This is a genomic window from Flavobacterium jejuense (genome assembly GCF_006491595.2).
Classification (GTDB): domain Bacteria; phylum Bacteroidota; class Bacteroidia; order Flavobacteriales; family Flavobacteriaceae; genus Flavobacterium; species Flavobacterium jejuense.
In genome coordinates, this window is sequence record NZ_VEVQ02000013.1 from 57,672 (window position 1) to 115,342 (window position 57,671).

The 57,671-nt window shown below is 30.3% G+C and carries 45 protein-coding genes and 2 tRNA genes (1 of these 47 only partly in view); 30 read left to right on the forward strand and 17 right to left on the reverse strand.

The window, feature by feature from the left end; all coding sequences use genetic code 11:
- Together FIA58_RS16820 and FIA58_RS16825 are read left to right on the forward strand one after the other, a co-directional pair.
- Window positions 1-130, forward strand: partial view of a T9SS sorting signal type C domain-containing protein gene (locus tag FIA58_RS16820; protein ID WP_140963859.1) — the end only. It extends 3,101 nt beyond the left edge of the window; 130 of the gene's 3,231 nt are visible here — the last part of the coding sequence; the start codon falls outside the window, past its left edge; it ends in the stop codon at window positions 128-130.
- A 102-nt stretch (window positions 131-232) separates the two neighbouring features.
- Entirely contained in the window at window positions 233-1,621 is a 1,389-nt protein-coding gene (locus tag FIA58_RS16825) for a dipeptidase (protein WP_140963860.1), read from the forward strand.
- A gap of 38 nt (window positions 1,622-1,659) precedes the next feature.
- On the opposite strand, the gene FIA58_RS16830 is transcribed toward FIA58_RS16825, so the two are convergent.
- From FIA58_RS16830 to FIA58_RS16850, 5 genes are all read right to left on the reverse strand, one after another.
- Window positions 1,660-2,526 (reverse strand): cupin-like domain-containing protein, encoded by an 867-nt coding sequence (locus FIA58_RS16830; RefSeq protein WP_140963861.1) that lies wholly within the window; start codon window positions 2,524-2,526, stop codon window positions 1,660-1,662.
- 72 nt (window positions 2,527-2,598) lie between these two features.
- A complete protein-coding gene (gene bioB / locus FIA58_RS16835; RefSeq protein WP_140963862.1) occupies window positions 2,599-3,684 on the reverse strand; it encodes a biotin synthase BioB in 1,086 nt (361 codons plus the stop codon).
- A gap of 65 nt (window positions 3,685-3,749) precedes the next feature.
- A complete protein-coding gene (locus FIA58_RS16840) occupies window positions 3,750-4,193 on the reverse strand; it encodes a hypothetical protein (RefSeq protein WP_140963863.1) in 444 nt (147 codons plus the stop codon).
- Window positions 4,194-4,268: 75 nt separating this feature from the next.
- Complete coding sequence (locus FIA58_RS16845) at window positions 4,269-5,570, reverse strand: HTTM domain-containing protein (protein ID WP_140963864.1); 1,302 nt, start codon at window positions 5,568-5,570, stop codon at window positions 4,269-4,271.
- A complete protein-coding gene (locus FIA58_RS16850; RefSeq protein WP_140963865.1) occupies window positions 5,567-6,499 on the reverse strand; it encodes a bifunctional riboflavin kinase/FAD synthetase in 933 nt (310 codons plus the stop codon). The genes FIA58_RS16845 and FIA58_RS16850 overlap by 4 nt, the downstream gene beginning before the upstream one ends.
- A gap of 357 nt (window positions 6,500-6,856) precedes the next feature.
- On the opposite strand from FIA58_RS16850, the gene FIA58_RS16855 reads away from it, so the two are divergent.
- From FIA58_RS16855 to FIA58_RS16865, 3 genes are all read left to right on the forward strand, one after another.
- Window positions 6,857-9,658, forward strand: coding sequence for a zinc-dependent metalloprotease (locus tag FIA58_RS16855; RefSeq protein WP_140963866.1), 2,802 nt, complete (start codon window positions 6,857-6,859; stop codon window positions 9,656-9,658).
- A gap of 116 nt (window positions 9,659-9,774) precedes the next feature.
- The gene (locus tag FIA58_RS16860; RefSeq protein ID WP_140963867.1) at window positions 9,775-13,032 is read left to right on the forward strand and encodes a zinc-dependent metalloprotease; all 3,258 of its coding nucleotides are present in this window, start codon (window positions 9,775-9,777) and stop codon (window positions 13,030-13,032) included.
- 149 nt (window positions 13,033-13,181) lie between these two features.
- A complete protein-coding gene (locus FIA58_RS16865; RefSeq protein ID WP_140963868.1) occupies window positions 13,182-16,418 on the forward strand; it encodes a zinc-dependent metalloprotease in 3,237 nt (1,078 codons plus the stop codon).
- A gap of 53 nt (window positions 16,419-16,471) precedes the next feature.
- Here the strand turns inward: FIA58_RS16865 and FIA58_RS16870 are convergent, their stop codons facing one another.
- The 4 genes from FIA58_RS16870 to FIA58_RS16885 form a co-directional block, all read right to left on the reverse strand.
- The gene (locus FIA58_RS16870) at window positions 16,472-17,005 is read right to left on the reverse strand and encodes a hypothetical protein (RefSeq protein WP_140963869.1); all 534 of its coding nucleotides are present in this window, start codon (window positions 17,003-17,005) and stop codon (window positions 16,472-16,474) included.
- 47 nt (window positions 17,006-17,052) lie between these two features.
- Window positions 17,053-17,619, reverse strand: coding sequence for an aminoacyl-tRNA hydrolase (pth, locus tag FIA58_RS16875; protein WP_165928940.1), 567 nt, complete (start codon window positions 17,617-17,619; stop codon window positions 17,053-17,055).
- Between the two features lie 254 nt (window positions 17,620-17,873).
- On the reverse strand, window positions 17,874-18,476 hold the full coding sequence (locus tag FIA58_RS16880; protein WP_140963871.1) for a 50S ribosomal protein L25/general stress protein Ctc: 603 nt from the start codon (window positions 18,474-18,476) through the stop codon (window positions 17,874-17,876).
- A 96-nt stretch (window positions 18,477-18,572) separates the two neighbouring features.
- Window positions 18,573-19,514, reverse strand: a complete 942-nt coding sequence (locus tag FIA58_RS16885; RefSeq protein ID WP_140963872.1) for a ribose-phosphate pyrophosphokinase — start codon at window positions 19,512-19,514, stop codon at window positions 18,573-18,575.
- A 176-nt stretch (window positions 19,515-19,690) separates the two neighbouring features.
- Between FIA58_RS16885 and FIA58_RS16890 the strand changes: the two genes are divergently transcribed.
- Window positions 19,691-19,770: transfer RNA gene (locus FIA58_RS16890), tRNA-Leu, on the forward strand.
- A gap of 31 nt (window positions 19,771-19,801) precedes the next feature.
- Here the strand turns inward: FIA58_RS16890 and FIA58_RS16895 are convergent.
- A complete protein-coding gene (locus FIA58_RS16895) occupies window positions 19,802-21,001 on the reverse strand; it encodes an ABC transporter permease (protein ID WP_140963873.1) in 1,200 nt (399 codons plus the stop codon).
- Window positions 21,002-21,004: 3 nt separating this feature from the next.
- The gene (rbfA, locus tag FIA58_RS16900) at window positions 21,005-21,397 is read right to left on the reverse strand and encodes a 30S ribosome-binding factor RbfA (RefSeq protein ID WP_140963874.1); all 393 of its coding nucleotides are present in this window, start codon (window positions 21,395-21,397) and stop codon (window positions 21,005-21,007) included.
- A 162-nt stretch (window positions 21,398-21,559) separates the two neighbouring features.
- Between rbfA and mce the strand changes: the two genes are divergently transcribed.
- The 3 genes from mce (at window position 21,560) to FIA58_RS16915 (ending at window position 22,552) form a co-directional block, all read left to right on the forward strand.
- A complete protein-coding gene (mce, locus tag FIA58_RS16905) occupies window positions 21,560-21,961 on the forward strand; it encodes a methylmalonyl-CoA epimerase (RefSeq protein ID WP_140963875.1) in 402 nt (133 codons plus the stop codon).
- Between the two features lie 110 nt (window positions 21,962-22,071).
- A tRNA-Ile gene (locus tag FIA58_RS16910) sits at window positions 22,072-22,145 on the forward strand.
- 209 nt (window positions 22,146-22,354) lie between these two features.
- On the forward strand, window positions 22,355-22,552 hold the full coding sequence (locus tag FIA58_RS16915) for a hypothetical protein (protein WP_140963876.1): 198 nt from the start codon (window positions 22,355-22,357) through the stop codon (window positions 22,550-22,552).
- 8 nt (window positions 22,553-22,560) lie between these two features.
- Here FIA58_RS16915 and FIA58_RS16920 read toward each other — a convergent pair whose 3' ends face one another.
- On the reverse strand, window positions 22,561-23,151 hold the full coding sequence (locus FIA58_RS16920; protein WP_140963877.1) for a riboflavin synthase: 591 nt from the start codon (window positions 23,149-23,151) through the stop codon (window positions 22,561-22,563).
- A gap of 58 nt (window positions 23,152-23,209) precedes the next feature.
- On the opposite strand from FIA58_RS16920, the gene pdxA reads away from it, so the two are divergent.
- The 6 genes from pdxA to accC all read left to right on the forward strand — a co-directional run bounded on the left by pdxA (window position 23,210) and on the right by accC (window position 28,228).
- On the forward strand, window positions 23,210-24,253 hold the full coding sequence (pdxA, locus tag FIA58_RS16925) for a 4-hydroxythreonine-4-phosphate dehydrogenase PdxA (RefSeq protein ID WP_140963878.1): 1,044 nt from the start codon (window positions 23,210-23,212) through the stop codon (window positions 24,251-24,253).
- An 87-nt stretch (window positions 24,254-24,340) separates the two neighbouring features.
- On the forward strand, window positions 24,341-24,874 hold the full coding sequence (locus tag FIA58_RS16930; RefSeq protein ID WP_140963921.1) for a YceD family protein: 534 nt from the start codon (window positions 24,341-24,343) through the stop codon (window positions 24,872-24,874).
- Between the two features lie 9 nt (window positions 24,875-24,883).
- A complete protein-coding gene (gene rpmF / locus FIA58_RS16935; RefSeq protein WP_140963879.1) occupies window positions 24,884-25,078 on the forward strand; it encodes a 50S ribosomal protein L32 in 195 nt (64 codons plus the stop codon).
- A gap of 160 nt (window positions 25,079-25,238) precedes the next feature.
- Window positions 25,239-26,237 (forward strand): beta-ketoacyl-ACP synthase III, encoded by a 999-nt coding sequence (locus FIA58_RS16940; protein ID WP_140963880.1) that lies wholly within the window; start codon window positions 25,239-25,241, stop codon window positions 26,235-26,237.
- A 30-nt stretch (window positions 26,238-26,267) separates the two neighbouring features.
- On the forward strand, window positions 26,268-26,756 hold the full coding sequence (gene accB, locus FIA58_RS16945; protein WP_140963922.1) for an acetyl-CoA carboxylase biotin carboxyl carrier protein: 489 nt from the start codon (window positions 26,268-26,270) through the stop codon (window positions 26,754-26,756).
- A gap of 119 nt (window positions 26,757-26,875) precedes the next feature.
- Window positions 26,876-28,228, forward strand: a complete 1,353-nt coding sequence (gene accC, locus FIA58_RS16950) for an acetyl-CoA carboxylase biotin carboxylase subunit (RefSeq protein WP_140963881.1) — start codon at window positions 26,876-26,878, stop codon at window positions 28,226-28,228.
- A 39-nt stretch (window positions 28,229-28,267) separates the two neighbouring features.
- Here accC and FIA58_RS16955 read toward each other — a convergent pair whose 3' ends face one another.
- The 3 genes from FIA58_RS16955 to FIA58_RS16965 form a co-directional block, all read right to left on the reverse strand.
- Window positions 28,268-28,801 (reverse strand): hypothetical protein, encoded by a 534-nt coding sequence (locus FIA58_RS16955; RefSeq protein WP_140963882.1) that lies wholly within the window; start codon window positions 28,799-28,801, stop codon window positions 28,268-28,270.
- Between the two features lie 201 nt (window positions 28,802-29,002).
- Window positions 29,003-29,347, reverse strand: a complete 345-nt coding sequence (locus FIA58_RS16960; RefSeq protein ID WP_140963883.1) for a helix-turn-helix domain-containing protein — start codon at window positions 29,345-29,347, stop codon at window positions 29,003-29,005.
- A gap of 69 nt (window positions 29,348-29,416) precedes the next feature.
- The gene (locus tag FIA58_RS16965) at window positions 29,417-29,749 is read right to left on the reverse strand and encodes a helix-turn-helix domain-containing protein (protein WP_140963884.1); all 333 of its coding nucleotides are present in this window, start codon (window positions 29,747-29,749) and stop codon (window positions 29,417-29,419) included.
- Between the two features lie 129 nt (window positions 29,750-29,878).
- Here FIA58_RS16965 and FIA58_RS16970 point away from each other — a divergent pair, with 129 nt between their 5' ends.
- The 5 genes from FIA58_RS16970 (at window position 29,879) to FIA58_RS16990 (ending at window position 35,472) form a co-directional block, all read left to right on the forward strand.
- Window positions 29,879-30,088: a hypothetical protein gene (locus FIA58_RS16970; RefSeq protein WP_140963885.1), complete on the forward strand. Its 210-nt coding sequence runs from the start codon at window positions 29,879-29,881 to the stop codon at window positions 30,086-30,088.
- Window positions 30,089-31,480: 1,392 nt separating this feature from the next.
- Window positions 31,481-32,149 carry an ABC transporter ATP-binding protein gene (locus FIA58_RS16975; protein WP_140963886.1) on the forward strand — a complete coding sequence of 223 codons (669 nt, stop codon included), beginning with the start codon at window positions 31,481-31,483 and terminating at the stop codon, window positions 32,147-32,149.
- 2 nt (window positions 32,150-32,151) lie between these two features.
- Complete coding sequence (locus tag FIA58_RS16980) at window positions 32,152-32,790, forward strand: hypothetical protein (RefSeq protein ID WP_140963887.1); 639 nt, start codon at window positions 32,152-32,154, stop codon at window positions 32,788-32,790.
- A gap of 4 nt (window positions 32,791-32,794) precedes the next feature.
- Window positions 32,795-33,316, forward strand: a complete 522-nt coding sequence (locus tag FIA58_RS16985) for a TlpA family protein disulfide reductase (protein WP_140963888.1) — start codon at window positions 32,795-32,797, stop codon at window positions 33,314-33,316.
- Window positions 33,316-35,472: a peptidase domain-containing ABC transporter gene (locus FIA58_RS16990; protein WP_140963889.1), complete on the forward strand. Its 2,157-nt coding sequence runs from the start codon at window positions 33,316-33,318 to the stop codon at window positions 35,470-35,472. Before FIA58_RS16985 ends, FIA58_RS16990 begins: the two co-directional genes overlap by 1 nt.
- 73 nt (window positions 35,473-35,545) lie before the next feature.
- Here FIA58_RS16990 and FIA58_RS16995 read toward each other — a convergent pair whose 3' ends face one another.
- Both FIA58_RS16995 and FIA58_RS17000 read right to left on the reverse strand, forming a co-directional pair.
- Window positions 35,546-37,438, reverse strand: a complete 1,893-nt coding sequence (locus tag FIA58_RS16995) for a S9 family peptidase (protein ID WP_140963890.1) — start codon at window positions 37,436-37,438, stop codon at window positions 35,546-35,548.
- 121 nt (window positions 37,439-37,559) lie between these two features.
- Window positions 37,560-41,234 carry a reprolysin-like metallopeptidase gene (locus FIA58_RS17000; RefSeq protein ID WP_140963891.1) on the reverse strand — a complete coding sequence of 1,225 codons (3,675 nt, stop codon included), beginning with the start codon at window positions 41,232-41,234 and terminating at the stop codon, window positions 37,560-37,562.
- Between the two features lie 233 nt (window positions 41,235-41,467).
- Between FIA58_RS17000 and FIA58_RS17005 the strand changes: the two genes are divergently transcribed.
- From FIA58_RS17005 to FIA58_RS17050, 10 genes are all read left to right on the forward strand, one after another.
- Window positions 41,468-42,730, forward strand: a complete 1,263-nt coding sequence (locus FIA58_RS17005; protein WP_140963892.1) for a dicarboxylate/amino acid:cation symporter — start codon at window positions 41,468-41,470, stop codon at window positions 42,728-42,730.
- A gap of 1 nt (window position 42,731) precedes the next feature.
- Entirely contained in the window at window positions 42,732-43,424 is a 693-nt protein-coding gene (locus tag FIA58_RS17010; RefSeq protein WP_140963893.1) for a DedA family protein, read from the forward strand.
- Window positions 43,424-44,536, forward strand: a complete 1,113-nt coding sequence (locus FIA58_RS17015; protein WP_140963894.1) for an NAD(P)/FAD-dependent oxidoreductase — start codon at window positions 43,424-43,426, stop codon at window positions 44,534-44,536. Before FIA58_RS17010 ends, FIA58_RS17015 begins: the two co-directional genes overlap by 1 nt.
- A 3-nt stretch (window positions 44,537-44,539) precedes the next feature.
- Window positions 44,540-45,274, forward strand: coding sequence for a monofunctional biosynthetic peptidoglycan transglycosylase (mtgA, locus tag FIA58_RS17020; protein WP_140963895.1), 735 nt, complete (start codon window positions 44,540-44,542; stop codon window positions 45,272-45,274).
- A 111-nt stretch (window positions 45,275-45,385) separates the two neighbouring features.
- Window positions 45,386-48,310 carry a sensor histidine kinase gene (locus FIA58_RS17025; protein ID WP_140963896.1) on the forward strand — a complete coding sequence of 975 codons (2,925 nt, stop codon included), beginning with the start codon at window positions 45,386-45,388 and terminating at the stop codon, window positions 48,308-48,310.
- Window positions 48,310-49,068, forward strand: a complete 759-nt coding sequence (locus FIA58_RS17030) for a LytR/AlgR family response regulator transcription factor (protein ID WP_140963897.1) — start codon at window positions 48,310-48,312, stop codon at window positions 49,066-49,068. The genes FIA58_RS17025 and FIA58_RS17030 overlap by 1 nt, the downstream gene beginning before the upstream one ends.
- Before the next feature lie 98 nt (window positions 49,069-49,166).
- On the forward strand, window positions 49,167-50,180 hold the full coding sequence (locus tag FIA58_RS17035; RefSeq protein ID WP_140963898.1) for an NHL domain-containing protein: 1,014 nt from the start codon (window positions 49,167-49,169) through the stop codon (window positions 50,178-50,180).
- Between the two features lie 186 nt (window positions 50,181-50,366).
- Window positions 50,367-52,913 carry a T9SS type A sorting domain-containing protein gene (locus FIA58_RS17040; protein WP_140963899.1) on the forward strand — a complete coding sequence of 849 codons (2,547 nt, stop codon included), beginning with the start codon at window positions 50,367-50,369 and terminating at the stop codon, window positions 52,911-52,913.
- A gap of 323 nt (window positions 52,914-53,236) precedes the next feature.
- Window positions 53,237-54,598: a S41 family peptidase gene (locus tag FIA58_RS17045; RefSeq protein WP_140963900.1), complete on the forward strand. Its 1,362-nt coding sequence runs from the start codon at window positions 53,237-53,239 to the stop codon at window positions 54,596-54,598.
- Between the two features lie 192 nt (window positions 54,599-54,790).
- A complete protein-coding gene (locus tag FIA58_RS17050; RefSeq protein ID WP_140963901.1) occupies window positions 54,791-57,667 on the forward strand; it encodes a T9SS type A sorting domain-containing protein in 2,877 nt (958 codons plus the stop codon).
- Window positions 57,668-57,671: the final 4 nt, after the last annotated feature.

Consider the following 57,671-nt stretch of genomic DNA (forward strand, 5'->3'; position numbering starts at 1 on the left):
AGTTTTTGATAAAGAAAATATAAGTAATAATAGCTTTGTTATAAGTAATTTAAATAAAAATAACACAACTTTAATTGTTAAAATCAAACTTGATAATAATCTTGTAGTGTCAAAAAAGATTATTTTTTAGAAAATTGAATTTTTATAATATAATGAGTTGTCAGAAATGGTAACTCATTTTTTTTGTAATTATATTATTTTGTAACTTTGGTTTATAAACCAACAAAATAGAATGGAAAACATAAAAGATTACGTTGAAGAAAATAAAGAACGATTCATAAATGAATTAATAGAATTATTAAAAATTCCTTCTGTAAGTGCAGATAGTGCTTATGCTCATGATGTAATTTCTACAGCGGAAGCTGTGAAATTTAGTTTAGAAAAAGCAGGATGCGATTTTGTGGAATTATGTGAAACTCCAGGTTACCCAATTGTATATGCTGAGAAAATTATAGATAAAAACTTACCAACGGTTTTGGTTTACGGACATTATGATGTACAACCTGCAGATCCAATAGATTTATGGACATCACCACCATTTGAACCAGTAATTAAAACAACAGATATTCATCCAGAAGGTGCTATTTTTGCTAGAGGAGCTTGTGATGATAAGGGGCAAATGTATATGCATGTTAAAGCATTTGAATATATGATTGCAACAAATACTTTGCCTTGTAATGTGAAATTCATGATTGAAGGCGAAGAAGAAGTAGGATCTAAAAGTTTAAGTTGGTTTGTAGAGCGAAATCATGAGAAGTTAGCCAATGATGTTATATTGATTTCTGATACAGGTATGATTTCAAATACCCAACCGTCAATTACTACTGGACTTAGAGGTTTAAGTTATGTTGAAGTTGAAGTAACTGGACCAAATAGAGACTTACATTCTGGTTTATACGGAGGTGCTGTTGCTAATCCAATTAATATTTTAACTAAAATGATTGCTTCCCTTCATGATGAAAACAATCATATCACAATTCCTGGTTTTTATGATAAAGTAGAAGAATTGTCAGATGCTGAAAGAGCAGAAATGGCAAAAGCTCCTTTTTCTTTAGAAAACTATAAAAAGGCATTAGATATAGATGATGTCTATGGAGAAAAAGACTATGTTACTAATGAAAGAAACTCTATTAGACCTACTTTAGATGTGAATGGAATTTGGGGTGGTTATACAGGTGAAGGTGCAAAGACGGTTATTGCAAGTAAAGCCTATGCTAAAATTTCAATGCGTTTAGTGCCTAACCAAGATTGGGAAGAAATTACGGCACTGTTTAAAAAGCATTTTGAAAGTATTGCTCCAAAATCGGTTAAAGTTGTAGTAAAACCGCATCATGGTGGTCAAGGATATGTAACTCCAATTGACAGCGTAGGTTATAGAGCAGCTAATAAAGCTTATACAGAAACTTTTGGGGTGCCTGCAATCCCTGTTCGTTCTGGAGGAAGTATTCCAATTGTTGCCTTATTTGAAAAAGAATTAAAAAGTAAAACAATTTTAATGGGGTTTGGTTTGGATAGTGATGCTATTCATTCGCCAAACGAACATTTTGGTGTATTCAATTATTTAAAAGGAATTGAAACGATACCTCTATTTTATAAGTATTTCACTGAAATGAATAAATAACAAGAGATGCCTTTCTAACTAATTAGAAAGGCATTTTTTTAAATATTTTTATTAGTATTGATTATTGCTTTTTCGTTTTTATAGTCTATCCATGATTGCCCTTTTATTTTTCTCATAAAATTATCGAAATAGCGCATTATGAATACATTATACACTGCTTTGACTAAGTGTAAAGGTTTGCTTGGTAATGCTCTTAAACTCATTGAAAAACCAGCTGTCGTGTATTTCATAAAGTGCCAATATCCTTCTGGCATGTATAACATTTCTCCATGATTTAAATTACAAATGTATCCTTTAGCATTTTTTAATGCGGGAAATTTCTCAAAATCTGGATTTTCAAAGTCAATATCTTCTCTTGAAATTAGTGAATGTGGAATTTTATACAAATATGGAGTTGCTTCTTGAGAAAATAATATACATTGTTTTTTTCCATGAAAATGAAAATGCAAAATATTTGAATAATCAATATCAAAATGCATGAATACTTTTGAATTTTCTCCACCAAAAAAAAGCATTGGTAATTGTTTAACTAATCGTAATCCAATATTGGGCCATTTAAAGTCGTTTTGAAGAGAAGGAACTTCTTTCATTAGATTGTACAAGAAAATACGATAATTAGTAGGTTTAGATTCTAATAAATCGATGTAATCTTTCATTTTCATCTTTGCATGAGCTTCATTGAAACCGTCTTTATAAGAAACAGGTCTGTCATCATATAATGGAACAGTTTTATCACCTGCAATAGATTTTATGTATTCTAAATTCCATTTATTGTATGCGGGCCAGTCAGTAGTTAATTGTTGTATAACTACTGGTTTTTGTTTTTTTACATAATTGACGTAAAAATCTTCTTTGGATATGGTTTCTATACGGTCAATTTCAGTTAGATGTAATGATGAAGACATAAAAAAAGCTCTAAGTTACCTTAGAGCAAATTTATTTAATTGTTATCAAAAATTTAAAAAATTAAGAAAACTTTATTTTCCTTTTTGAGAAGCTTCAAGATTTCTGTCAATGGTATGACCTGGTCTTGACCATTTTGGTTTTTCTCCAAGTGTTTGGTATTCAGAATCTTCGGATTCAACTGTTTCAGGTTGCATTTTTTTGATAAATGGTTTTTGAGGTTCAAGTCCTAATAATTGAAACATTTTCATATCTTCATTAACATCAGGGTTAGGAGTTGTTAGTAATTTATCACCTGCAAAAATTGAATTTGCACCTGCAAAGAAACACATTGCTTGTCCTTCTCTACTCATTTGTGTTCTTCCAGCAGAAAGGCGAACTTGAGTTTCTGGCATTACAATTCTTGTAGTGGCTACCATTCGTATCATGTCCCAAATTTCAATTGGTTTTTCATTTTCTAAAGGAGTTCCTTCAACGGCTACCAATGCATTAATGGGTACTGATTCTGGTTGTGGATTTAAAGAAGCTAAAGCTACAAGCATTCCAGCTCTATCTTCCACACTTTCTCCCATTCCTATTATTCCACCACTACAAACGGTTACATTGGTTTTTCTAACATTGTCTATAGTTTGTAAACGATCTTCGTAACCACGTGTAGAAATTACTTCTTTGTAGTATTCTTCAGAGGAATCTAAATTGTGATTGTAGGCATAAAGGCCTGCTTCTGCTAAACGTTTTGCTTGATTTTCAGTAATCATACCTAAAGTACAACAAACTTCCATATCTAGTTTGTTGATAGTCCTTACCATTTCTAATACTTGGTCAAACTCAGGACCGTCTTTTACATTTCTCCAAGCTGCTCCCATACAAACTCTAGATGAGCCTGATGATTTTGCTCTCAAGGCTTGTGCTTTTACTTGGGAAACACTCATTAAATCATTTCCTTCAATATTAGTGTGATAACGTGCTGCTTGTGGGCAATAGCCACAATCTTCAGGACAACCACCTGTTTTAATAGATAGAAGCGTTGAAACCTGCACAACATTAGGATTGTGAAATTCTCTATGAGCTGTTGCTGCTTCAAATAATAAATCCATTAAAGGTTTATTATAAAGCTCAATTATTTCTTGTTTGGTCCAATTATATCTAATCGTATTCATTAAAATTCTTTTAGTTTTCAAAAGTAGGGAATTACTTTTGAACATTAAAAAAATTATGAAATCAATTAGTATTTAGAATTGGCAACTATATCTTTCCAATATTGCATTAAAACAAAAGAACCAATTAAGCTTGAAGCAATTCCTTCAAAAAATAAAACACTACAATATTTAATAATATTGGTTTTTCCAACAAAGAAAAAAGTGTCTGAAAGTTTGGTTAAATAAGATTCGCCACCTTTTATGTATACAAAAATAATAAGACCTATTATTCCGAGAACTACACCAATAATTCCTGTTTTAAATCCAGAGATTAAATTTTCTAAATAATCTGAATTACTATGATTAAAATTATATTGAATAGTTTTGTTAATTCCATAAAGAACTATAAAAGCATTCAAAATTCTTAAATAATTTTTATCTGCTAATCCTAATATATCCATTAAGAGAAAGAAAATTCCTATTCCTAAAAAAATGAGGAGTCCATTTTTAATTTCAATTGAGTTTTTCATAATTTGTTGATTTTTGTTACACATAAAGGTAGTGAAAAAATCATAATCAATTGGTAATCAAAATATAAAAAATTATTAATTGTTTAATAATATCCATTCGTTATGAAAAAAATAATTCCATTTTGCTTTTGCCATATCGTATTTTGGATCAATTAATGTTTGATATGGTTTTCTATTAATTGAATTTGAACAATTAACATAAATAGAGATGTCTTTGTCTTTGTTTTCTTCTTTTATTTTTTGACAATACTGCCAAATAAAATCTGGTTTAGTAGGAAGTTGTCTGGCTTGTTTAGAAGTTAGATTTTTTGAATAATCATAAACAGTGCTTTCTTTTGTTGTATTGTCAATCATTTCAAATGAAATATAACCACTTCGTTCTCTTAACATCATTCTCCAACTTAACCGATGACCTTCTTCAGTCCATAAAACATCTCCTTCAATAAAATAGTGTCTCAAAGGTAGAACTAATTGAATGTATAAAAAAGGTATAAATAAGAAATATAAAATTCTTTTTTGATTGAAATTTAAATTTGGATAAGTAGATTTTAATACCTTATTTCTAAAAAATATTTTCCTAATTTTTTCTGAATCATAAAAAAACAAAGCAAAACTTAATGCAAAAAAAGGGAAAATACCTATTTGTAATACTATAGCATTAAATAAATGAAATAGCAATGAAGTTAATAATGCTAAAGTTCTAGTTTTTCTATAAAGTAATAATGGTATGATTAGTAAATCATATATGATTCCAGCGTAAGCAATGAATAAATAAAACCATTTTTGAGAAAACACATCCAAAAAAAAAGGGATAGCTGTAGTATTATGTAATAGATTTTTTGTAAAAGTTCCATCTAACCAATCTGGATAAAACTTAGCAATTGAAGCATAAAAATAAACAATTGCAATTTGAATAATAAAAATAAGATTCATCCAATATGGTATCTCAACGGTTTCTTTGGTGTATCCTAATTTAACATCTAATGATTTATAACGGTTTGCAGGTAAAAAAATCATCATAAAACTGATTATCATTAATAAGTAATAATGATTGTTGTAAGAACTTTTTTGCATGAGATAAGTACCTGTCCAAAGAAGACAAAATAGAAACATTGAAGTGGTATATCTTAATCCTATCATTATTAAGATTCCTAAAATTCCCATTGTAGCAAAGTAGTAATACATTCCGTTTCCTGATAATGGTTGGATCCATTCAAACCCAATAAAAGAAAATGTAAATTGTGGAGCGATAAGAACGTCTTTTGTCCAGCCTGAAATGATTGCACCAAAACTTTCACATGCGATTAGAAATCCAAAAAAAATTCTAAAAACAACTAGAGGAGCAATATCTGTATTTTTAAACAGAAAACTTTTCATTGAAGGGTTTTTATTCTTGCAAGAGAAAAAATTTTATCTTTTTCAAGTTGTTTTTTTAATTCATATAAAGAAGCGAATTTTTCTTCATTCCGAATTCGTTCTATAAAACAAATTCTAATATTTGTATTATAAATAGATTGGCTAAAGTTGAAAATATGAACTTCAATATTTTGATCACCCTCAGAAATAGTGGGATTGTTACCAATATTCATCATGCCAAAATGAGTAGATGTGTCGATTTCAACAGAAACAATATAAACCCCATTTTGAGGAATTAGTTTATATTCTTCATCGACTTTTATGTTTGCAGTTGGGAAATTTATGGTACGACCTATTTTTTTGCCTTCAATAACTAAGCCAGATAATGTGTATTTGTAGCCTAAATATGTATTTGCAGTTTCAATATCTCCATCTAAGAGTGCATTTCTAATTTTGGTTGAACTAATCGCGATTTCATCTATCTCTTTTGCTGTGATTTGTTCTACTTCAAAGTTGTATTTTGTTCCAAACTCAATTAAATCATCAATGGTTGCTGTCCTATTTCTTCCAAAGCGATGGTCATAACCAATTATAATTGAGCAGATGTTTAATTGATTTACTAAAACATTTTTAACAAAATCCTCAGCAGTTAGTCTTGAGAATTCTAAATCAAAAGGATGAATAATTAAATGATCTAATTCAAATTGAGATATAAGTTGTTTCTTTTCTTCAATGGTATTTAAAAGTTTAATGTTTAAGTCTTGTTGTAATACCATTCTGGGGTGAGGAAAAAAAGTTAGTAAAACACTTTCTGCATTTTTTTCTTTAGCAAGATTATGTAATTTTTGTAGGACTTTTTTATGTCCAATATGTACTCCGTCAAAAGTTCCTATCGTTACAATAGTTTTCTTTGTTGTAGTAAATGAAGAAATTGAATTAAAAATGTTCAATGTGAAAATATTTCTAGCAAAAATAAGTATTTTAAATTCAGTTAAAAAAAGAGGAATGATAAATTTTTCTGTTGTTAACTATTTTTTATAGAATAGATGTAAAACAACAAATTTTAAAAGCATTTCATGATCTTATTATTAATACTTTTTTAGGATTTGAATGCGGAAATCAAACTTATTTTGAAATTATAATATTAATACATGCTAATTAAAGTTTCTCTTTATTAAAGGTTATAATTGTGCTTATTTTGAAAATATTAACAAAATAAATTTTAATTGCAACTATAGTTGTGTTTTTAAATGAATAAAATTATTTTTTTGCTATTTTTGTTGAATAATCATAACAATCTATATAAAATGAAAAGAATACTACTAATCTTTGCTTTCTACTTGTTTGCTTCAAATACTTCTATGTGTCAAACAAATGGAGTTTGGTCGAAGGTAAAAAATGAAAATTTCAAAAAAAATAAAGCTGTAGAAAGACAGTCGTTTCCTATGTCTTATAAATTGATGCAGCTAAATATAGATGCTTTGAGGCAAACTTTAAGTAATGCTCCAGATCGTTTTTCTAAGAATTCAAATGGTGTTGTTATTTCTTTGCCTAATTCAGAAGGGGTTTTAGAGCAATTTGAAATGTTTGAAGCATCAAATTTTGAACCTAGTTTACAAGCACAATTTCCAGAGATTAGATCATATGCTGGAAACGGAATTGAAGATAAACATGCGACTTTGAGAATGAGTATTGATCCTAAAGGAATTCAAACAATGGTATTTAGAGCTGATAAGGAAACTGAATTTATGGAACCATATTCTGAAGATGGTAAGATTTATGCAGTTTATAAGTCATCTAGAGTAAAAGGGAAGCTGCCGTTTACTTGTTCTACAAGTGATCAAAATTTAACTAAAGACTTGTCTAGTAATGATTTATATTCTCGTTCAAGTGCTGGAACTTTGCTTACTTTTAGATTAGCATTGTCATGTACGGCTGAATATGCAAATTATTTTGGAGCAACAAGTGCTGCTAATGTAGGTTTAGTAAATGCAGCGTATAATGCTACAATGACTAGAGTGAACGGGGTTTTTGAAAAAGATTTTGCAATTCATATGAATATTATCGGTAATAATAATAACGTTATTTATTATGATGCTAGTTCAGATCCTTATTCTCCAGCAAGTCAGGGACAAAATAGTCACCCTGTTTATAATTACAATAAAAATTGGAATATTGAATTGCAAAATACATTAACGTCTGTTATAGGTAATTCAAATTATGATGTTGGACATTTATTTGGAGCAACAGGTGGTGGTGGAAACGCTGGATGTATTGGTTGTGTTTGTGAAGCAACAACAACTGGCACATATAATATTCAGGGGCAACTTTACAATTATCAGCAGGGTAAAGGAAGTGGTTACACTTCTCCAAGCGATGGAATTCCTTCGGGAGATAATTTTGATATAGATTTTGTGGCTCATGAAATGGGACATCAATTTGGGGCAAATCATACTTTTTCACATAGTAATGAAGGATCAGGTGTTAATGTGGAGCCAGGTTCTGGTTCTACTATTATGGGTTACGCAGGGATTACACCTCAAGATGTTCAGCAACATTCTGATGATTACTTTCATGCAGCTAGTATTGCTCAGGTACAAGTAAATATGACAGGTAAAACGTGTCCAACATCTACAAGTATAACTCATGGGGCACCAATAGTTACTACAGGTGGAAATGTCATTATCCCAAAAAGCACTCCTTTTATGTTAATAGGGTCAGCAACTGATAATGGTGGTACTGCGTCATTGACGTATTGTTGGGAACAAATGGATAATGCAAGTGCAGCTCAACAAGATGCAAATAGTGCAGCTTCAATAACAAAAGCTTCGGGGCCTAATTTTAGGTCATACCCTCCTTCTGTTTCACCTACAAGATATTTTCCTAGGTTAAGCTCTGTTTTTAGTGGTTCAGCTACAACTTCAGGTTCGGCAATTAATGTTGAGGCTTTAAGCTCTGTTGCGAGAACTTTAAATTTTAGACTAACGGCAAGAGATAATGTGGCAGGTCAAGGTCAAACAGGTTTTGGAAATAAAGCTGTAATTGTGGACGCTACTAGAGGTCCTTTAACAGTTACTTCTCAAAGTACTGCTGGGATTGCTTATCCGTTAGGTTCTATTCAGACAGTAACTTGGGCTGTAAATAATACTGATGCTAGTGCGGGAGGTGCAAATGTAGATATTTTATTGACTTCGGATGGAGGTGCGACATGGTCAACTTTATTGGCTAATACAGCTAATGATGGTTCTGAAACAGTTACTATGCCATCAAACAATTTACAATATTGTAGATTAATGGTAAAAGCTAGTAATAGTATATTTTTTAATGTGAATTCAAAAGATTTTGCTGTTGGAGATTACACTTATCAAACGCAAAATGTTTGTCAAGATTATCCTTTCAATTTAAATACTTCAATAACTGAAAGTACCGGAGGTTATCCAGGGTATAATTTACCGATTTCAGATTCATTTACAATTACAGATATCAATTTTTATGCTGATATTACGCATGCAAATATTGGACAAGTAAATATTCTTTTAGCACAACCTTGGGAAGATATTTCTGGTGGATTGAGCACAGCTTTGTGGTATAATACTGGTTGTGTGGCGGCAGATTTGGATAAATGGTTTGATACTTCTGGTGTTTCTGTAGTTTGTAGTCAAACTACAAGTGGAAGTGATTTTAAGCCGTATTCTTCTGCAAATGTTAATGCAGGAATTGGTCAGAATAGTGCTGGTAATTGGGGTGTTTATTTTAAAGATGGAGTAGTTGATGGAGTTGTTGGGACTTTTAATACTTTTACAATTCAATTATGTCATGCTGAATTAGTTCCAGTTTTGTCTTCCGATTCATTTAATATAATTGACGATTTGGTTTTATATCCTAATCCAAATAATGGATCATTTAATATCAGGTTTACATCAAATACAGCTAGTAAAATAAAAGTAGTTGTAAATGATATAAGAGGTAGACAGGTTTTTAATAAAAATTATGAGAACTCAGGATTATTTGATCAAAATCTTCAGTTAAATAATGTTCAATCTGGAATTTATTTGGTAACAGTTGAAGATGGTTTAAGAAAAGAAGTCAAAAAGATAATTGTTGAATAATATATTTAATTACTTTACATGTGAAAAAGGAACGTTATTAACGTTCCTTTTTTTATTATATAATTGTATTTTTATGATTATATTTGTGTTATGTAAAACAAATATTATCATAAATTATGAAAAAATTATTACTAATAACAATTTGTTCCTTTTTTGCAAATTTGTGTTTTTCGCAGAAAGATGTCTTGTGGCAGAAAATATCTCATGAGAATGTTAAAAAGAACAAATACGTAGAAAGGGAATCTTTTCCTGAATCATTTGAATTGATGACTTTAGAACTAGCTGTTTTAAAAAAATCTTTAAAAAACGCATCTGATCGTTTTTCAGATAATCCGAAAGGAATAATAATTGAACTACCTAACGCGGAAGGGAATTTAGAGCAATTTGAAATTTATGAAGCATCAAATTTTGATTCTGACTTACAAAACCAATTTCCTGAGATTCGTTCTTATGCTGGAAATGGAATAGATGATAAGCATGCTCGATTAAGAATGAGTATAGATCCAAGAGGATTAAATGCTATGATTTCTAGAGCTGATAAAGGAACTGAATTTATTGAGCCTTATTCTAATGACGGAAAAGTACATGCTATTTATACATCGTCCAGAGTTAAAGGAAAATTACCATTTACATGTTCAACAGTTGATGATTTATTGGTTAATGATTTAACGAATAGAGCAAGTTCAGTTTCAAGATCAAGTACTGGACAACTATTAAATTTTAGATTAGCAATGTCGGTAACTCCTGAATATACTTCTTATTATGGCGGGACAAAAGCACTAGCATTAGCTGCAATAAATGTAACATTAACTCGTGTAAACGGAGTGTTTGAAACAGATTTTGCTATTCATATGAATTTAGTTAATAATCTAACAATTATTTATGACGGTTCTGTAGCTGATCCATATGGAGCTACAGATGCAAATTATAATTCTGAGTTGCAGTCAACATTGACTTCAGTTGTTGGAGAGGCTAATTATGATGTTGGTCATTTGATGGGAAGAGTTGGAAATAATGGTAATGCAGGGTGTATAGGATGTGTTTGTGTAAATGGACAAAAAGGTAGTGGTTATACAACGAGTACAGCTCCAGTAGGGGATAATTTTGATATTGATTTTGTGGCTCATGAGATTGGTCATCAATTCGGGGCAAATCACACTTTTACACATGGAAATGAAGGCTCTGGAGTGAATATGGAAGTGGGTTCAGGAGTGACTATTATGGGGTATGCGGGTATTACTCCTTATGATACTCATTTGCATTCAGTTGATGTTTTTCATGCTGCTAGTATTGCTCAAGTTCAAGCAAACATGGCAAACAAATCTTGTCAAACAACTTCTGCAATTATTCATTCAGCACCAGTTGTTGATGCTGGAGCAAACTATACAATACCAAGAAGTACTCCTTTTGTATTAACTGGCTCGGCAACAGACGCTGGTGGAGCTTCTGGTTTAACTTATACATGGGAACAATTTGATAACGCTACAGGTAATACAGGAGCAGCAAGTGCAGCCTCAGCAACTAAAACATCTGGACCTAATTGGGTTTGTTATTCAGATACTTCAGTTCCGGTAAGACATTTTCCAATTATAAATTCTACAATAGCAAATAGTCAAACTACAAATGGATTAGATGTTGTCTCTGAAGCTTTAAGTTCAGTATCTAGAACATTGAATTTTAGATTAACTGCAAGAGATAATGTTGCTGGTCAAGGTCAAACAGGATTTGATGATACTGTAATAACTGTAAATAGTGCCGCAGGCCCTTTTGTTGTTAGTTCTCCAAATACTGCAGTTTCATGGGTTGCAGGTTCAAATCAAACGGTTACGTGGAATGTTGCAGGAACAACAGCAAATGGTATAGATACACCTTTTGTTGATATATACCTTTCTAGTGATGGAGGATTTACTTATCCAATTTTACTTGCTAGTAAAGTACCTAATGATGGGTCAGAGATTATTACAGTTCCTAACAGTGTAGGGACTAGTAATAGAATTATGGTAAAAGGGAATAACCATATTTTTTATGATATCTCTAATGTTAATTTTTCTATAACAGCACCGCCTTCTAGTTTCTCAGTTGCTTTTTCAGGAGTAGAAGGAACACAAAATAAATCTTTCTGTACTACAAATACAGTAGATTTCACGATAAATTATTCTGCTTTAGGAGGATTTAGCTCTGCTACCTCTTTCGCTGTTACGGGTAATCCTTCAGGTTCAACCGTGAATTTTAATCCTAATCCAATTAGTACAACTGGTACTGTTGTTTTAACTTTAGGTAATTTAACTTCTGTTGCAAGTGGAGATTATCAAATATTAGTTAATGCAACTTCTGGTGGAGTTACTAAAACAGTCCCTTTTTATTTGTCTATTGGTGTTAGTCCAGTGGTATTGAATTCACCAGCTGATAATGCAATTGCACAAAATATTTCTTTGAATTTAATATGGAATCCTAGTCCTGTTGCAACATCTTATGATGTTCAAGTAGCTACAGATAATGCTTTTACAAATATTATAAGCTCTGGAAATTCAATTACAAACTCATATAGTCTTTCAGGATTAAATGAAGGAACAGATTATTATTGGAGAGTATTACCTAAGAACTCAACTTGTACAGGAGTTTATGGTAATCAATTTAAGTTTACGACAGGTATTATTTCTTGTGCAACTACTTCGTCTCCAAATGTTCCATTAACAATACCTGCTTCTATTTCTCAAGTATTCGTAGGAACTTCTACTTTAAATATTCCTTCTGGTGCAACAATTGCAGATGTTAATGTAACAATGAATATCACACATACTTGGATAAATGATTTAACAGCAACATTAACGAGTCCATCTGGAACTGTGGTGCAATTATTTTCTAGAGAGTGTAATCCAAACGCAAGTGTAAATAACATAGTGGCTACATTTGATGATTCAGGCTCTACTTTGGTGTGTGGTAATAATCCAGGAATATCAGGCAATGTAGTGCCAGATGAATTATTAGCTGCATTTAATAATGAGAACTCTACAGGTACTTGGACTTTAACAATTAAAGATGAGTTTAATCAGGATGGTGGAGCTTTAAATAGTTGGAGTTTAAATATTTGTTCGGCTCAGCCATTAGCTAACGAAGATTTTAATTTTGAGAATTTTGCATTATATCCTAATCCTAATAATGGTAGCTTTACAGTTAAATTTTTATCAAAGTCTTCAAATGATATAGATATTAATATTTATGATGTTAGTGGGAGAGAGGTTTATAAAAAATCATTTTCTAATAATGGAAACTTTAATCAAAATATAACTTTAAATAATGTTCAATCAGGAATTTATTTGGTTTCAATAATTGATGGAGCTAATAAAACAATGAAGAAAATAGTTATTGAATAATTTTTTAATACTTGAAATTTTTAAAAAGGAGCATTTTTTAATGCTCCTTTTTTGTTTTTTTGATATAATTTCTTGTTTGTTAATAAAGTGTGATATTTTTTGCTTTTTATTAATATATTTGCTTTTATTATAAACAAAAACAACAAAACATGAAAAAATTATTACTAAAAACTTTTTTGCTGTTGCTTTTTTGCAATGGATACGCTCAAAATAAGTTATGGGAGCATATACCTAATAAACGGTTAAATACTTTGAAAAAAATGGAGAGAGCTTCAATGCCTTTGGAGTATCAGCTTTTTTCTCTAGATCTTCAATTGTTAAAAACTAAATTGATAGAAGCTCCTAATGATTTAAGTGAGCAGTCTTCTAATATCATTATAGCATTTCCAAATGATAAAGGAGAGATGTTAAACTTTAAGGTTTATGATTCTCCAGTTATGGAAGAAGGACTGGCTGTGAAATTTCCTGATATTAAAACCTATTTAGCAAAAGGAATTGATGATCCAACAGCAACAATGCGATTTAGTATTACTCAATTTGGATTACATGCTATGATATTGTCTGGAACAACTGGCACTACTTATATTGATACTTATACTGAAGATTTGAAAAATTATATTGTTTACAATAGGGTTAATTTATTAAGAACTAAAGGTTTTGAATGTAGCTTTGATGAATTAGATCATGAGGTTTTTAAGCCACTTATTAATGAGGGCAATGCTTTGTCAAGAGCAAGTGATGGTAATTTTAGAATATATAGACTTGCTATGGCATGTACTGGTGAGTATGCTGCTTTTCATGGAGGAACTGTAGCAGCAGCTCAAGCGGCAATTGTTGTAACTGTAAATAGAGTTAACTCTATCTATGAAAGAGACTTCTCTGCAAGATTAAGTTTAGTGGCAAATAATAATTTGTTAATTTATACTAATGGAAGTACTGATCCGTACACTAATGATAGTGGAGGAGCCATGTTAGGAGAAAACCAAACTAATGTGACTGCTATAATTGGCTCAGCAAATTATGATATAGGACATGTTGTGAGTACTAATGGAGGAGGAGTGGCTGGTTTAGGGGTTGTGTGTAATAGTTCACAAAAAGGAAGAGGTGTTACGGGTACTAATTCTCCGGTAGGTGACCCTTTTGATATAGATTATGTGGCTCATGAAGTTGGGCATCAATTTGGTTGTAATCATACATTTAATAATTCTTGTGGAGGTAATAGAAATTCTTCTACTGCTGTTGAACCAGGTAGTGGGAGTACAATAATGGCATATGCAGGAATATGCGCACCAAATGTTCAAAATAATTCAGATGCACATTTTAGCTTTATTAGTATAGCTGAAGCAAATACTAGGACGCTATTGGGAACATCGTGTGCTAATGTAACAGCAAATGGAAATTCAGCACCGTTAGTTAACGCTGGGCCAGATTATGTGATTCCTAGAGGAACAGCATTTATTCTAAAAGGAGGAGCTACTGATGTAAATGGTGATGCTTTAACCTACTGTTGGGAACAAACGGATTCTGAAATATCTACTCAATCACCATTGCAAACATCAACTTCAGGGCCGAATTTTAGATCAAGATTGCCTGTAGCGTCTCCTGATAGATATATGCCTAGAATTCAGGATGTCATTAATAATAATTTGGCACCAACTTGGGAGGTAGTTCCAAATGTAGCTAGAACGATGAATTTTGCATTAACAGTTAGAGATAACAGAGCTCCAAATGGTGGGCAAACAGGGATAGATAACACTGTAATTACCACTTCTACTGCGGGTCCTTTCTTGGTCAATTCTCCAAATACTGCAGTTTCATGGGTTGCGGGTACTAATCAAACGGTAACTTGGACAGTTGCAGGAACAGATTCAAATGGTATAAATGCATCCTATGTTGATATTTTACTTTCTACTGATGGAGGATTTACTTATCCTATATTGTTAGCTAGTAAAGTACCCAATGATGGTTCTGAGATTGTTACAGCTCCAAATAATCTTGGTTCTCAAAATAGAATTATGGTAAGAGGTTATAATCATATTTTTTATGATATATCTAATACTAATTTTTCTATAACTGCTGCTCCCTCATCTTTTTCAGTTGCTTTTTCAGGAGTGGAGGGAACACAAAACACAGCCTTTTGTTCAGGAGGTACTGTTGACTTTACAATAAATTATACTGCTTTAGGAGGATTTAGTTCAAGTACTTCTTTTACTGCTACAGGTAATCCTTCTGGGTCAACTGTAAGTTTTAATCCTAATCCTATTAGTACCACAGGAACGGTTACTTTAACTTTAGGGAATTTAGCTTCTGTTGCTGGTGGAGATTATCAAATATTAGTTAATGCTACTTCTGGTGCTGTTACTAAAACAGTTCCTTTTTATCTATCTATTGGTATTAGTCCTGTAATTTTGACTGTTCCTGTTAATAATGCAACGGCACAGAATACTTCTTTAAATTTAACTTGGAATCCTAACCCTAATGCTACATCTTATGATGTACAAGTTGCTACAGATAATACTTTTACAAACATCGCAAGTTCTGGAAACGTAACTTCAAGTTCATATAGTGTTTCTGGATTAAGCCAAGGAACAGATTATTTTTGGAGAGTGTTGCCTAAAAATGCTACTTGTACTGGTGTTTATGGAAGCGCATATAAATTTACAACAGGAACAATTTCATGTGCAAGTACATCCTCAACAAATGTTCCAGTTGCTATTTCAGCATCTGGAACACCAACTATAACTTCCTCATTGACAATTCCATCAGGAGGCTCTATAGCAGATGTGAATGTTACTATGAATATTACACATTCTTGGATTAATGATTTAACAGCTACATTAACAAGTCCTTCAGGAACTATTGTGCAGTTGTTCTCTAATGAATGTAATCCAAATGCAAGTATTAATAATATAGTAGCTACTTTTGATGATTCAGGTACAGCTCTAGTTTGTGGGAATAATCCAGGGATATCTGGAACCGTATTACCTGAACAGGTATTATCGGTATTTAATGGTGAAAACTCAACTGGAGCTTGGGTTTTAACTGTCTCAGACGCATTTAATCAAGATGGAGGTGCTCTAAATAGTTGGAGTTTGAATATTTGTACTGTGCAACCATTAGCTAATGGAGAATTTGATTTTGAAGATTTTGCTTTGTATCCAAACCCTAATAAAGGAAGTTTTACTGTGAAATTTTCATCTAAGTCTATTAATGATATAGAAGTAAATATCTACGATATTAGTGGAAGAGAAGTCTATAAAAAATCTTATTCTAATACGGGTAATTTTAATCAAAATATAAAATTAGATAGTGTTCAATCTGGAGTGTATTTGGTTGCAATAATTGATGGGTCTAAAAAAACGATGGCTAAAATAGTTATTGAATAATTCTCATATAAAGAAATTTGAAAATCCTCTATTTTTTAAAATAGAGGATTTTTTTATTGAAATGATGCTTCAATTGTGTTAATTATTTGAGGTACTTCAGAAATTGTAAAGTTTAATATTAAATTGTATTTTTCATTTCTTTTAATTAAAATCAGATCCCCATTATCTATCAAGAAATAACCAGCTTGACCCTTGCAATAACAATGTCTGCCAAAGATTATTTTTATATTTTGTAATTCAGAATTTGATAATTCTAGATTAGAATTAGAATTGCTTATTTGAAAAATAACTTCTTCTGTATAGTTAATATCTTCAGCTCCTTTTTCTTTGTTTTTTGTGTAAGTATATTTAATGATAGAATGATCTTTATTCTCTGTTGTTTGATAATAAATACTATTTATGTCGTCTTTTTTTATAAGTAAGCTTCTGTTTTTAAGCAACTCTATTTTGCATATTCCATCTTCTGGACAGGAAAGAGATGATTTATCTAAAATAGTTGTTTTTTGATCCGTTTTTTTTGATTTATCATTTACTGATTTACAAGAAATTAATAAAGCTAACGCTGCTGCCGTTGTTATTGTTTTCATGTTGTAAATTGTGTTGGTTTTAATAAAAATAATCAAAAAAAACTAAATTATTTGCCGTTAAATAGGTTCATAGTATTGTTTAATCCTGCTAAAGCAAAAGATTTAACGATTTCAGAAGAAATTTCAAGTCTTTCTTTTAGGTTTTCCTTTTCTTCTTCAGACCATTCACCTAATACATAATTCACTTGCTGTCCTTTTTTGAAAGCGTCACTAATACCAAATCGAAATCTAGGATATTCAGTAGTGTCTAATAGGAGTTGGATGTTTTTTAATCCATTATGACCTCCGTCACTACCTTTGCTTTTAATTCGAATAGTGCCAAAGGATAAATTTAGATCATCTGTTATTATAAGTATATTTTCTTTAGGAATGTTTTCTTTTTCCATCCAATACTTAACGGCTTTCCCGCTCAAATTCATATAAGTGTTAGGTTTTAATAATAATAAAGTACGTCCTTTTATTTTGAATTCGGTTATTTCTCCAAGTTTTACCGTTTGGAAAGAACAGTTTTCTTGATTTGAGATATAATCTAGAATTTTAAAACCAATATTATGTCTAGTATTTACATATTCGGAACCAATATTTCCTAAGCCTACGATTAAGAATTTCTTCATTGAGTCTACTTTGTTTTCTTTTTTGTTTGTGAATAAACCTTTGAGCCATTTCATATTGCAAAAATAGTTTGTTTTTATTGGTTTGCCAATACTAAAATGTAAGATAGGCTAACCCTGATAGGAATAGTAGCTTTTTGCTTTGTAAAAAATAATGGATGGCAGGAATTATGAAGGTATAAGTGAGGTGTTATTTGTTATAAAATAAAAAAAGCACCAGTAAAACTGATGCTTTTGTATAGAGTAGCAATCTGAAATTATTTTTTCTTTGCTGGTGCTTTTGCGGCTTTTGCAGCTTCTTGAGCAGCTTTCATTGCAGCACGAGAAATTCTTACTTGGCAAACAACGGTATTGTCTGGGTGCATTAATTTAAAATTGTTAGTTGTTAATTTTGTAACATACAATTTGTTACCCATTTCAAGAGGAGAGATATCAGCTTCTACAAAGTCAGGTAAGTTTTTAGGTAATGCTTTTACTTTTAAACGACGTTGATTTAAACGTAAAACACCACCAGCCATAACTCCTGGAGAGTTTCCAATAACTTTCACTGGAACTTCCATAACGATTTCTTTATCTTCATTTAATTGGAAGAAATCGATATGTAAAATTTTGTCAGAAACTGGATGAAATTGGATATCTTGTAAGATAGCATCTACTTTTTTTCCTTCTAATTCAATGATAACAGTATGAGCGTTTGGAGTGTACACCAAGTCTTTGAATGTTCTTTCATCTGCTGTAAAATGTACTGGCTGATTTCCTCCGTATATAACGCAAGGAACCATTCCAGCATCACGTACGGCTTTAGTTGCCTTTTTGCCTACGTTTTCTCTTTCTGATCCTTTAATCGTAATTGATTTCATTGTTAAAATATATAATTAATAAAAATACGTTACAATATCAATAGTAATTTCAAAAGTCAATTTCAAAATCTTTTATTGATGGATAAGTCTTTATTTTTACATTAAAAACTTACCACTTATTGAGTTGTTGTTTTGTACCATATGCATCACTTCAGCAAATAAATTAGCACAAGAAACTACTCTTATTTTTTTTGATTCTTTCTTTAAAGGGATTGAATCGGTAACAATTAACTCTAATAATTTAGAATTTTCTATTTTTTCATAAGCATCTCCTGATAGTATGGGATGAGTACAGATAGCTCTTACGCTTAAGGCACCTTTTTCCATCATTACATCTGCTGCTTTTGCTAATGTTCCTCCTGTGTCTATCATGTCGTCTACAAGGATTACATTTCTTCCAGTAACATCTCCTATTAGTTCCATAGTGTCTATTACATTTGCTTTTTTTCTTTGTTTGTAACAAACAACTACATCAGATTCTAAAAACTTAGAATATGCATAGGCTCTTTTTGAACCACCCATGTCTGGTGAAGCTATTGTTAAGTTTTCCAAATTTAAACTTTTTACATATGGTAAAAAGATAGTAGAAGCAAACAAATGGTCAACAGGTTTTTCAAAAAATCCTTGAATTTGATCTGCATGTAAATCCATGGTCATAATTCGAGTTGCTCCAGCTGTTTCTAATAATTTAGCAACTAACTTGGCTCCTATTGGAACTCTTGGCTTATCTTTTCTGTCTTGTCTTGCCCATCCAAAATAAGGGATTACTGCTGTAATATGACGCGCAGATGCTCTTTTGGCAGCATCAATCATAAGTAATAATTCCATTAAATTGTCTGAACTAGGAAAAGTAGAACAAACTAGGAAAACTCGTAGCCCTCTGATTGATTCTTCAAAAGAAGGTTGAAACTCTCCGTCACTATATTTTGAGAACGTAATTTTCCCAAGCGAAACCCCATAGCTTTCGGCTATTCTTTCTGCTAGGTACACACTCTGAGAACATGCAAATATTTTTGCTTCAGGCTCGTTGTATGACATCTTAATTTGTTGTTTAGTAGTTGTTTAGTGTTGTGTTGTGTTAACGAGGTGCAAATTTAGAAATAAATTTCGACTCTGAAAGTAAATTTTCAAGTATTTTAGTACTGTTTTTTAAAAAATTAATTACATTTGCACTCTCTAATACAAAATGAGTCTTTTTTGGAATCATTAAATTAGCCTTGGTGGCGGAATTGGTAGACGCGCACGACTCAAACTCGTGTTCTTCGGAGTGTGGGTTCGATTCCCACCCAAGGTACAAAGCTTCAACTTTTAAGTTGGAGCTTTTTTTATTTTAAAATTTCTTTATTTACTCTTCCAGAAGCTATCCAAGAGGAAATTAATCCTAATGGGATTATAGTTCCTATAACTAATAAAATATTTAGAGGCTTAAATGTAACAGGATAAGCTATAGTATTTGTAATCATTAATATGGAAAATTGTTGCTGTATTAGAATAAGAATAGTGCCTAATAAAAGTCCAAATAATAACCCTAGTATGGTTATGATTATGCCTTGAATAAAAAAGATATTTCTAATTTCTTTAAAGGTTAAACCAATATTGTAAAGCGTATTAATGTTTTCTTTCTTGTCTATTATTATCATAACAATAGCTCCAGCTAAGCAGAATAACGTTAAAATTACTATTAACGTACTAAATAAGTAAATAAATAGATTTTCAGAGTTTAGCATTTTGTATAGAGAATCGTTTAACTGTGCTTTAGTTTTAATTTTAACTTTATTTTTAAAAATAGTTTTAAGGTCTTGAATTATTTTTTCTTCAGAGGTTTTTGGGTTTGTTTTAAATTCAATGCTGCTGATTTGGTTCTTTTTAAATTGAAATAATTTTCGAGCAATATCTATATCACAATATACATACTTGCTATCAATGTCTTCGTTAATATTGAAAAGACCAACGGGTTGTAATGTAATTATGTTGAACGCATTTTCGTTACTTTCAATTACTCCCTTTCCTGGTTTTGGTGCATAGACATTTAATGTGTTTTGATAGTCAAATAGACCTAATGATAATTTTCTTGCAATTTCACTTCCTATGATTGTTTGGTGGGAGTTTGGTTCAAGCCAATTTCCTACATATAAATAATCACTTGTTTTGCTTACTTTGGTAAAAGAGCTGTCTACGCCTTTTATTGTAGCTATTTGTTCTTTGTTGTCGTAACGAAATAAGACACGATCTTCAATTATTGTACTATAATGAAGAATTGAAGTGTTTTTTTTTAATTCAAGTATTTCTTTTTCAGACAAAAAAAATGACTTTCCTTGGTTGGCTTCTATTTTAAAATCTGGATCAGAAGAATTGCTGTAACTCAAGGTAAATTCTCTTAAACCACTAAAAATTGATAGAAATACAAATAAGGCCATTGCGCTTGCTACAATTGCTATAGAAGAAATTATTGTTATTGCATTTATTGCAGAGTTTTTACTAAAACTGGCAGCGTATCTTTTTGCTATGTAAAATGAAAAATTCAAGCTTTAAGATTTCTTTCTTTTTTCTAGTAATTCTGGGTTTAAAACTGGGTTTTCATTTCCAGTTAATGCATTGTCAATTTGCTCAATATAGTCTAAGCTGTCATCAATGTAGAAAATAAGGTTAGGTACTTTTCTCAATTGATTTTTCACTCGTTGTGATAAGTCATGTTTGATTAAAGGGGTATTGGTTTTAATTGCGTTTAAAATCTCTCCTGCTTTATCAGTTGGAAAAACACTTAAAAATACTTTAGCAATAGATAAGTCTGAGGTTACGTTTACCTTAGATACCGAAATAACTAAATTACTAATTCCATTTTTTCTTATTTCACCCTGTAATATGTCTACTAAATCATTTTGTAGTAAGGCGCCTATTTTTTTTTGTCTATTCGTTTCCATATTGCAAAAATAAGCAATAAAGTTATAAATTTCGATTCATTTGTTTTTTTGAGCCTAATCTTTTTGTTATTTTGTGTTATCGATTCCTAAGTTTTTGTATTGAATTGCATTAAATTGGGTTTTATGAGTACTAATTTAATCATGTGGAAATAAAAGAATAATATGAATAAAATTGAACATATTGGTATAGCAGTTAAAAATTTAGATGTTTCAAATGGTATTTATGAGAGGCTTTTAGGAGTTTCTTCTTATAAACAAGAAGAGGTTGAAAGTGAAGGTGTAAAGACTTCTTTTTTTCAGTCAGGTCCGAATAAAATAGAGTTGTTGGAAGCAATAAGAGAAGATAGTCCAATTGCAAAATTTATAGAAAAGAGAGGAGAAGGAATACATCATATAGCTTTTGATGTTGAAGACATTGTAGTTGAAATGGAAAGGTTAAGAGGAGAAGGTTTTATTTTGTTAAATGAAAAGCCTAAAAAAGGTGCTGATAATAAGTGGGTTGCTTTTTTGCATCCTAAAGAGACTAATGGGGTTTTGATAGAACTTTGTCAAGATGTGAAATAAAAAGTAAAAAAATGTTGCAACGAAAAAAAAATAGTAGTAATATTGCAACCTCAAAATAGAGCCATTGGTTTTATTTGTTGTGAACAGCATAATTGAAGTTGTCAGCAACTGGTCCTATAGCTCAGTTGGTTAGAGCACCTGACTCATAATCAGGTGGTCCCTGGTTCGAGCCCAGGTGGGACCACAAAATAAAAATAGCCTTTCAAAAGGCTATTTTTGTTTTTATATGTAAAAATATTTTAAAGTTTTTAGGTAAAAAAATTGTTTAATACAGAAATATTTATATTTTCGTAACTAAATAAAATGATTCGCCTCAATTTATTCATAAAATATTAAAGAACAATTTCTTTCAAAATAAGAAAAAGTTTATATTTTTGTAACCTAATGGAAATTATGATGAACAAAAGACTTATTCTTTTATTGGTTTTGCTATCTTTTCAGAGTGTTTTTTCTGATTCGACACCTCCACCACCTCCAACTCCTCCACCAGGATTGCCTATCAATAACGGGGTAGTTTTTATGATTGTTGTAGGGTTGATTTTAGGGTGTTATGCTTTAAGAAAAATAAATCTAAAAAAAGCTTCTAAATAAGCTTCTTTTTAGATTCTTAAATCTTGTATCCTTTTTACGTATTTTCCAATAACATCAAATTCTAAGTTTACAATAGTTCCTACTTTAAGGTTTTTGAAGTTTGTGTTTTCATAAGTGTATGGAATGATGGCTACGCTAAATTCATTTTCTTTTGAATTTACAACTGTTAAGCTTGTTCCATTAATAGTAATGGATCCTTTTTCGATGGTTATGTTTTGTTGGTTCTTGTTGTATTCGAAAGTAAAGTACCAACTTCCCTCTGATTCATTTATATTTTTGCAAATACCAATTTGATCTACATGACCTTGAACAATATGTCCATCTAATCGGTCTCCTAATTTCATTGCTCGTTCAAGATTTATAATGTCATTTTCTTTCCATTTGGAAATGTTTGTTTTTTCAATAGTTTCTTTGATGGCTGTGACGGTGTAAATGTTGTCTTCTATAGCTACAACGGTTAAGCAAATGCCATTGTGAGCAACACTTTGGTCAATTTTAAGTTCGTTTGTTATATTAGAAGCTACTTTTAGGTGTAAGTTCTCCTTTTCTTTACTAATTTCTTTTATGGTTCCTAATGTTTCAATAATACCTGTAAACATAACTGATTTATTTTACTAAATTTGTAGTTCAAAAGTAAGCAATAAATACTAACTAGTTATGGTTAAAAAGGCAGAAAATATAATTGTAGGAATATCTATAGGTGATTTAAATGGAATTGGACCAGAGGTTGTTTTAAAGACATTTGAGGATAATAGAATGTTAGAGCTTTGTACTCCAGTTATTTTTGCAAATGTAAAAATCATGTCTTTTCTCAAAAGGAATCTAAATTTAGACTCAAGTTTGCATGGTATAGATAATTTAGAGCAGATAGTTTTGGGAAAAATTAATGTCTTAAATGTATGGAAAGAGGGGGTTAATTTAGAGTTTGGGAAAAATGATGATGTTGTTGGTAAATATGCAATTAGGTCTTTTGAGGCCGCTACTAAAGCTTTGAAAGATAAGTTTGTGGATGTTTTAGTTACAGCGCCTATTAATAAGTATAATGTACAATCAGATGATTTTAAGTTTCCTGGTCATACGGATTACTTAGGTAAAGAATTGTCTGGTAATGCGTTAATGTTAATGGTACACGGCCAATTGAGGGTAGGTTTGCTTACAGATCATATTCCTGTCAATGAGGTTTCTAATTATTTGACAGAGGAATTATTGGTAAAAAAAGTAGAGACTATTATTGAGTCATTGCAACAAGATTTTGGAATTTCTAAACCGAAAGTAGCTATATTAGGTTTGAATCCTCATAGTGGTGATAATGGTGTAATAGGTGATGAGGAGGAAAAAGTAATTAAACCTACTGTTAAAAAAATGTTTGATGCTGGAAAAATGGTTTTTGGACCTTATGCGTCTGATAGTTTTTTTGGTTCTTTGCAATATGAAAAGTATGATGCTATTTTAGCTATGTATCATGATCAAGGTTTGATACCGTTTAAAACATTGTCTTTTGGTAATGGAGTTAATTACACTGCTGGTTTAAATAGAATTCGTACTTCTCCAGATCATGGAACTGCTTTTGAAATTGCAGGAAAAGGTATAGCGAAATACGATTCTTTTAAAGAAGCGGTTTATTTAGCATTAGATATATATAATAAGAGAAATGAATATCAAGAGCTTACAAAGAAGCCGTTAAAAGTGAAGCAAAATTAGTTGTAAACAAAAAAATGTTTATAACACGTTTGAATTTACAATTATTTTATATCTTTGCAACCCCTTAAAGAAAGGTTAACTGTTGTTATGAAAAATTTAAAAGCATATTTAATTCAGTTTTCTGGATTAAAAATAGGAAAGCATCAGTTTGATTATCAGTTAGATAATTCGTTCTTTGGGTGCTTTAATTATGACGATTTTAATAGTGTTGATATTAAGGTAGATTTGATTTTGGACAAAAAAAACACGATGCTTGAGTTGAGTTTTAAGCATAAGGGAGTAGTAAATGTTCCTTGTGATTTAACAAATGAAGATTTTGATTTACCTATTAAAGGAAAATTAAAGTTGATTGTAAATTTTGGAGATGCGTTTAACGATGAAAATGAAGAGTTGCTAATATTGCCTCATGGCGAGTTTCAAGTTGACGTCTCTCAATATATATATGAAATGATTGTGCTTTCAGTTCCATTCAAAAGGATTCATCCGGGTGTTAAGGACGGAACTTTAAAGACAGACGTTTTAGATAAATTGGATAAGTTATCTCCAAAAGAGGAAAAAAAAGAAGAAGAGAGTATAGACCCAAGGTGGGAGAATTTAAAAAAACTATTAACGGATAAATAATATAGTAAAATGGCACATCCTAAGAGAAAAATCTCGAAAACGAGAAGAGACAAAAGAAGAACGCACTACAAAGCGTCTGTTCCTCAAATTGCAACATGTCCTATTACAGGAGAAGCGCATTTGTACCACAGAGCTTATTGGCATGAAGGTAAAATGTACTACAGAGGTCAAGTAGTAATTGATAAAGCAGAGGCTGTAGCTTAATTGCTTTTACAAAATAGAGAAAAACTCTCACGAAGTGAGAGTTTTTTTGTTAATATGCTTTTTTTATATTAAAGTCTTTATTTTACTCAGGTTTGATTTTTTTTTTGTAATTTCAAGCACTTTTTTATTAAGCAATTTTTAAAAAAGAAAAATTATTTTTATGAATAAAATTACAGCCGCAATTACAGCAATTGGCTCATACGTTCCTGATTATGTTTTGTCTAACCAAGTGTTAGAAAAAATGGTTGATACCAATGATGAATGGATAACAACCAGAACGGGAATTAAGGAAAGAAGAATTTTAAAGGAAGAAGGTGAAGGAACTTCCTTTTTGGCAATTAAAGCTGCTCAGAATTTAATTGAGAAAGCAAAAATTGATCCAAAAGAAATAGATTTAGTTATTATGGCAACGGCAACTCCAGATATGCCAGTTGCTTCAACAGGAGTTTATGTGGCTACTCAAATAGGAGCTACTAATGCTTTTGCCTTCGATTTGCAAGCTGCTTGTTCCAGTTTTTTATATGGAATGTCTACTGCTTCTGCATATATTCAATCAGGAAAATATAAAAAGGTACTACTAATTGGTGCCGATAAAATGTCATCTATTATAGATTACACAGACAGAGCTACTTGTATCATCTTTGGTGATGGAGGAGGTGCAGTTTTGTTTGAACCTAATGAAGAAGGATTAGGTTTGCAAGATGAAATTTTGAGAAGTGATGGTGTAGGTAGAGAGTTTCTAAAAATAGAAGCAGGAGGTTCTATTTTACCAGCATCTGAAGAAACAGTCAAAAGTAAACAACATTTTGTTTTTCAAGATGGTAAAACTGTATTTAAATATGCTGTTTCTGGAATGGCAGATGTTAGTGAGAAAATCATGGAACGAAACCAACTTACTCATGATGATGTAAATTGGTTAGTAGCACATCAAGCGAACAAAAGAATTATTGATGCTACTGCAAATAGAATGGGAGTTGAGGAATCTAAAGTGTTAATTAATATTCAACGTTATGGAAATACTACTTCAGCTACTTTACCATTATTATTAAGTGATTTTGAAAGTCAATTAAAAAAAGGAGATAATATTATTTTTGCAGCCTTTGGTGGAGGCTTCACATGGGGAGCTGTCTATTTAAAATGGGCTTATAATAAACAATAACAAATCAAACCAAACCAAATGTCAAATAGTATGGATATTAGAGAAATTCAAAACCTAATTAAGTTTGTAGCAAAATCAGGAGCTACAGAAGTAAAGTTAGAAATGGACGATTTTAAAATCACCATAAAAACAACTAATGAAGGTACAGAAAGCACAACAACTTATGTGCAACAAGTACCTGTTTCTAATGCATTACCACAAGCTCCAGCTAATCAGCCAGTAGCTCCAACTGCACCAGTAGCTCCAGTAGCAACTAACGAAGCAGATGATAATTCAAAATATATCACTATAAAATCCCCAATTATTGGAACTTTATATAGAAAACCAGCCCCAGATAAGCCGGTTTTTGTAGAAGTAGGAAGTACTATTTCTAAAGGTGATGTGGTGTGTGTTATTGAAGCTATGAAATTATTTAACGAAATTGAATCAGAAATTTCTGGTAAAATTGTTAAAATTTTAGTAGATGATTCATCACCAGTTGAATTCGATCAGCCTTTATTCTTAGTAGATCCATCTTAATAAAGTTAGAAATTAGAAACAAGAAGTTAGAAGTGTTTGGATAGAGAATTAAATTTTCTTTTTTAAATTCTAAATTCTAAATTCTAAAATGAAAAGCCTAATTATCTAATTAAATTATTATGTTTAAAAAAATATTAATTGCAAATAGAGGTGAAATTGCATTACGTGTAATTAGAACCTGTAAAGAAATGGGTATTAAAACGGTGGCAGTATATTCTACTGCAGATGCTGATAGTTTACATGTGCGTTTTGCGGATGAAGCTGTTTGTATTGGGCCACCACCTAGTAATCTTTCGTATTTAAAGATGTCAAATATAATTGCCGCTGCAGAAATAACTAATGCAGATGCAATTCATCCAGGATATGGATTTCTTTCTGAAAACGCAAAATTTTCTAAAATTTGTGAAGAACATGGTATCAAGTTTATTGGTGCATCTGCTGATATGATTGATAAAATGGGAGATAAAGCTACAGCTAAAGCGACTATGAAAGCAGCCGGTGTTCCTTGTGTTCCTGGGTCGGAAGGTATTTTAGCTTCTTTTGAAGAAGCTCAGAAAATTGCTAAAGACATGGGTTATCCTGTAATGCTTAAAGCGACTGCAGGAGGAGGAGGAAAAGGAATGAGAGCTGTATGGAAACCAGAAGATTTATTAAAAGCATGGGAAAGTGCTCGTCAAGAGTCTGCAGCTGCTTTTGGTAATGATGGTATGTATATGGAAAAACTAATTGAAGAGCCAAGACATATTGAAATTCAGGTAATTGGTGATTCTTTTGGTAAAGCTTGTCATCTTTCTGAAAGAGATTGCTCGGTCCAAAGAAGACATCAAAAATTAACAGAAGAAACTCCATCTCCGTTCATGACTGATGAATTACGTCAAAAAATGGGAGATGCTGCGGTGAAAGCAGCTGAGTTTATTAAATATGAAGGAGCTGGTACAGTTGAATTTTTAGTAGATAAGCATAGAAATTTCTATTTTATGGAAATGAATACGCGTATTCAAGTAGAACATCCTATAACTGAGCAAGTAATTGATTATGATTTAATTCGCGAACAAGTTATGGTTGCTGCGGGGATTCCTATTTCTGGAAAAAATTATTTTCCACAGTTACACTCTATAGAATGTCGTATTAATGCTGAAGATCCTTATAATGATTTCAGACCTTCTCCAGGAAAAATTACGGTTTTACATTCGCCAGGTGGTCATGGAGTGCGTTTGGATACTCATGTTTATGCAGGGTATACTATTCCGCCTAATTATGATTCTATGATAGCTAAGTTGATTACAACAGCTCAAACAAGAGAAGAGGCTATCAATAAGATGAAACGTGCGCTTGATGAGTTTGTAATTGAGGGAATTAAAACGACAATTCCTTTCCACAGACAATTAATGGATGAACCAGATTATGTAGCAGGTAATTATACTACAAAATTCATGGAATCTTTTGTAATGAAAGAAAGAATAGAAGAATAATATATATAGAAACTCCCAATAATTATTGGGAGTTTTTTTTTATGAACACGTTATTTTTTCTAAAACTTCTCTTTTTAAGTTATCGTATTTTTTAGTATTCTCATAAATTTTTTCATAAATTTCTTTAAATATTTTTGGGCTTTTAGTTTTCATTGCTTCAATTATTGTGTATAATTCTTTAAACTCCTCAATATTTAACTTATTTATTTGATTAATAAAAGCTCTATTTTGTTTTAGTAAACTTTGTAATTTTGTTATAATCTCATTGGATTCTTCAAGATTTGTTGAAGAGTTATTAAATATAGCTTCTAATTCACTAAATTTAAGTTCTATATGTTTTTCATTGTTTTTTAATTCAATTTCTCGGTTACTATATGACAGAGATATTGATTTTTTTTGCAGTTCAACGTATTTTTCAATTTCATCAACATTAATAATTGAAAATATTTTTTCATATTTATTTAAAATTTCATTTTGTTTTGTAAACTGTGCTTTTTGAATAAAGTAAATTATGCAATAAACTAATAAAGTAATTATACCTATGATATTCTGTGGATTAAAGATGTTTCCCATTTTAAAAATTTAATTTCAAATATATAAAACTTTTCGGGGTAATTTACTTCAAACATAAAATCTCAAGTTTTTACTTAATATTTTTATGTTTTTCAATTTGAATTGTATTCATTTTAAACCAAGACATTCTTTCTTTTTAGTAAGCCAAAGTTTTGTTTGATTGAGCTAAAGGTTTGTTCGATTGTGCTAAAACCTATATCGTTATTTTGAAACTACAATTTTTTCAATAGCCTCAATACGTTTTAGCATGTTTTCTAATATACCTTCTGGCATAGTATTAACTACATCTATTTTATAGCCAATGTTATTGTTATTGCTATTTTCGACTTTTTCTATAATAAAGGTATTTCCAGTATCTTCAACAAAATACTCAAAACCTACTTCAAATACTTCACATACTTTTTGCATTACTAAAAAATCAGGAATGGTTTTATTAGCTTCAAAATTAGAAACAGAAGTTTGAGCTACATTGAGTTTGTGTGCTAATTCTTCTTGACTCCACTTATTTTGTAACCTCAATCTTCTAATTTTTGTTCCGACACTCATGGTAATAGTATTTTATTGCTCAAAAATAACAAATATTTGTTTAAACTTAGATTATTCTAATCGTTTATATTATTTAACAACTATAATTTTTTCAATATCCTCAATGCGTTTTAGCATATTTTCTAAAATGCCTTCTGGAATAGTGTTAATAGTTCCATTTGTGCAACCTATATTGCTGTATTCTGCTTTTTTAACTTTATTACTGTTATTTTTATCAATAAAATATTCAAAATCTACCTCAAAAACTTGACAAATCTTGTGCATTATTAAAAAATCGGGAATTGATTTGTTTGCTTCTATATTTGAAATTGATGTTTGTGCTACATTTAATTTATGTGCTAAATCTTCTTGACTCATTTTATGTTGTAGTCTTAGTTTTCTTATTTTTGTTCCTACACTCATTTTTATTAATTTTATGCTCAAAAATAGCAATTATTTGTTTAAGTTTACCAAAATTCTAATAGTTTCTATGCTAGTTGTAGTTTAGTTTTGAAACATAATATATTGTTTAACAAATTAATAATTAACATTATGAAAAGATTGGAATTAAGTCAAATGGAAAATTTGGAAGGTGGAAGTTGTGTTTCTACAATAACTAATGGTTCACGTGATTTTACAACTCAAGATGCTTGTATTATTTGTGCTGGTCTAACTGGTGCTGCTGTAGGTTCTTTAGGGGGCGGATCTGGAACTTTAATTGGATGGGCAGGTGGATTAATTAAGGGATTAATTAATTGTTAATTACTTAAAGAGACTGTCTAGGAAGTAGTATTTTCTAAATCAATTCATATGATTTTAATTAAATTAAAAATTCAAAAAGAATTCTGATTATAAGTTTTAATCTTTTTAGACAGTTTTTTTTAAATTTTATATAAAGACATGTTTAAAGAGATATTTTTATTAAAGTTAAAATTATTTACAAGGAACAATTATGATTCAACAGATAAATTTCGTGATAAGATACCTGTAAAATATTATTTAATTTTTGTTCCTGCTTATTTATATTTTGTTTATCAAATTTCTTTATCTGAAAATTTTTTTCAGATTTCTTTTTTGTTTTTCTTAATATTGACAGCAGTAGATTTACATATTGCAGTTAATAAAACGAATATTAATTCAAATTATATTTTTAATTACTTATTAAATAAACAAAAGAGTATATTTCTAAACTTATCAACTGATTTTCTTTTTAAATTTATTATAATATTTCCTGGTTTTTTTATCGTAAAACATAAGCTATTGTATCTATTTTTAGCTTTTTTTTTTATTTTGTTTACTTTCTTTTTAAAAGAATTAATTTGTATAGGTTTTTACAGTAGAAAAATATATTATGTGCTAATTTTTGTATTTATTTTACCAATTATAATGCTTGGTAAATTTATTTTTGATGATGAAATTACTCCAAAACAATTAAAATATATAGAGTATGTTAATTCGAATTTATTTGACATTTATTCCATCCTTTTATTCTCAATTTTAGGTGTTGTAATAATTTTATATTATCAAAATTTGAAATATTTTTATCTTATAAAAAATAGATGAAGCTTTACTTTATTATGTTAAAAAAGCAAATAAGAGATGGTGAATTAATAAATTATTTATTAATCATGCTACTTTTATTAATGGTTATTTTTAAAACAAGTTTATCTTTTATTTTAATTTCTATTTTTTTTTCAGAAAAATTTTTCAATACAATTTGGATAAATAGAAATGAAAAATTTTTTTATTCAGGATTTAATTCAAAGTCCTTGATAAGAGTAATAATAGTAAATCAAATTAATACATTAATTACTTTTAACTTAATGTATATATTGATTTATTCTTTTTTGATTTTGTTTACTGAATATACTATTAATGATTTTTATGACATAATAAATATGAATGTAATTTTATTTTTTAATTTTATTTATTCTAATTTTTGGATTAATATCAATAATAAAAACAAATTTGACAAACTATTTAAGTATTTACTCTACTTTGTCATAAATTCATTTTTTCTCATATTAATGATTTTGTTAAAATTATATTTGAAAAATTATATAATTATAAACGATTTTATTCTTATAGTATTAATTGTAGTATATATTTTATCCTTTCAAAAAGCAAAAAATAATTTAAAAAACATCTACGTAAATGGTTGAAATTAAAAATATTTATAAACAATATGGAGGGAAAACCATATTAAATGATATTAATTTTACTATAAATTCTGGTGAAATTGCTGTAATTTATGGTGTTAATGGTGCTGGAAAGACTACTTTGATTAAATGTATGATAGATTTAATCAAATATGATGGAGTTGTAAAATTAATACCAAACGATAAAAATCAAATAGGTATATATCTAGGACATGAGGTGTTAATTGAAAAATTAAAAGTCAGTGAGTATTTGTATTTAGCAGGTCACTTAAAGAACCTTTCAAAAGAAGAAATAAAAAATAAGATAAATACATTGGCTGATAAGTTAAATTTTATTGAACATTTGAATGACTTAATCTCAAATGTTTCATTTGGAACAAAAACAAAAGTCTTGTTGGCGGCATCTGTAATTAATAGTCCTAAATTATTAATTCTTGATGAACCTTTTACAGGCTTGGATTTGATAATAGTTGATGAAGTTGTTGCTTTATTAAAGGAATTGAAAAAGGATAATTGTACTATCTTTATTTCATCTCATCAAGTTAATATATTAGAAGATATTATTGATAAAATATTTATTTTGAAAAATAAAGAAATAATATATAATGGTTCAGTGAATAAAAATACAGATTTAACAAATTTTGTTCTTTCATATTTGAAATAAAAATGACTACAAATAAAAAAAATGTTATCTTATTTATATCTTTTATTGCATTAACTATTACAGTATTAATGATAGGAAATAATATACTAAATGTTGATGATTTATATTATAATTATCTAATCGAAGATTTAACAAAAGAACAAGCTAATAAAGAGCTTGAAATAAAGAAGGACTTTTATTGGTTAGAGTATTTAATAACAACAATTTTTGCATTTTTCAAGTTTTTAATGATCTCTAGTGTTGTTTACATTGGAATTGTTCTAAATGATGGAGGAAAAGTTAAATTTAAAGACATCTTGAATGTTGTAATGAAATCGGAATTCATTTTTTTATTTGCAACTGTTATAAAAATTATCATATTATATTTTGATAAAAATATTGGTTTAGTTGATATACAAAACTTCTACCCATTATCTGCAATAAATATTACAGGAATTAATGGAGTTGAAAAATGGTTGTATTATCCTTTACAAGTATTGAATTTGTTTGAATTATGCTACATGTTACTTTTGTCTTATTACATTGGTAAAATTTTAAATAAAAATTTGGACTACGGTTTGAAAGTTGTGATTTATAGTTATTTGCCTTCACTTTTTTTATGGATTATTCTAGCTGTATTTATTTCAATTAACTTATATTGATGTTATGTTAAAAACAATAAAAATTATAATTATAATAAGTTTCACTTTACTCTTTTCTTTTTTAATATATAAAATTGCATTAGCATATATTCATAAAAAAGAAGTTGCTGAAAATATTAAAGTTATTCCAAAGTTTACTTTTTATGATTTAAATGATAAGCCTTTTTCAAATGAAAATTTAGCAGAAGGAGTATCAACTATTTTTATTTTCTTCAATACAGATTGTCATTTTTGTGTAGAAGAATCTAAATTAATCTTTAATAATATAGAAGAATTTAATAATTCACAATTAATATTTGTTTCTGATGAAGATGGAGAATCTATAATGCAATTTGCAAAAGAAAATAATTTATTTGGATTAAAAAACATGATTTTTCTTAAAGATAAAGAACTCAAATTTGGTTTAATGTTTGATGTGAATATAAAACCTTCTTCAATTATCTATGATAAGGATAAAAAACTAGTTGAAAAGTTTAAGGGGCAAACTACTATTAAGAAAATGTTGAAAAAGTTGAATGACAACTAATGTTGAATTTAAAGATTATTAAATCTACTTTTGCTAAACAACTAGACCAGTCTGATTGTGGAGTTACTTGTTTGCTTTCTGTTATAAAATTAAATGGAGGAAATATTTCTCTTGAAAAATTAAGAGAATTAAGTGGTACAAATAAGCAAGGTACGACTATGCTAGGTTTGTATCAGGCAGCTAACCAAGTAGGCTTTACTGCTGAGGGTTGCGAAGCTGATATTCAAATATTGATTAACCACAAACAACCAGTAATTTTACATGTTGTCATTGAAAATCAATTGCAACATTATGTGGTTTGCTATGAATATAATAGTGAAAAAGGATTCTTAATTGGAGATCCTGCAAAAGGGATTTGTTATTTGTCTGCTGAAGAATTAGATAAAATTTGGGTTTCAAAAAGTTGTTTAACACTTGAAATAAATGAAAGTTTTATTACTACCAAAACTGAAAAACATTCGCAAAAGAAATGGTTTTTAGATATATTAAAAGAAGATTATAAATTACTTTGGATTTCTGTATTACTTGGTGTTTTTATTGCTTGTTTAGGTATGGCAATGGCAATTTTTTCTCAAAAATTAATTGATGATATTTTGCCTTCTGAGAATAAAACTAAATTATTTTCTGGAGTTGCTCTTTTAACCATTTTACTTTTGGCTCGTGTAGGTATTTCTGTATTAAGAGAGTTCTTTTTAATGCAACAATCTAAAGATTTTAATAATCGCATCAATTCTCAATTTTTTACTAGGTTATTACATTTACCAAAATCATTTTTTGATACTCGAAAAATAGGAGAGCTAGTTGCTAGATTAAATGATACGCAACGTATTCAAAGAGTTATTAAACAACTAGCAAGTAGTTTAGTAATTGATGTTTTGGTGGCTATCTTTTCTACTGTTTTCTTGTTTTTATATTCGTGGAAAGTAGGTTTACTTTGTTTATTTAGTTTACCCGTTTATTTTGTAATTATTTATCGTAGTAATAAAAAAATAATCGCTGCTCAAAAAGAAGTTATGCAAAGTTATGCGTTTAATGAAAGTAACTATATTTCGAGTATGCAAGGTATTGCTACTATTAAAAATGATAATAAGCAGTCTATTTTTAGTAAAGCAAATGATTTGATTTTTGGTTTGTTTCAAGAAAAAATATTTGATTTAGGAAAGATAAATATTAAATTATCTTGGCAGTCTGGTATTGCTAGTGTTTTATTTCTTATTAGTATTTTAATATTTACTTCTATTCAGGTTTTAAATAAAGATCTTAAACTGGGCGAATTAATGGCTATATTAGGAATCGCAGGAGGATTGTTGCCTTCTATTGCAAATTTAGCATTGGTTACTATTCCTATTAATGAAGCTAAAATTGCTTTTAATAGAATGTATGAATTTGCTTCTATTGAGAAAGAGAAAGAAGAAGGAGAACTTATAACTGAAATTAATTCAATTGCTATTCAAAATCTTTCGTTTCGGTTTGCAGGTAGAAAAGAATTACTTAAAAATATAACTATTCCACTAGTAAAAGATAAAATAACTGCTATTGTAGGAGAAAGTGGTAGTGGTAAAAGTACTTTAGGGCAAATTTTGCAACGCTTTTATAATTTTGAAAATGGAAGCATCATTGTAAACAATCAACATCAATTAAATGCAATTGAATTAAAAAGTTTTAGAAATTTAATTGGAGTTATTCCGCAAGAAATTACCATTTTTAATGGAAATGTTATTGACAATATTTTATTAGGTGCTACTGAAACTCCTGAAAATATAATGCATTTTTTAACTTCTTTTGGTTTTGATGCATATTTTAATCAATTGCCGCAAGGGATTGCTACTATTTTAGGAGAAGAAGGAATTAACCTTTCTGGTGGTCAAAAACAAATTATAGCTTTAGCAAGAGTTTTGTATAAAAAGCCACAATTTTTAATTCTTGACGAAGTTACTTCTGCAATGGATAGAAATACTGAAAGGTTTACCATGAATTTGTTTGAAAAAATTAAATCAAATTGTATTATTTTCTTTATTTCACATCGATTGCATACCTTAAAGCAATTTGCTGATGAAGTTTATGTTTTAGAAAATGGAACAATTGCAATTTCTGGAACTCATGATGAATTGCTTCAAACGGATAATTTTTATAGTGAGTATTGGAAAGAGGTTTAAGTAATTACCTAAACCTCTCTACTATGTTATTTGAATGTCAAACTTTGAATATAAAGCCTAGTATTTTTAGTTTTTAAAGTGTTTCTTTCAACCATTTAAAAAATTCATTTTGCCAGACCAGTCCATTTTGTGGTTTTAAAATCCAATGATTTTCCTCTGGAAACAGCATAAACCTACTTTTAATTCCTTTTAATTGAGCAGCTTGAAAAGCTTCTTGACTTTGTCCCATGGGTACACGATAGTCTTTAGCTCCTTGAATGATAAATATTGGAGTGTTCCAATTGTTTACTAATGTAATTGGATTAAATTGATTATATGATTTTTGTGCTAATTCGTTTTCGTTTTCCCAATAGGCTCCACCCATATCCCAATTCGTAAAGAATACTTCTTCAGTCGTGCCATACATGCTTTGTGTATTGAAAATTCCTGCATGTGCAATAAAAGTTTTAAATCTTTTTTTATGAATTCCTGCTAAATAAAATACGGAATAGCCTCCATAGCTTGCTCCAACTGCTCCTAATCTAGTTTTGTCAACATAATTTTCTTTTGCGACATCATCTATAGCGCTTAAATAATCGTCCATTGCTTGTCCGCCCCAATCTTTACTGATTTGTTCGTTCCAATCTACTCCATGACCTGGCATTCCCCTTCTATTTGGAGCTACAACTATATAGCCTTGTGATGCCATTACTTGAAAATTCCATCTAAATGAATAAAATTGAGATAAGGCTCCTTGTGGACCTCCTTGACAGTATAAAAGTGTTGGATATTTCTTTTTAGCATCAAAATTTGGAGGTAAAATAACCCATACCAACATGTCTTTTCCATCTGTAGTTTTGACCATTCGTTTTTCTACTTTTGGTAAAGCTAATTTGGAATAGATTGCTGTATTTACAGTAGTAATTTGTTTCCATGTATTCTTTTTTAAATCATAGCTAAAAATTTCATTAGCATGATTCATGTCACTTTGGGTTACCAAAATTGTATTTTCATGGAACCCAATAATTTGATTTACGTCAAACTGTCCTTTAGTAATCTGTTTTACTTGTACAGTAATTTTGGTTAATCCAGGAAAATTAACTTCAAAAAGTTGTTTAGTTCCATCTACAGGAGCTAGGAAATAGACTTTCTTTCCATCAGTACTCCATGTGAAGCTATCGACTGTTCCATCCCAATTTGATGTAAGATTTATATCTAGTCCTTTATGACGAACAATAATATCGTTTTTGTCTGCTTCATATCCATCTCGTTTCATTTGCAACCAAGATAAATCTCCATTTGGTGAAAATTGTGGAGCTACATCGTATCCTAAATTTTTTCTGGTGAGATTCTTGGTGGTTTTAGTAGCTACATCAAATTCGTATAAATCGGTATTTGTACTTGTTGCGTAGGCTGTTCCTTCTTTCTTTTTGCAAACATATATTACTTTTGAACCATCAGGGGACCAAATGTAATCTTCGTCACCACCAAATGGTTTTTGAGGACAATCGAAAGGTTCGTCTTTCATTAGGTCTATTTCTTCTTTATCATTGGTAATTACCACATGATTATGATGTCCATCGTTATAAGTGTCCCAATGACGATAGTCTAAGGCATTATAAATTTGTACATCACTTTTGTCTAATTTTGGATAAAAATCTTTTCCGTATATTTTATTGATTTTTACTTCTTTGTTGGAAAGTGTCCAAACATCATCTTTTGATTTATTTTTATCTTTGATTAGACTTTCATATTCTTTTAGGGAAGTTGGTTTTCCACCTGTAACAGGAATGCTGAAAAACTCAGTATTGGATTTGTTTTCTTCTATTGAAGGTGTACTGACTTTGTAAATGATGTTTTTTCCGTCTTTAGAAATTCCCAAAGGTGAAATTCGACCTAACTTCCATAATATTTCTGGAGTCATAAATTCTTGAGCTGTTGCCGCTAAACTTGTCATGCTAATAAGTATTAAAGCTATTTTTTTCATTTTTATTTGCTTTTTTAATAAAGTTTAAAAATAATTATTTTTAAGGAATAGTAGTCTAGAAATTCATAAAATAAAAAAGACCTTCATTTGAAGGTCTTTTGAAAAAAAGTTAAGTTTTTATTTATTGTTTAATAAATTGTTTACTTGTAGTAATATCATTGTCTGTGATTTCAATAATGTAATTTCCAACTGGTAAAGTTGAAACATCAATTGAACTATTAGAAATTTTACCATTTAAAACAATTTGTCCTACTAAACTATATACCTTGTAAGTTGCTTTTTCAGTTATTGAAGTTAAATTCAAGACTGAAGAAGTTGGGTTAGGATATAAGTTTATTTCTGGTAAAGAAACTATGTTGTCAACTTCTTTTCCAGTCGAAGTGATGTTTACTGTGTAATCTTCTACTTGACCATATGTAAATGTTTCACAAGTTGAAGGAATGCCATTATATTTCATTGAAACTCTCATTCTTGTAGCTCCTAAGGTAGCCGATGATGGAATTGAAATTGTTCCGCTAATAGGTATGGTTTTAGAGGCTGCTCTTGAGTAAACTAATTCTCCTGAATCATTAAAGTCACCATCTTGATTGAAATCCATCCAAACTGCGTAACCTTCATTATAAATTGTTCCAGTCCATAATGGGGTAATGGTTATTGTTTGTGATGTACCTCTTCCTACATTTGTTGATAGAGATGAAAAATCTTCGTAACCAGCAGTTCCTGTTGAGGAATTGTCAATACTTCCATATACTACTCTTGCAATTCTTTCATCGCTAGTGTTGTTTCCTTGAGAACCACAATAAGAAACAGTGTTAGCTAATGTTGTTACATTAACTATATTACTTGATGCAGAAACGTTACCTGCAGCATCTTTTGCTTTTACTGAAAATGAATATGTAGTTGAAGCAACTAATCCTGATACAGCATATGTTCTAGCTGTTGTAGTACTTCCAAGTAGAGTTGTTCCTCTATATATATCATAACCAGTTACACCTACATTATCGGTTGATGCAGTCCAAGATAAATTAGTAGTAGTTTGAGTTGTTCCTGATGCAGATAAAGTTGGAGCAGAAGGGGCAGAAGTATCTGCAGAACCTGCAGCAAGATTTACGGTGTAATCTTCTACTTCTCCATAAGAAAATGTTTCACAGGATGTTGGAGTTCCATTGTATTTCATAGAAACTCTTAATCTGGTAGCTCCATTTGAGGCTGATGAAGAAACTGTAAAGCTTCCGCTTGCCGGTGTTGCAGTGCTTGTTGCTTTACTCCATACTAATTCTCCAGCATCGTCAAAGTCACCATCTTGATTATAATCAATCCAAGCTGCGTATCCTTCGCTGTATACGGTTCCAGTCCATGTTGGAGTAACTGTAATTGTGTATGAAGTTCCTTTAGTTAAGTTTGTTGAAATACTAGTGAAATCAGAATATCCATTATTTCCTGTTGAGGTATTATTAATAGTATTTAATTGAACTCTTCCAATATATTCATCAGAAACATTATTTCCTTTACTTGTACAGTATGTTGGATTTGTTGTTCCTGATAATGTTGTGATATTTGCTGTGTTACTTGCAGTAGATAAATTACCTGCTGCGTCTTTTGCTCTAACTGTGAAACTATATGCTGTTGCTGGACTTAACCCAGTTACATTATAAGTAGTACTTGTAGCTGTTCCAATTTGTGTAGTTCCTTGATATACGTTATATCCCGTTACACCTACATTGTCCGTAGAAGCTGTCCAAGATAAATTGGTAGTAGTTTGTGTTGTTCCAGAAGCAGTCAAGTTTGTTGGAGTGGAAGGAGCTGTTGTGTCATTTCCACCTGAACCTGCAGTAATAGTAAAGTTAGTATTCGAAACGTCAAAGAAAATATGATTTGTACCTTTAACCATTATTCTACATTGAGAAGAAGGTGTATTTGGAATTGTTACTGCTTGTGAACCATCATTAGGAGTTGAAGCTAATAAAGTTGACCATGTGCTACCTCCGTTTGTAGATATCAAAATGTCTACATTAGCACAGTTAACACCGTTTGCAGTAGTTCCGGCCACATTCCAAGTAATGGTTTGTGAAGAATTTCCAGTATAAGAAACTGCGCTATTTGGTGAGGATACTGTAAAAGGGCCTGCTGTACTGTTAACAGTAACTATCATGTCATCACTATTATTTGCAGATCCTCCAGCTCTGTTGTCTCTTACAGTTAATCTAAAGTTCATTGTTCTTGCTACTGAAGGTAAAGCTTCGACGGTAATTTCAGAACCAGATGTTGTAGTTGCACCAGCTAACACTCTTGATAATTGTGGGAAATATCTTTGCGTACTAGTGGTTGGGCTATAAGATCTAAATGTTGGTCCTGAAGTTCTTGTAGCACTTGCTGCTGAATTTGATCCTGTTTGAGAAGAGGATGCATTGTCAAATTGTTCCCAACAGAACGTTAATGCATCGCCATTTGCATCTGTTCCTGCTCCTGTTAAAACGAAAGGAGTGCTTTTTGGAATTGTGTAATCTGAACCAGCATTAGCAGTTGGAACTGAGTTTCCAGTGTTAGTTACTGTAGGACATGTTTTGTTTTTAATATTGTTAGTTACTTGCTGAATGCTAACAGCATGAAAATATGCATCAGAGTGAGGTTGAACATCTTGGGATGTGATTCCTGCATAACCCATGATTGTCGATCCTGAACCATTTTCCATGTTGGCTCCTGTTCCTTCGTTACTCATTGAAAAAGTATGATTAGCTCCGAATTGGTGACCTAATTCATGTGCTACATAATCAATATCAAAATTATCTCCAGAAGGAATTCCATCTGCAGGAGAAGTATAACCACTACCTTTTTGACCATTAGTACATACACAACCGATACAACCTGCATTACCACCTCCACCAGAAGCTCCAAATAAATGACCTACGTCATAGTTAGATTCGCCAATAACAGAAGTTAATGTTGATTGTAATTCTCCATTCCAAGCCCCTCCTGCTCCAGAAGAAGCGTTTGAATAAGGATCAGAAGAAGCACTTGTATAAATAACAGAGTCTGTATTTGCAATTAAGACTAGTTTTACGCCAAAATCTTTTTCAAAAACACCATTTACACGAGTCATTGTGTTATTAATTGCAGCTAAAGCATTTGCTTTAGTTCCTCCAAAATAAGCAGTGTATTCTCCAGTAACAGACATAGCTAGACGAAATGTTCTTAGCTTTCCATCATCTGCATTAGGACGTAATAAGTCGTTTGTACTAGGTGACATTTTATGACTTACTTCGTCAATAACACTACATTCAAATTTTGAAAAAGCTGCTTTTTTATCTGTTTTTTTGTAAACAGTATAAGAGCTTAAATCAGTTGTATATGGCTCAATAAATTCAGCTGCTTTGTCAGCATATAGAGTCATAGCTTGTAAGCCAAGCGGAGAAATACTAAAATAAATTGTCGCAGTAGGATTTTCTATTCCTTGCCCTACGTAGGATTTAATTTGTGGATATCTAGCTGCCAAGGCTTCATCCATGTTTGAGTATTCAACTATTCTAAAATTATCTAATCCTCCATGAGTGTTTGGAAAAGATAAAATAATTGAAGATTCTGCTGTTCTAGATCCTTTTTCAGGTGCAACAGTTAATTTTTGTTTTAATTTCTGAAAATCTAATTCGAAAATTTTTGGATTTTGAATCATTGATTTGTTTTTAACTACTTCAGCATTAGCTTTTTTTTGAGTAGTTCTCCAGAAAGAATCTCCTTTTTGTCCAAAAGAGAAACTTGTAATTGCCAATATGGCAACTAGAAGGAATTTTTGTTTCATAATTTGTTTATTTGTTTTGTTTTTAGCACGCCAAATATATGTAATATATATGGAATAAAATTACATTTTACCTATAAAAATGGTTAAATGTTTATTTAAAACTCATTATTTAGTCTTTTTTATTAATAAAACATTTTCATTTGTTAATTCCGTATCTTCTTGTAAAATTAGTTTAATTCCATTTTTTTGAAAAAATATATGTATTTTCACATTCTTTAAAAAGAAACAGAAGGATGAAGAAATTAGCATTGCATTGGCAAATTTTACTAGGAATGGTTTTTGGAGTATTGTTTGCTGTTGTTTTAATACAATTTGAATGGGGTAAACAATTTATAACCAATTGGATAAAACCATTTGGTAACATTTTTATTAATCTTTTAAAATTAATAGCTGTTCCATTAATTTTAGCTTCTCTTATAAAAGGAGTATCCGATTTAAAAGATATTTCTAAACTTTCAAAGATGGGAGGGAGAACTATTGGTTTGTATCTTATGACAACTGTCTTAGCTGTTTCAATTGGGTTAGTGATTGTTAATATTGTAAAGCCAGGGAGTTATATTTCTAAAGAAACTAGACAAGAACTAGTAGATGGTTATGCAAGTGATGCTAATTCAAAAATTGCTTCTGCTGAAAAACAAAAAGAGGCTGGGCCGTTACAAGCATTAGAAGATATTGTTCCTAGTAATATTATTGGTGCTTCTGCTGATAATGGAAATATGCTTCAAGTAATCTTTTTTGCCGTATTTTTTGGAATTGCTTTAATTTTGATTCCGCAAGAAATTGGTGCTCCCGTAAAAGCTTTTTTTGATGGTTTTAATGAAGTAATACTAAAAATGATAGACATCATAATGCTAGCTGCACCTTTTGGTGTGTTTGCTTTATTAGCTGCTTTGGTGGCAGAATCCCCAAGTTTGGATTTGTTTCAAGCTTTGGCAGTTTATGGGCTATGTGTAGTTGGCGGTTTGATTATTATGATAGGAGTTTACATTCTGATTGTTTATATATTTACAAAAAGAACACCGAGTTTTTTTTTAAACGGAATCTCTCCAGCACAGTTGCTAGCATTTTCTACAAGTTCAAGTGCAGCAACATTACCTGTTACTATGGAGCGTGTAGTAGATAATTTAGGAGTAGATGATGAAGTGGCTAGTTTTGTATTACCCATTGGAGCTACTATAAATATGGATGGAACAAGTTTGTATCAAGCAGTGGCAGCTGTTTTTATTGCTCAGGCTTTTGGGACACCTTTAACTCTTGGAGTGCAACTAGGGATCATTGCTACAGCAACTTTGGCTTCAATTGGGAGTGCAGCTGTTCCTGGTGCTGGAATGGTAATGTTAGTTATTGTTTTGGCTCAAGCGGGAATTCCTGAAGCAGGATTGGCTTTAATTTTTGCCATTGATAGGCCTTTAGATATGTGTAGAACAACCGTGAACGTAACTGGTGATGCTGCTGTCTCTATGGTAGTTGCAAAATCCGTAGATAAACTAACGTAATATGGAAGATTTTCACTGGACGAAACTTTTCAACCCTGAGTTTTATATAACGATGGAAGTGGGTGGAATTCCAATAGGAATTTACATGGTTTTGTTCATTGTATTTGCAGAAACTGGTCTGTTTGCGGGGTTTTTTCTTCCAGGAGATAGTCTTTTATTTCTTTCAGGAATTTATTCTAGAGAGCTAGTACAAACTTTCTTTTTTCTTCCAAGTGATTTTTCCAATGTGACTATTTTATCTTTACTAATAGCTGCTGCAGCTACATTAGGGAATACGTTTGGATATTGGTTTGGTTCTAGAAGTGGTCAATTTTTATATAAAAAAGAGGATAGCTTTTTTTTCAAGAAAAAATATTTAATTGAATCCCAACTTTTTTTTGAAAAGCACGGGGGAAAAGCGATTATTTATGCTAGGTTTTTACCAATTGTTAGAACTTTTGTACCTATTATTGCGGGAATAGTTCATATGAAAAAGACAAAATTTATGTTTTATAACATTCTAAGTTCGCTTATGTGGTCTTTTTTTCTAGTTTTTGCAGGACATTATTTATATGGAATGTTTTTAGATCAGTTTAACATCGATTTAAAAAAACATATTGAAAAAATTATTCTTATACTTATTGCAGTAACCACTTTTCCTTTGGTTATGAAAGCAATAAGATCAAAAAAATCAAATACAAATACTGCAGCATAATGCAATTAAGTTATTGGGAATTAAAAAATTGGTTTACAAATGTAGATTTTACAATTGTAGGAAGTGGTATTGTAGGTTTGCATTGTGCTTTGTCTTTACGAGAAAAATATCCAAGAGCAAAAGTTTTAATTTTAGAAAAAGGAATTTTACCACAAGGAGCAAGTACTAAAAATGCAGGTTTTGCTTGTTTTGGGAGTATTTCAGAGATTATTAATGATTTAAAAAATCATACCGAAGAAGAAGTAATTCAGTTAATTCAAAAAAGAGTTGAAGGACTTAAATTATTACGCAATAGACTAGGTGATGGAGTAATAGATTTTAAACCTTATGGTGGTTATGAATTGTTTTTAGATAAAGATGAAAATTTTTATAAGGAATGCATTCAAAAAACACCTTTCATAAATGATATTTTACGCCCACTTTTTAAAACAGATGTTTTTTTGAAAGAAGTCAATCGGTTTAATTTTGAGGAAATTTTTGATTATTTGATTTTTAATCCTTTCGAAGGTCAAATAGATTCGGGCAACATGATGCAAGCTTTATTAAAAGAAGCTATTGCTAATGATATTTTAATCCTAAACCAACAAAATGTAACTTCGTTTAATGACTTAAATGATAAAGTTGAAGTGGTTACCAATGAAACTCCGTTTATAACTAATAAACTACTATTTGCAACTAATGGTTTTGCTGCTGAATTAACCAAAAATGAGTTACAACCTGCTAGAGCACAAGTTTTAATAACCAAACCAATTGAAAACTTACACATTAAAGGAACGTTTCATTTGGATGAAGGTTATTATTATTTTAGAAATATTGGAAATAGAGTTCTTTTTGGCGGAGGAAGAAATCTCGATTTTGAAGGAGAAACTACTACAGAGTTGACTCAAACAAAAATTATTCAAGACAAGTTGGAGCAATTGCTAAAAACAGTAATTTTGCCAAATGTTCCTTTTGAAATTGAACATCGATGGAGTGGAATCATGGGTGTTGGGAATCAAAAAAAACCAATAGTAAAACAAATGAGTAACAATGTATATTGTGGTGTTCGTTTAGGCGGAATGGGTGTGGCTATTGGTAGTTTAATTGGGAAAGAATTAGCAGAATTAATATAGCGTATGGCAAAAAAAACTACTCCAAAAAAGAGAACTATTAAAACTTCCAAAAAAAGAAGTATTGGGCAAAAAATATTTCGTTTTATATGGAAGACAATCCTTTGGTTTAATATAATTAGTGTTTTTTTTGTACTACTATATAGGTTTGTACCAGTTCCTTTTACACCATTAATGATAATTAGGGCAATAGAGCAGAAATCTGATGGAAAAGAAATGATATGCTCTCACAACTGGGTTCCTATAGAACAAATTTCACCAAACCTGCAAAAAGCTGTTATCTCAAGTGAAGATGGTAAATTTTTAGAACATAATGGATTCGATTTTAAATCGATGCAAAAAGCATTTGAAGGAAATCAAAAAGGAAAAAAAATTAAAGGAGGAAGTACTATTTCTCAACAGACAGCTAAAAATGTTTTTCTTTGGCAAGGAAGAAGTTATTTAAGAAAAGGTCTTGAAGCTTACTACACTGTTTTAATTGAGCTTTTATGGAGTAAAAAGCGTATCATGGAAGTTTATTTGAATAGCATAGAAATGGGTGATGGTGTTTATGGTGCTCAAGCAGCTTCAAAATATTGGTATCATAAAGAAGCTAAAAATTTATCTCGCAATGAGGCTGCTGGAATTGCTGCTATATTGCCTAATCCAAGAAAATTTAAAGCTTCAAATTCTTCAAATTATATAAATCGAAGAAAAGCAACCATTTCTAAATACATTGGTTATACAAAATTGGATTATTAGTTATAATTTATTTTGAAAAAGATTTGTTTTAGAAAAATTTATTGCTGTTTGGAAAGAAAATAAATGTCTTTTAAATAGTAATAGGTATTTTTACAGAATAACTTTATTTAATTGAATAACTTTAAAATCTTTTTTCATTCTCTTTTACTCTTTGTGAATTTTCTTTTTGCACAAGAGCCTGTTCATGTTCATTTAACTGAAAAAGATGGACTTCCTGATATAGAATTCTATAACATGATGGAAGACAGTAAAGGATTTATCTGGTTGTGTGCAGATAAAGGTCTTTTTAGATACAATGGAAGTGATTTTGTTAATTTTTCTAATTCTGAAAAGCGATTGAACTCTGTTTTTGGAGTAAAAGAAGATAGTTCAGGACGTATTTGGTGTAATAATATTTCCGGACAATTTTTTTATGCACAAAATAATGAACTAATTACTTTTATTGACTTAAGTAATTTATTACTAAAAGGACAGCTAACGGAGTTTTTAATATATGAAAATCATTTAGTTGTTTTTTCTAATTCTGAAATGTTTGTTGTTGATTTAATTACTAAAAAAATACTACAACAAAAAGATAATAAAAACTCAGGAAGTCCTTATCAATTTGAAGAGACCATTTTTATAGCAGGTTATAATTCGTTACAACAAATTGATTTAAAAAAAGACTTTTCAAAAAAAGACTTAATTACGTTTGATTTACAGTTAAAAAATAGTTTAGGAGGGAATATAGAAACTGGAAAAAGCCAAATTTTTCGATCAAAAGATCATTTGTTTTGTAAAAAAAGACTAAACAGAGAGAGTGTTTTTTTTAATTTTGACTTGAAGCATAAAAAAATAAAGAATGTTGAAGGACTTGAATTATTAAAACAACTGCAAGTGATTTCAATTTTTGAAAATGAAAACAAAGTTTGGTTTGCTACTAATAACGGAGTCTATATTTACGAATATTTTGAAAATCAATTTCATTTCGTAAGTAAATTCTTAGAAAGCGAATATATTACAAAAATCATAAAGGATAAAGATGAAAACTATTGGTTTACAACTTTAACTAATGGTGTTTTTGTTATTCCTAATATTCACGTTCAGGAATACAAGATTAATAAAAACTTTATAAATATTAGTTGCCTCACTAAGCTTGACGATACTTCCGTAATTTATGGAACCAATAATGGAAATGTTTCTATTTATAATTTGGATACTAATGATGAAAAAATTATTCAATTTAATAACACGTCAAGAGTCTCTGCTTTAAGTTATAACAAATGGAACAAAAAAACGTATATCAGTAAAGATGAAATTGGATATACATTAAATAATGCTACACTACATTTTAAAGAGTCTGATTTTTTATCTGTAAAAAATTTCTCTTTTATTGGAAAAGATAAACTGTTATTGGTTACGAATAGTAACGTTTTTATAAAGGACTTGAAGCATAAAAAAAATGATTTCTCACTTTCAAAGGAGCCAAAAAGAAGAGGGTATTCTTCGTTTTATGATGCTACTACAAAAAATATTTATGTAGCTTATGTTGATAATTTAGTTTGTTATGATTCTTTGTATCAATCAAAAAATATAAAATTTAATAAAAAATCCATATTTGTAAATACAATTTCACAAACAAAAGACAGTGTCATTTGGGTAGGAACATTTAAAAATGGTATTTATGCAATAAAAGAAGGGAAAGTAATTGCAGAATTTAATTCTAAAAAAGGATTGTTATCTAATCAAATTGAAAGTATTAAAGCAGATGGTAATAAACTATGGGTCTCAACTTCAAAAGGAATTCAATTACTAGACACAAAAAAGAATACTTTTAAAAGTTTAACGAAGCGAGACGGAATAAAAACCTATCTAATTTCTGGAATTGAGGTTTTTGATAACAAGGTCGTCTTTTCTTCTGATAAAGGAATGTTTAGTTTGGCTAAAGATAAAGTTTTCAAAAAAGTAAACCCTCCTCAAGTATATTTTTCTGGTATAGAAATAAACGAAAAAGAGCATAGCATCACTTCTTTTTATGAACTAGAATACAACGAAAATAATATTAAATTTATTTTTAACGCAAATGGCTTTCAATCCGATGAAAATAAGCGGTATATGTATCGCTTATTAGGAGATAGTGACAATTGGATTACTACGGAAAGGCAGGTTAATTCTGTAAAATATAACAGTTTGCCAAGTGGTGATTATACGTTTCAAATTAAATCAATATTATCCGATATAAATGATGTTTCTTCAGTTAAAGAAATAAAATTTATAATTAATAGCCCGTTTTGGCAAAAGTGGTGGTTTTATTTATTAGCTATTTTTTTAATAACTTTATTTTTTGTCTTTTATTCTAATGTTAGGATTAGAAAATTAAAAATTCGTCAAAATGAACTTCTAGAAAAGGAAATAGTTGATAAACAATTAGTTTTATATCAATTGGAAAATCTGAGATCGCAAATGAATCCGCATTTTATATTTAATGCATTAAACTCGATCCAGGAATATATCGTTTTGAATGAAAGAGAATTAGCTAGTTCCTTTTTGATAAAATTTTCCAGATTAATACGTATCTATTTAGACCATAGTAGAGAAAATGAAGTTTTTCTTAAGGAAGAATTACATGCACTTGATATTTATCTTGAACTAGAAAAAAATCGTTTTGAAGATTTACTTAATTATACAATTAATGTTGATCCAGAAATTAATAGTAGTAAAATAAAAATACCTTCTCTTTTCATACAACCTTATGTAGAAAATTCTATTAAGCATGGATTGTTACATAAAGATGGAATCAGAATTTTAGACATAAAATTTTATCTTAATTCAACTAAAACCCTTCTTTTCTGTGAAATTATAGATAATGGAATAGGAATTGAAGCCTCAGAATTATTAAAAAAGAATAGACTTCAATATCATAAATCATTTGCTACAAATGCTACTAAAAAGAGGATTGAATTAATTAATACAAATAAGAAAAATAAAATCGAAATCGATACAATATCTAGTTCGAAAGGAACCAAAATCGTTTTAAAAATACCTGTAACAACATAATGAAAGTACTAATTATAGATGACGAAAATAAAGCTAGAACATTATTAGAATATTTAATAAGGAAAGAGTGTAGGGAAATTACTAGAATTTTTCAAGCTCCAGATCTAGAAAAAGGAGTAGAAATCATTAGAAGAGAACGACCTAAGATTGTTTTTTTAGACATAGAAATGCCGAAATATTCTGGCTTAGAAATTCTAGATTTTTTCGAAAATGAAGTAGTCGATTTTCAAATTATATTTACAACTGCTTATAATCAATATGCAATTGAAGCTTTTAAATTATCAGCGGTAGATTATTTGTTAAAACCTATAGATGGTAGCGAGTTAAAAATAGCAACCGAAAAAGCAATTCAGAATATAAAACAGGAAGGCGACAATTACAAGTTAGACGATTTAAAAAAAGCATTTCAGCAACTATCAATTAACAAGCTGGCTTTAGATATTCCAAAAGGGATTCTTTTCGTAAGCCATGATGATATTATTTTGTTTGAAGCAGACGGGATGTACACCAAAGTATTTTTGCAAAATAACAAAATGGAATTAATCTGTAAGCCTATTAAGCACTTTGTAGAACAATTAGAAAAAACGGCTTTTTTTTATAAACCACATCGTTCTTATTTAATTAATTTAAAGCATATAAAAGAATTGTCAAAAAAGGATGGTTATCATTTAATTATGGAAAACAACAAAACGATTCCTATTGCAAAAGATAAAAAAGAAGAGTTTATTAAAATAATTCAAGATGTTTTCAATAATTAAAATATTTAGCAAAAAATAGCCTTATTTCAGCAAGAAAACCACGTCATAACTAAGCCTTTTTTTCATTTTTGTGTTAAATTAATTAAAATTTAAATGAAATGAAAAATTTAAAACTAACATTGTTTACTGTATTTATGACTTCGTTTCTGTCATGTAGTAAAGACGATGATAACGTTGCAAGTGGAGAAAATGTATTTGTGCCTTTAAATTATGCTACTGTAGCCACAGTTGCAGGGACAGCTAATTCAGATGGTTTTCAAGACGGAATTGGTACTGCAGCAAAGTTTGATGGACCTATTGCAGTTGCTATTGACAGTCAAGGTAATTTATTTGTAGTAGATAATTATAATGATGTGATAAGAAAGATAACTCCGAATGGCACAGTCACGACTATAATTACTACAGGAATTACATCTCCTTTTTCTGCTCCAACAGGTATTGTTGTTGATAATAATGATAATATCTTTTTGTCAGATGCAGGAAATGATAATATTATAAAAATAACTCCTTCTGGTGTTGCAAGTGTTTTTGCAGGAAGTTCCAATGGTTACCAAGATGGATCCGCTTTAATTGCTCAGTTTAATAACCCAAGGGGCTTAGCAATTGATGATCAAAATAATATTTATGTAGCTGACTCTTCTAATCGTGCTATAAGAAAAATAACTCCAAATGGAACCGTTTCAACTATTATTCAAGTGCCAAGTCCTCCTTTTCAATGTTTGGATCTGGTTTTTGGTATTGATGGCAATTTATACGTAGCCGATCGAACTGGTAAGGCTATTCATAAGATCACAGTAGCAGGTGTTAAAACTACTTATGCGGATGGCTTTAGAACTGAAAACGGGGTAAATATTCAAAATTTTACGGATATTTATGCAATAGATACTGATAAAGCTGGTAATTTATATGTTGCAGATCATGGAAAACATCAGATTACTAAAATTAACGTGCAAGGTGAAGTTTCAAAACTTGCTGGTTCTACAGCTGGTGAGGTTGATGGAACAATAATGACTGCTAAGTTTGCTAATCCAATTGGGTTGGCCGTGAAAAATAATGGAGAAATTTACGTAACCGATTATTATGGTAATACAATTAGAAAAATAATGGAATAGTTACTATAGTTGGTAGCACTAAAGGTTCAATTTAAAATTTACTAAGTAAGTAAAACCACTTTAATTTTTTAAGGTGGTTTTGTATTTATAACAGTTTAGCAAAAAAAACAGCACTTTCATAAAAAAAGTAAATTATATACTACTGTAAAGCTTCAATTTTACATCAAATTATAAAACTTTAAAATTATGAAAATACGTTTACTTTTAATCTTATTGTTAATAAGTAACATTGGGAATTCTCAAAATTGGGAACAAGTAGGAACTCAACAATTTACAAATGTAGCATCTGATGGTGGTATTGGATTTAATCCAACAACAGGTAGTACTTATATGGCATATATTGATGCATCAAATAATAACAATGTTAGGGTTATGGAGTATAATGGTACTTCATGGGTTAATTTAGGAAGTTTGGTTTCTACTGATGATGCGATGAGTCCGTCTATTAATGTAAATCCAGTAACAAACGAAGTTTGGGTGGCATATATTAGAACTTCAGATAATACATTAAGCGTTTATAATTATGATGGAACTAATTGGTCTGTTGTTGGTTCGGGTCTTGGGAATGGGAATCTAATAGATAGAAGAACTAGAATTAGATTTAATGCATCTGGTATTCCAAGAATATCTGCAAGGAATACAACTAATTCAGTACAGTGTTTTATTAAGTATGTAAATAATACTTGGAATTTTACAACAATTTCTGGTCAAGCTGAAGATTTAACATCCTTTGATAAATGTTATATTGCTAACTCTCAATCAGGGAGTCGATATGATATTGATGCAATTACTGCCGATTATAGTGTGACTAATTTATATCCACCAAATACAGTGCGAAATATTAGTAGAATTAGTGGTATTGATGACATGACCTACATTAGTTATCTAGATATTGCTGATAGAGCAAGGGTTTTTTTTAATAATACGAATTTATTAACTACTATTACAGGAAACAGAAATGGTACAATTAAATTAAGAAAAAGCTCTAAAGATGGAAATATTTATTTTATTTATAATGATGTTAACGATCAATTAGCACTAATCAAAATTAATCCAATAGGTAACGCAGTAACAACATTAGTAGCTCCAAGTATACCTACTAGTGACCCTGCTTTTTTTGCAGATGTTGAAATGAACCCTGTAACAGGTGATTATTACACATTGTATAAAGACGGAACTAAAATATCGGTTAAAAAATATAATGTTATGCCTTTTCTACCTAGATACTATGTAAATATAAATGCAACAGGTAATAATGATGGCTCATCGTGGACAGATGCTTATAACGATCTTAATGATGCATTGAACAGTTATCAGGATAATAAAGAAGTTTGGATAGCTGGTGGCACATATAACCCAAGTCCTTCAAATAGATCTGTAGCATATACTATTTATGGCGTTAATATTGAAATTTATGGTGGTTTTGCAGGTACAGAAACACAATTGTCTGATCGTGTTTTTGGTGCTAATGAAACTATTTTATCTGGAGACTTACAAGGAAATGATGTAAATGTTGCAGATTTTATATCAAATTATAGCAATACTACTCGAAATGCAGATAATAGTTATCATATTATAAATATTACTGAAACTGGAAATAATTTATTATTAGAGGGTTTAACCATAAGTGATGCTCACAATAATTTGAATGCAACTGAAAGAGGTGGAGCTATAATTAAACATAAATCAATTGCTAACTTAACACTTAAAGATTGTGTTGTAAAAGATAATGTATCAAGAAATGATAATGCCGGTTTAGATGCAGAATTCGAATTAAACAACACAGCAGGTGCTAGAGGTGAACTAATTATTGAAAATTGTAAGTTTATTAATAACATGTCTCGAAGAGCAACAAGTATATATAGTTTTGTAAGAGCTAATACTAATGTGGATTTAACAGTTGCAAATTCACTATTTGATAAAAATGTAGCGGGTAACTTGAATACAACAACGGCTACTGGAGGAAGTGGAAGTGCTTCTTGGTTTAAAGTTATAGCAAATGGATCAGACGTAGCATTAAATCTATATAATAATACATATGTTAATAATACAGATTTGGGTACAGCTAATTCTTTAAATAATTCTTCTAGAGCTACTGTTGCTATAAGTATGTCATCTTCCAGTATAACAAGTACATTTAACGCAATAGTTAGCAATTGTATTTTTAGATTTAATACAACAACAGGAGGAGCTATAGCAAGGTCAATAACTGATTTGTCCGAAGCACCAATCACTTCTTTGGCTGTTTCTAACTCCTTAGATCCTCTTAATTTTAACGATGATAGTATCAGTACTCTTACTGCAACATCTAATGCAGATCCTTTATTTGTAAGTTCAGTTAATGGAGATTATTCTTTAATGTCAGGTTCTCCAGCAATTGACTCTGGTAATAATACATATGTTTTAGGTACTTCAGATTTATTAGGGAACCAACGTGTTTTTAATACTACTGTAGATATGGGAGCTTATGAATTTGGTTCACCTTCACTTTCTTCAAATTCATTTACAACTTATAATGATTTTATTATATATCCTAATCCATCAACTAACCTTATAAACATTCAATCGAAAGAAGTTATAAATAGGATAACTATTTATTCGTTAGATGCAAGAAAAGTTTTAGAAACAAATAAAAAAGAAATAAATATTTCAAATTTAGATTCGGGTATCTATTTAGTAAATCTTCAAACAGAAAGCGGAGCAATAGGAACAAAGAAAATCATTAAGAAGTAGATGTTTCAGATAAAAAGGAACAAAATATGAATTTTATTGAAAAATATCGCCTAGAAATAACACTTTTACTTATGTATGTATTCATAGGAATAGTTGCTTTTTTGGTAATATAGTTTTTAAGTTTTGTTTGTGTAGCCACCTTGTTTTTCAGGGTGGTTTCTTTAAATGTTAATTCAGAAACCAAAACAAACTTCTTGAAAATAATGTAAAAATCACTTATCTTTTTGCGATTTTGTTACTATAATTTAAAAGACCAAGTATAATGAAAGTACTTTTTGTTAATTATCTTATTAATCGATTATTTTAAAAAACTTCTATCAAAAATGAAATTATTTTTTTTAGCACTTATTCTTTGTTTTGCTACCTTTTTAGTATCTGGTCAAAACAAATCTTATATATCAACCAAAAATGCAATTGAGGATATTGACTATCTGGTCAAAACCATAGAAAAAATCCACTACAATCCTTATTTCCTTTTAAATAAAGAAGCATTTAATAAAAGTAAAGATGAATTAATAAATAATTTTAATCAAGATTCAATTACACTCAAAAAGTTTGTGGCTACAGGAATGAAGCTAGTTGCAAAAATGAGTGGAGGTCATACTGCTATGGATTGGAAAAATGTCAGCCTTATGCCCGAATTAACAACGTATAATTTTATTCCTTTTACCGGAATATTAGATGATGATAAGCAGGGTTTAATTGTTACAAGGTCAGTTAGGGAAGATATAAAAAAAGGGGTACTTATCAAATCTATTAATGGCATAAGTATTGTTGAATTATATAAGGAATGTATGACTTTTTTAGGAGGAATAGACTCTTATAAAAAGGCATCTTGTGAGAAAATTTTGCCACTCTATTTATATTTCACAGAAAAAACTTCAGCTCCATATTCAATAGAAATAGATGGTATTGATAAAAAAGTTGAAGCAAGAGCAATAACTATTTCAGAATTAATTCCTTTTCTTAATCAAAATCAAAGTAAAGAAAATTACACTTTTGAAATCACTGAAGATAACATTGGTTTACTACATTATAATAGTTGTTCAGATTATAATGTCTTTAGAAAGTTTTTAAAAAGTACATTTAAAATTTTAAAAACAAAGAAAATAAATAAATTAATCATTGATATTAGAGAGAATAGCGGAGGAAATTCTAGTTTAAATGACCTTCTACTTTCATACATTACAGATAAACCGTATCGACAATCTAGTGGTAGATTTTGGAAGGTTAGTGAACAATCAAAATTAGCCTATAAAAAGAATTCTTATGAGACAATATTTGGAGAAGATTTCATGAAGAAATATTATGATTCTGAAAACCAATCAATTATTGAGTCATTTGACGAAGGTTTAACAAACCCAACAAGGTCAAAAAATTACTTTAATGGAAAAACTTGTTTCTTGATAGGTCCTAATACTTTTTCAAGCGCAAATTTTTTAGCAGATGCCGTAAAAACCTATAACTTGAGTACATTAATTGGAACTTCAACTGGAGAATATACTAATGATTTTGGAGAACAAATTGAGTTTCAACTTCCTCATTCGGGTAATTACATTTATGTAAGTTCAACCTATGATATAGGTGCTAACGGAAATCTTACTCTTTTTGAACCCGTTTATCCAGATATAAGAGTTAAAGAGAATGTATTGCCATTTGCAATAAATTGGATAAAGAAAAATTAACTTAATAATGACTATAAGTAATTAATTGTTTTTCTAATATATAGTTTTATTTGTTCAGCAACCTTTTTATCAAGGTGGTTTCTTTTTTAGTTAGTATCGATTTAGAAAAAAAACCGAACCTTTCAGAAGAAAAACACTAAAAATACACCAATACTTCCACAATTTTGTTGCTATAATTAAAATTCATCTATTATGAAAACAAGATTACTAGTATTAATTGCTTTATTTTCAACTTTGGCCTACAGTCAAACCTTTGACTGGGAAACGGCTACTTTAGGAGGAAGTAGTCAAAATCCTAATTCTGTGGCTATACAAACTATCAATGGTTATGAAGCTAGTTTTAGAACCTCGAATAATACACTCATTAATTTAACAAATGCAGGTCAAGGATCTACGGGTTTATCAGTTCGTAATGCACAATATGAACAAACGGTGCTTTTAACTTTTTATCCAGCGGTAGACATCCAAAGTCTTAAAGTGTTTGGATCACTTACTAGTAATTGGACTTTTAAATCGATGGATGGTTATGGATCAACAACAGTACTTAATACAACAACAGCTAATGTAACAACAGCTGCAAGTATTGTGGCTTTAAATTGGACTAATGTTGTGCAAATACAAATATCTAGAACAGATGGTGATTCTGAAAACTTTGGTATAGACGATATTGTATATACCCCATATACTGCACCTCCGTGCATAGTAAACATACCAGATGCCAACTTTAAAGCCGCTTTAGTTGCCAATACAGCAATTAATACGAATGGAAATACTGAAATAGAATGTACTGAAGCAAGTGCTTTTACAGGCACAATAGATGTTAATAATATTAATATTTCAGACTTAACAGGGATTGAAGCATTTACTGAAATTACAGAATTAAGATGCAATGGAAATAATTTGTCTGCATTAGATGTTTCACAAAATACCAAGCTAACATTGCTAAATGTGGCATCAAATCAATTGATTGCTTTAGATTTAAGTACAAACTTAAACTTGCAAACACTTTGGGCACAAGTAAATCAGTTTACTTCTTTAGATGTTTCTGCAAATACAAATCTTACACTTATAAGTGTTGGAAGTTGCCCGAACCTTGTGAGCTTAAATGTAGCCAATGGAAATAATTCAAATATTCCAGGTGCAAATTTTGCTGCCAATAGTAATCCGAACCTTACTTGTATTACAGTTGATAATGTGGCTTACAGTACTGCAAATTGGAATTTCATTGATGCACAAACTAGTTTTAGTACTAATTGTGCTTCTTGTGTCGTTAACATCCCAGATGCCAACTTCAAAGCTTACTTAGTTGCCAATACAGCAATTAACACGAATGGAAATACTGAAATAGAATGTAGTGAAGCAAGTGCTTTTACAGGAACAATTAATTGTAGTTATTTAGGTATTTCAGATTTAACGGGCATAGAGGCTTTTGTGAATTTGACATACTTATACTGTATTGATAATCAACTAAGCAGTTTAGATGTGAGTCAAAATACGAGTTTGATATCCTTACTTTGTTTTTCCAATCAACTAAGCAGTTTAGATGTGGGTCAAAATACAAGCCTGACACAATTACGTTGTTATTACAATCAACTAAGCAGTTTAGATGTGAGTCAAAATACGAGTTTGATAGACTTATGGTGCAGTTATAATCAACTAAGTAGTTTAGATTTAAGTCAAAATACGAGTTTAGAAGTATTATATTGTAACGACAATCAACTAACTAGTTTAGATGTGAGCCAAAATACAGCTTTATCTGAGCTAACCTTGGATTCAAATCAATTCACTAGCTTAAACGTAGCAAACGGAAATAATAGTAATATTACTTATTTTACAGCTATTAGTAATCCAAACCTTACATGCATTCAAGTAGATGACGTAGCATACAGTACAACAAATTGGACAAACATTGATGCGCAAACTAGTTTTAGTACTAATTGTGCTCCTTGTGTCGTTAACATCCCAGATGTCAACTTTAAAGCTTACTTAGTTGCCAATACAGCAATTAACACAAATGGAAATACTGAGATAGAGTGTACCGAAGCAAGTGCTTTTACAGGACAAATTGATTGTAATAGTCTTTCCATTTCGGATTTAACGGGCATAGAGGCTTTTTTGAATTTGACAGGCTTACGTTGTAGTAGCAATCAACTAAGTAGTTTAGATGTGAGTCAAAACACCAGTTTGTTGTACTTAGAATGTGAATCCAATCAACTAAGCAGTTTAGATGTGAGTCAAAATACGAGTTTGACAGACTTACGTTGTGCGACTAATCCACTAAGCAGTTTAGATGTGACTCAAAATACCAGTTTGACAGTCTTACATTGTTATTCTAATCAACTAAGCAGTTTAGATGTGACTCAAAATACAAGTTTGATAGACTTGCTTTGTTCTACCAATCAACTAAGTAGTTTAGATGTGAGTCAAAATACGAGTTTGACAGACTTAGTTTGTGGCGGCAATCAACTAAGTATTTTAGATGTAAGTCAAAATACGAGTTTGACAGACTTAAATTGTGCCAACAATCAATTGAGCAGTTTAGATGTGAGTCAAAATTCGAGCTTGACGAAGTTATTTTGTGTTTCCAATCAATTAAGCAGTTTAGATGTGAGTCAAAATTCGAGCTTGACGGTCTTATATTGTCAGTCCAATCCACTAAGCAGTTTAGATGTTCAAAATGGGAATAACATCAATATAACTTCAAATAACTTCTATGCCTCAAGCAACCCCAACCTTACGTGCATACAAGTAGATGACGTAGCGTATAGTACAACAAATTGGACAAATATTGATGCGCAAACTAGTTTTAGTACTAATTGTGCTTTAAGTTCGCAAAGCTTTACTTCAGGTTTAGCGTTTTCAGTTTATCCTAACCCAACAAGGAATGTATTAAATATTGAAATGAAAACGAACTTAAAGCAAGCAACAATTTATAGTGTTTTAGGAACTCAAGTATTACAAACAAAATCAACTGTAATCAATACAGCCAATTTAAATACAGGCATGTATTTAATTACAATAGAAGACGATAACGGATTTGTGTCAACGAAACGTTTTATCAAGCAATAATTCA

Bases quoted from the DNA above. Each gene is read 5' to 3' on its own strand.
- mtgA (WP_140963895.1), top strand. From the start codon at position 44,540: ATGGCAAAAAAAACTACTCCAAAAAAGAGAACTATTAAAACTTCCAAA.
- FIA58_RS16840 (WP_140963863.1), bottom strand. From the start codon at position 4,193: ATGAAAAACTCAATTGAAATTAAAAATGGACTCCTCATTTTTTTAGGA.
- FIA58_RS16990 (WP_140963889.1), top strand. From the start codon at position 33,316: ATGTTGAATTTAAAGATTATTAAATCTACTTTTGCTAAACAACTAGAC.
- FIA58_RS17040 (WP_140963899.1), top strand. From the start codon at position 50,367: ATGAAAATACGTTTACTTTTAATCTTATTGTTAATAAGTAACATTGGG.
- FIA58_RS17015 (WP_140963894.1), top strand. From the start codon at position 43,424: ATGCAATTAAGTTATTGGGAATTAAAAAATTGGTTTACAAATGTAGAT.
- FIA58_RS16985 (WP_140963888.1), top strand. From the start codon at position 32,795: ATGTTAAAAACAATAAAAATTATAATTATAATAAGTTTCACTTTACTC.
- FIA58_RS16960 (WP_140963883.1), bottom strand. From the start codon at position 29,347: ATGAGTGTCGGAACAAAAATTAGAAGATTGAGGTTACAAAATAAGTGG.
- FIA58_RS17010 (WP_140963893.1), top strand. From the start codon at position 42,732: ATGGAAGATTTTCACTGGACGAAACTTTTCAACCCTGAGTTTTATATA.
- bioB (WP_140963862.1), bottom strand. From the start codon at position 3,684: ATGAATACGATTAGATATAATTGGACCAAACAAGAAATAATTGAGCTT.
- FIA58_RS16920 (WP_140963877.1), bottom strand. From the start codon at position 23,151: ATGTTTACAGGTATTATTGAAACATTAGGAACCATAAAAGAAATTAGT.
- FIA58_RS16855 (WP_140963866.1), top strand. From the start codon at position 6,857: ATGAAAAGAATACTACTAATCTTTGCTTTCTACTTGTTTGCTTCAAAT.
- FIA58_RS16915 (WP_140963876.1), top strand. From the start codon at position 22,355: ATGATGAACAAAAGACTTATTCTTTTATTGGTTTTGCTATCTTTTCAG.
- accC (WP_140963881.1), top strand. From the start codon at position 26,876: ATGTTTAAAAAAATATTAATTGCAAATAGAGGTGAAATTGCATTACGT.
- FIA58_RS16970 (WP_140963885.1), top strand. From the start codon at position 29,879: ATGAAAAGATTGGAATTAAGTCAAATGGAAAATTTGGAAGGTGGAAGT.
- FIA58_RS16830 (WP_140963861.1), bottom strand. From the start codon at position 2,526: ATGTCTTCATCATTACATCTAACTGAAATTGACCGTATAGAAACCATA.
- FIA58_RS17050 (WP_140963901.1), top strand. From the start codon at position 54,791: ATGAAAACAAGATTACTAGTATTAATTGCTTTATTTTCAACTTTGGCC.
- FIA58_RS17005 (WP_140963892.1), top strand. From the start codon at position 41,468: ATGAAGAAATTAGCATTGCATTGGCAAATTTTACTAGGAATGGTTTTT.
- FIA58_RS16975 (WP_140963886.1), top strand. From the start codon at position 31,481: ATGGTTGAAATTAAAAATATTTATAAACAATATGGAGGGAAAACCATA.
- FIA58_RS16940 (WP_140963880.1), top strand. From the start codon at position 25,239: ATGAATAAAATTACAGCCGCAATTACAGCAATTGGCTCATACGTTCCT.
- FIA58_RS16885 (WP_140963872.1), bottom strand. From the start codon at position 19,514: ATGTCATACAACGAGCCTGAAGCAAAAATATTTGCATGTTCTCAGAGT.
- FIA58_RS16965 (WP_140963884.1), bottom strand. From the start codon at position 29,749: ATGAGTGTAGGAACAAAAATAAGAAAACTAAGACTACAACATAAAATG.
- FIA58_RS17035 (WP_140963898.1), top strand. From the start codon at position 49,167: ATGAAAAATTTAAAACTAACATTGTTTACTGTATTTATGACTTCGTTT.
- FIA58_RS16845 (WP_140963864.1), bottom strand. From the start codon at position 5,570: ATGAAAAGTTTTCTGTTTAAAAATACAGATATTGCTCCTCTAGTTGTT.
- pdxA (WP_140963878.1), top strand. From the start codon at position 23,210: ATGGTTAAAAAGGCAGAAAATATAATTGTAGGAATATCTATAGGTGAT.
- FIA58_RS17000 (WP_140963891.1), bottom strand. From the start codon at position 41,234: ATGAAACAAAAATTCCTTCTAGTTGCCATATTGGCAATTACAAGTTTC.
- FIA58_RS16860 (WP_140963867.1), top strand. From the start codon at position 9,775: ATGAAAAAATTATTACTAATAACAATTTGTTCCTTTTTTGCAAATTTG.
- accB (WP_140963922.1), top strand. From the start codon at position 26,268: ATGGATATTAGAGAAATTCAAAACCTAATTAAGTTTGTAGCAAAATCA.
- mce (WP_140963875.1), top strand. From the start codon at position 21,560: ATGAATAAAATTGAACATATTGGTATAGCAGTTAAAAATTTAGATGTT.
- FIA58_RS16880 (WP_140963871.1), bottom strand. From the start codon at position 18,476: ATGAAATCAATTACGATTAAAGGATCAGAAAGAGAAAACGTAGGCAAA.
- FIA58_RS16980 (WP_140963887.1), top strand. From the start codon at position 32,152: ATGACTACAAATAAAAAAAATGTTATCTTATTTATATCTTTTATTGCA.
- rbfA (WP_140963874.1), bottom strand. From the start codon at position 21,397: ATGGAAACGAATAGACAAAAAAAAATAGGCGCCTTACTACAAAATGAT.
- FIA58_RS16825 (WP_140963860.1), top strand. From the start codon at position 233: ATGGAAAACATAAAAGATTACGTTGAAGAAAATAAAGAACGATTCATA.
- FIA58_RS16995 (WP_140963890.1), bottom strand. From the start codon at position 37,438: ATGAAAAAAATAGCTTTAATACTTATTAGCATGACAAGTTTAGCGGCA.
- FIA58_RS17030 (WP_140963897.1), top strand. From the start codon at position 48,310: ATGAAAGTACTAATTATAGATGACGAAAATAAAGCTAGAACATTATTA.
- FIA58_RS16870 (WP_140963869.1), bottom strand. From the start codon at position 17,005: ATGAAAACAATAACAACGGCAGCAGCGTTAGCTTTATTAATTTCTTGT.
- rpmF (WP_140963879.1), top strand. From the start codon at position 24,884: ATGGCACATCCTAAGAGAAAAATCTCGAAAACGAGAAGAGACAAAAGA.
- FIA58_RS16930 (WP_140963921.1), top strand. From the start codon at position 24,341: ATGAAAAATTTAAAAGCATATTTAATTCAGTTTTCTGGATTAAAAATA.
- FIA58_RS16865 (WP_140963868.1), top strand. From the start codon at position 13,182: ATGAAAAAATTATTACTAAAAACTTTTTTGCTGTTGCTTTTTTGCAAT.
- FIA58_RS17045 (WP_140963900.1), top strand. From the start codon at position 53,237: ATGAAATTATTTTTTTTAGCACTTATTCTTTGTTTTGCTACCTTTTTA.
- pth (WP_165928940.1), bottom strand. From the start codon at position 17,619: ATGAAGAAATTCTTAATCGTAGGCTTAGGAAATATTGGTTCCGAATAT.
- FIA58_RS16955 (WP_140963882.1), bottom strand. From the start codon at position 28,801: ATGGGAAACATCTTTAATCCACAGAATATCATAGGTATAATTACTTTA.